We start from the raw sequence: 57,165 nt of genomic DNA, 5'->3' as shown, positions 1-57,165 counted from the left end.
CTTCGGCGTCGGCGACGCGCACACGCGCGGGGGTGAGCGTCCGCCCCGCGAACGCGTCCAGCGCGCGGTCGTCGCCGTCGTGCCCGGCGAGGGCCTGGCCGGGCTGTACACCGAGGCGGGCGCGACGACCGTGCTCGCGCGCCCCGGGGAGCCGCCCGTCAGCGGCGAGCTCGTCGAGGCCGTACGACGGGCCCACGCGCGCGAGGTCGTGCTGCTGCCCAACGACGCCGACCTGCGGCACACCGCCGCCGCGGCCGCCGAGCAGGCCCGCACGGAGGGCATCCGGGTGGCCCTGATCCCGACCCGCTCCGCGGTCCAGGGGATCGCCGCGCTCGCCGTCCACGAGCCGGACCGCCGCTTCGACGAGGACGTCGTCTCGATGACCTCGGCGGCCGGCGCCACCCGCTACGCCGAGGTCGTCGTCGCCGAGCGCCAGTCGTGGACCATGGCCGGCATCTGCCAGGCCGGCGACGTCCTCGGGCTCGTCGACGGCGATGTGGCCGTCATCGGCTCCGAGGTCACCGCCACCGCCGAGTCCGTCCTGAACCGCATGCTGTCGGCCGGCGGCGAACTGGTCACCCTCGTGCTCGGCGACGAGGCCCCCGAAGGCGTCGCCGAGCACCTGGAGGCGCGGGTGCGGGAGGCATACCTCGCCGTCGACACGGTGGTGTACCGGGGCGGCCGGCAGGGTGCGTTGTTGTTGATCGGCGTGGAGTGAGCGAGTAGGCGGCGAAGGGATCGTTCAACGATCCCTCTGCTCCTCCGCCGCCTGCAGCAACTGCTCCGCCTCGGCCCGCCGCGCCCGCACGGTCTCGTCCTCCTCCTGATCGCCGCTGCCGCCGACGGAGTCGGCCTCGGCGGCGGCGTCGACGTCCGCGTAGGACCTCAGCACCGCACGCGCGCGTGCCGCCGCGTCCGCGGGGCGTCCCAGGTCCGTCTCCAGCCAGCCCGCGGCCAGCTCCGCGCCGGTCCGGGCGTGCAGGGCGTCGTCCCCGAGGGCGACGAACACCGCGACGGCCTCGGACATCTGGGAGAGCGCCCCGTCCAGGGCGGCCCGGATCGAGTCGTCGTCGGCGTCCTCGGCGGCGGAACGCGCGAGCAGGTCCCCGAACTGGCGGTGGGTGTGGCCGAGTTCGGCGACCAACCGGCGACGGGCCTCGTCGTCGTCCGCCGCGTCGAACGCGTCCGCGCACTCCTCCACCGCACGCGTCATCAGATCGCACGCGGCGTCCGGAGCGTCCTGCGTGCGCAACGCCAGCCACGCGCGGGCGCGCAGGGAGCGGACCAGCCCGTGCACATTGCCGAGGTCCCGCCACAGCTCGCCCGCGCGCGCGTAGGCCTGGTCCGCCTCGACGTGCAGGCCGGCGTGGCCGAGCGACTCCGCGGCCAGATGGGCGAGGGTCGCGTGGTCGTGCTGCTCGGGCCAGTGCCGGGCGATCTCGGCGGCCTGGAGGCGACGTTCGGCGGCGTCCCGGTGCTCCCCGAGCTCGCTCAGACAGTCCCCGAGCCACCACTGCGTCTGGACGACCGCACCGTCGCCGTGCGTCTCGACGGTCAGGTCCGCCAGCGCCGACTCCAGCACCTCCGCGGCCTCGGCCCAGCGGCCCAGCCGGACCAGGAACCCGCCGAGCTGGTGCCGCGCCCATGCGCCGAACGTCGGGCCCGCGCCCGCCTCGTCGGCCCAGTGCGCCGCCTCCAGGGCGTGCTCCGCGGCCTCGTCGGCCTGTCCCCGGCCGCCGACGACCTCGGCGAGCTGGAGATGCAGCTGAGCCCGCCCGACCGCCTCCAGGAACGGTCCGCCGTGCTCCAGGGCCGCCCGCAGCGCCCGCTCCGCCTCCACCATGTCGTCCAGCTGGTGGGCGAGACCGGCCAGCCGGGCCTCGTACTCCACGGCGAACCACGGCAGACCCGCCTCGACGAACTCGGCCGCGGCCCGCGCGAGCAGCTCCGCGCCCGCCTCCGGGTCCCCGGACTGCGTCGCCAGCTCCGCGAGCATCGCGTGCCCCTCGGCGACCCGGGCGGCGAGCCGCACGTCGTTCCCGGCCCGCCCGTCCACGAGCGCCAGCAGCTCTCCCACGGCCGCCTCGGCCTCCGTCAGAACGGCTTCGTCCACCGGCCCCTCGGCCTCGTGGACGCGGCGCATCAGGATCCTCGCCCGCCCCATCAGCACGCCCGCCGCCTGGGGCACCTCCGTGCCGCCCTCGGCGTACAGCGCGAGGACCCGGTCGTACGGGTCGGCGACCGCCGCGAGCGCCTCGTCGACCTCGCCCGCGAGCGCACGGACGTACGCCGCACGCGCGCGTGCCGCGAGGGCCTCTCCGGGGTCGCCCGCCTCCGCGTACAGCCCGGCGGCGTGCTCGAACGTTTCCGCGCCCTCCGGGCCGAGCCCGATCGCCTCATGGTCGGCGATCTCCGCACGGTCACGCGCCGCCAGCTCCACCGGCTCCGCGCCCTCCGCCCCCGCGGCCACCTCGGCCACCCGCGCCCACGCCTCGACGGCCTGCGGCCGCAGGGTGTCCGACAGCCGCCGGGCCTCGACGAGCAGAGCAGACAGATCCGGCTCACCGGACGCCTCGGCCGGAGTCGGCGCCACGGGCGCCGGCGCGGCCACCGCGGACGCCGGGCGCGCGGCCCGCACCCCCAGGGGCAGTCGCTCCACCAAGGGCCGCTGCTCCATACGCGCGCGTGTCCGCTCGCTGACGTGCGTCGTGCCGTTGCGCTCGTCGAAGCGCGCGGCCAGCGCGAGGGCCTCCACACGCGCGTGCGCCGCGAGTTCGACGGCCGTCCACTCCCGCCCGGCCGCCCCGGGCACCTGCCGACCGCCGAGCCCGAGCTCGGAAAGGCGCTCCATGAGCAGCACGACGACGCTCAGGAACTCCATCCTGCTGCGCGGCTGCCCCTCGTCCGTGAAGTACGCCGGCCGCTCCGCGAGCAGCTCCAGGCCCCGCGCCTCGTTACCGGTCAGCGCGCAGAACTCCACGTGGTCGGCGTAGGCGCCCCGCATGCTCTCCATGGGCCGCACCAGCCGGAAACCCCGCAGATGGTGGGCGCGCGCCTCCTCCAGCCGCCCCAGCCGCAGCAACGGCAGCAAGGACGACGCGAGCACGGTGTGCGGCTCGTGCGCGCACGAGTACTCGCCGTCCAGGACCGGCGCCCACACCTCGAGCGCCTGCGCGTCACGCCCCCGCTCCGTCTGCCACCAGCCCTGCCCGTGCAGCTCGCACGCATGGCAGTCGGCCATGGCGTCCCGGTCCGCCGCCAGCCAGGCGGCGAACGCCCGCTCGGCCCGCTCCATGTCCCCCACGTGCGCGGCCACGCTGAACTCGGCGCTGCGCACCGCCCGCTCGGAGTGCCCGGCGAGCCGGTAACGGTGCTCCATCTCGCCTAGCCACTTCTCCACCGACGCCAGCGGCACATGCGGCTGGTCGAGCATGCCGGCCGACATCCACTTGAAGACCCAGTGCAGCGAGTGCGTCTCGAACTCGTCGAAGTCCTCGGGCCGCTCGTCCCACATACGCAGCAGCCGCGCGAAGGGGACGAACATCTTCGCCTTCTCGGAGCTGTAGTTGTAGACCTTCAGCTGGTGCCCGAGCGCCTCGATCACGGCCAGCGGGATCTTCAGCTGCTCGGCGTCCACCAGCAGCTGCTCCGCGCGCGCGTTGCGGGCCGGCCCCTCCGGCTGCTCGCCGTTCTCCGCCATCGCCCGGCGCAGGGAGTCGAAGTCCGTGATCTCACCCATCAGTGTCCCCCTGCCCGTCCGCCGACTGCCCGTGTGTGGCCCATTCGAGGAGCCCGATGAACGCCCGGTTCAGCAGCGCCGAGTCCGCCGGCCGCAGCGGACGCTGCGCCATCAGCAGCGCCTGCCCGTAGAGCGACTCCGTGGCGGTGCCGATCAGCTCGGGATCGTTCAACGAACTGATCCGCCGGATCAGCGGGTTGAGATGGTTCAGCACCAGACGCGCGCGCGGGGCGCTCCCGCGCAGCGAGCCCAGGATGCCCGCCCACAGATCGTCGGCCTGTGTCTCGGCCTGCGCGCGTGCCTGCTCGTGCCGAGCCCCCCGGTCGTCGAGATGCAGCGCGGGCACCGACAGCGGATGAAAGGCCCGCAGGACGACGTCACAGCCCAGCGGGTCGAGCTTCGCCCGCGCGGCGGCCAGGAAGCCCGCCAGCGCCAGCTCGTCGGCCGCGTCGACGGCGTCCAGGTGGGCGGTCACGGTGTCCGCGTCCAGCTCGGCGACGACCGTCCCCGGCCGTACCGACGGCAGCGCCTCGACCAGCTCGCTGTCGTACGTGTAACCGCCGTTGACCACCCCGATGCCCTGCGCGGACGCGATCGGCGCGACCTGCCGGTACTCCTCCACCGTCCGCGTGAAGTGCACCACCGGGTGCCGCTGCGCGAACTCCTCCAGCGACAGCCGTCCGTCGGTCGTCTCGAAGGGTAGCCACGGCAGCATCGTCCGCAGCATCTCCCGGTCGTGCCGGGCCAGGGACTTCACGCCCAGGTGGTGCACCGCCAGGAACGCCGCGAGCCGCTCCGGATCACCGGCCGCCAGACCCGTCAGCCACGACCGGATCCGTTCCCCCAGGGCCTCCCGGACCGCGGCCAACGTCTCGTCCTCGTACAGCGACTCCCGCGAGGCCGTCGGCCGCAGACTGTCGGTGTCCAGGACGCAGCGCACGAAGAACGCCCAGTCGGGCAGCAGCTGTTCGCCGCGCTCGGTCAGCAGCATGCCCTTCAGATGCACCCGGTGCGTGGCCCGCTGCGCCGGACTGACCGCCGCCGGCAGCACGTACGCCACCCCGCGGATCCCCGCCAGCGGCACGTCCAGCTCGACCGAGTCCAACGGCGTGAACCCGAACAGCTCATGACAGTGCCGGGCCAGCGCCACCCGCCGGTTGGCGGGGGAGGCGTACGCCCGGTCCCAGGGCGCGGGCAGATCGGTGACCGCCTCCTCGCCCACCCGGACGTCGTAGGGCAGCAGCGAACCGAAGTCCCGGGCCAGCGCCAGCACCCGCGCCTCGGTGAGCCACTCCCCGGCGCCGGCCCGCGCCACCAGATGCACGGTGGTGCCCGGCTCGGGGCGCTCCGAGTGGGGCAGCGTCCGCACGGTGTACGAACCGTCGTCGCACGCCGTCCACTCCACGGGCGGCGCGTCGGGCGTACGGGCGCTGCGGCTGACCACCCGGATCCGCTCGGCGACCACGAAACAGGCCAGCAACCCGATGCCGAACTGCCCGAGGAAGTCCGAACGCATGTCCTGCAGGCCCTCGGCGCGCTTGGAACTGCGTCCGATGGTCGCCAGCAGGCTGTGCACATCGGCCTCGGTGAGCCCGATGCCGGAGTCCTCGACCCGCAGCCGGCCGTCCGCCGCGAACAGCCGTACCCGCGCCGGGGCGTCCGGGTCCTCGGTCCGCCGGGCGGTGATGGCGTCCACGGCGTTCTGGAGCAGTTCGCGCAGATAGACCTTGGGGCTGGAGTAGAGGTGATGGGACAGCAGGTCCACCAGACCGCGCAGGTCGACCTGGAACGTATGGGGCGGCTGGGGTGCCTGGGATGACTGTGAGGTCTGGGAGTCCATCGCTGCAGCGCCGCGGGCTGGGGGATGAGCACGGCGCGGGGTCGGGCGGTCCCGGTGGGGCGGTGACCGCGGATGATGGCCGGAGCGCGTCATCCTAGAGCCCGAACGAGCCGTCTGACCAGGGGTTTCAGGACACGTATACGGCAATGTCAGTGGCGTGGTGTGCAATGGATCTCGTGCCCGCACTGGAAGAACCACTGAAAAAAGTGCTCGGCCCCGCCACCGCGAAGGTGATGGCCGAGCACCTCGGCCTGCACACCGTCGGCGACCTCCTGCACCACTATCCCCGCAGATACGAGGAGCGCGGCCAGCTCACCCACCTCGCCGACCTCCCGATGGACGAGCACGTCACCGTGGTCGCCCAGGTCGCCGACGCCCGCCTGCACAGCTTCGCCTCCGCCAAGGCCCCCCGGGGCAAGGGCCAGCGCCTGGAGGTGACGATCACCGACGGCAGCGGCCGGCTTCAGCTGGTCTTCTTCGGCAGCGGCGTGCACAAACCCCACAAGGAACTGCTGCCCGGCACCCGCGCGATGTTCGCGGGCAAGGTCTCGGTCTTCAACCGCCGTCTCCAACTGGCCCACCCGGCCTACGAACTGCTGCGCGCGGACACCGAGGAATCCGTCGAGACCTGGGCCGGCGCCCTCATCCCGCTGTACCCCGCCACCGCGAAACTCGAGTCCTGGAAGATCGGCAAGGCGATCCAGACCGTCCTGCCCAACGCGCAGGAGGCCGTCGACCCCCTCCCCGACTCCCTGCGCGACGGCCGGGGCCTGGTCTCCCTCCCCGAGGCCCTTGTGAAGATCCACCGCCCGCACACCAAGGCGGACATCGCCGACGCCCGCACCCGTCTCAAGTGGGACGAGGCCTTCGTCCTCCAGGTCGCCCTCGCCCGCCGCCGCCACGCCGACGCCCAACTCCCGGCCGTCCCCCGCAGGCCCGCCCCCGACGGCCTCCTCACCGCCTTCGACGCCCGCCTGCCCTTCACCCTCACCGAAGGCCAGCAGAAGGTCTCCAAGGAGATCTTCGACGACCTGGCGACGGACCACCCGATGCACCGCCTCCTCCAGGGCGAGGTCGGATCGGGAAAGACGATGGTCGCGCTGCGCGCCATGCTCGCCGTGGTCGACGCCGGCGGTCAGGCCGCGATGCTCGCCCCCACCGAGGTCCTCGCCCAGCAGCACCACCGTTCCGTCGTCGAGATGATGGGCGATCTGGCCGAGGGCGGGATGCTCGGCGGATCCGAACAGGCCACCAAGGTCGTGCTGCTGACCGGGTCCATGGGCATGGCCGCCCGCCGGCAGGCCCTGCTCGACCTCGTCACCGGCGAGGCCGGGATCGTCATCGGCACGCACGCGCTGATCGAGGACAAGGTCCAGTTCCACGACCTCGGCCTGGTCGTGGTCGACGAACAGCACCGCTTCGGCGTCGAACAGCGTGACGCCCTGCGCGGCAAGGGCAGGCAACCCCCGCACCTGCTCGTCATGACGGCCACGCCGATCCCGCGCACCGTCGCCATGACCGTCTTCGGCGACCTGGAGACGTCCGTCCTCGACCAGCTCCCGGCCGGGCGCTCGCCCATCGCCAGCCATGTCGTCCCGGCCGCCGACAAGCCCCACTTCCTGGCCCGCGCCTGGGCGCGCGTCCGCGAGGAGGTGGAAGGCGGCCATCAGGCGTACGTCGTCTGCCCGCGCATCGGGGACGACGTGGACGAACCCGGCGACCCGAAGAAGCCCGGCAAGGCCAAGCAGAAGTCCCCGGAGGACGAGGCTGAAAAGCGCCCCCCGCTGGCCGTCCTCGACATCGCCGAGCAACTGAGGGGCGGCCCCCTCAAAGGCATCGAGGTCGAAGTCCTGCACGGCCGGATGCCCCCGGACGACAAGGACGCCGTCATGCGCCGCTTCGCCGCCGGCGAGACCGGCGTCCTGGTCGCCACGACCGTCATCGAGGTCGGCGTCAACGTCCCGAACGCCACCGCGATGGTGATCATGGACGCCGACCGCTTCGGCGTCTCCCAGCTGCACCAGCTGCGCGGTCGCGTGGGCCGGGGCTCGGCGCCCGGCCTCTGCCTCCTCGTCAGCGAGATGCCGGAGGCCAGCGCCGCCCGCCAGCGCCTGAACGCCGTCGCCGCCACGCTCGACGGCTTCGAGCTCTCCCGCATCGACCTCGAACAGCGCCGCGAGGGCGACGTCCTGGGCCAGGCCCAGTCCGGCGCCCGGACGAGCCTGCGAGTGCTCGCCGTCATCGAGGACGAAGAGGTCATCGCGGAGGCGAGGGAGGAGGCGGCGAGCGTGGTGGCGGCAGACCCGGAGCTCAGCGCCTACCCAGGCCTGCGAACAGCCCTGGCCGCCCTTCTGGACGAGGAGAGGGAGCAATACCTGGAAAAGGGCTAGAGCTGTGCAACGCAGGGGCACGGGGCTGTACTGGACATGCGGCTACCGCCGCGCGTGCGCGACCAGCCACACTGGACCCAAAGCCGTCCACAACCAAGGATCGAAGATGACCCGCGTGATCGCCGGCGCAGCCGGCGGACGCCGATTGGCCGTCCCCCCGGGCAACGGAACCCGCCCCACTTCCGACCGCGCCCGCGAGGGACTCTTCTCCACCTGGCAGTCCCTGCTCGGCAGCCCCCTGGACGGCGAACGAGTCCTCGACCTCTACGCCGGATCGGGGGCAGTGGGCCTGGAAGCCCTCTCCCGCGGCGCGAGCCACACCCTCCTCGTCGAGGCCGACGCGAGAGCCGCCCGCACGATCAGGGAGAACGTGAAGACCCTCGGCCTCCCCGGCGCCGAGGTCCGCGCGGGCAAGGCCCAACAGGTCATCCAGGCGGAGCCTGCCGCGCCCTACGACCTCGTCTTCCTCGACCCTCCCTACGCCGTCACGGACGACGATCTTCGGGAGATTCTGCTCACACTCCGCACGGGGGGCTGGCTCGTGGCCGATGCTCTCGTCACCGTGGAGCGCAGCACCAGAGGCGGAGAGTTCGGTTGGCCGGACGGCTTCGAAGCGCTTAGGGCCCGTCGCTACGGCGAGGGAACGTTTTGGTACGGTCGCGCCGCCTCTACGTGTGAAGACGCACGATGACCGGACTGGAGAGCGAGGGACCACAAGTGCGCCGTGCCGTCTGTCCCGGGTCGTTCGACCCGATCACCAACGGACACCTCGACATCATTTCCCGCGCCTCCCGTCTCTATGACGAGGTCTATGTCGCGGTCATGATCAACAAGTCCAAGAAGGGCCTGTTCGAGATCGACGAGCGGATCGACCTGATCCGCCAGGTCACCGCCGAGTACGGCAACGTCCGGGTCGAGGCCTTCCACGGCCTCCTCGTCGACTACTGCAAGCAGCGCGACATCCCGGCCATCGTCAAGGGCCTGCGCGCGGTCAGCGACTTCGACTACGAGCTGCAGATGGCCCAGATGAACAACGGCCTCTCGGGCGTCGAGACGCTCTTCGTGCCCACCAACCCCACCTACAGCTTCCTCTCCTCCTCCCTCGTCAAGGAGGTCGCGACCTGGGGCGGAGACGTCTCCCACCTGGTCCCGCCGCTGGTTCTCGAAGCCCTGAACAAGCGCCTCCGCAGGGACTGATGGGGCTACAGTCGTCCCGTCCGTCTCCAACACAGCTGTAGAGAGTGGCGAGCAACCGGTGGACGTGCAGAAGAAGCTCGACGAGATCGTCACCGCGGTCTCCAGTGCCCGGTCGATGCCGATGTCGGCCTCGTGCGTGGTCAACCGCGCCGACCTGCTCGCCCTGCTGGAAGAGGTGCGCGCGGCCCTTCCCGACTCGCTCGCCCAGGCCCAGGAGCTGATCGGCGGCCGTGAGCAGATGGTCGAGCAGGCCCGCCAGGAGGCCGAGCGGATCATCTCCACCGCCCACGCCGAGCGCGGCTCCCTGATCTCCGACACCGAGATCGCCCGCCGCTCCCAGGCCGAGGCCGACCGCATCCTCGCGGAGGCCCGCAAGGAGGCCGAGGAGGTCCGCGCGGACGCCGACGACTACGTCGACTCCAAGCTCGCCAACTTCGAGGTCGTCCTCACCAAGACGCTCGGCTCCGTCGGCCGCGGCCGCGAGAAGCTCCTCGGCACCGGTCCCGGCCTCGACGAGAACGGCTACGACGACGAGGACGCCCCGGAGCGCAGCCACGACCCGGAGACCCTGCGCCGCGACGCCGACGCGTACGTCGACACCAAGCTGGGCGCCTTCGAGGCGGTGCTCGCCAAGACCCTGGAGGCGGTCGGCCGCGGCCGCCAGAAGCTGCACGGCCGCATCGCCTCGGACGACCTCGGCGCCCTCTCCGAGGACCTCTCCACGTTCCAGCACTCCTCCGACGCCGACTACCTCGCCGACCTGACCGCCCTCGCGGAGCGGGACACGGCGGCCGAGCAGCCCGTCCAGCAGCCGTACGAGCAGCCGCAGGAGGCCTACGCCTACCAGCAGCCGCAGCCGGACCCGTACGGCGGCGGCTACGGGCAGCAGCAGGTCTACGGCCAGCAGGACGCGTACGGCTATCAGCAGGCCGATCCCTACGCGTACCAGGGCTACGACACCCAGCAGGCCCCCTACGACCCGAACCAGGCCGTGCAGCAGCCGCAGGCGCACCAGCAGGCCCAGCAGGGGTACGCCCTCGACGAGACCAGTCTCTTCGACACCGGCATGATCAGCGCCGAGCAGCTGCGCGCCTATGAGCAGGAGCGCGGGCTGTAGCAGCCCCGCGCCGGCCCCCGACGGGTCTCGATCCGCCCCGGATTGGGCTGTGGACGAAAGCTCCAGTATCCTGGCTCTTCGGTCGCGTGTACGTCCGCGATCAACGCTGCCCGCAACACCGTGGGGCGGCGTCCTCTGAGCTCAGAAGATCGAAAGCAGGAATGGCCCTGAACGCCCGCCTCGACCACCGCAAGCCTCTCGTGTTCGACACACACGAGCTGGGGCGGCGGCCTGGTGCGCTGCAGCGCCTGACCCGTGAGATCGACGCTCCCAAGGATCTCGGGATCCCGGGAGTCGTCGGAGTGCCGGAAGGCGCTCCGCTGGAGCTCGAGCTCCGACTCGAGTCGGTCATGGAAGGGGTGCTCGTCACAGGCACCGTCCGTGCACAGGCCGAGGGGGAGTGCGTAAGGTGTCTGGAGCCGCTCGAGCTCGAGCTCGAAGCGGACTTCCAGGAGATGTTCTCGTACCCTGACGCCGACGACCGGGGCCGCCCCAAGGCGGAGCCGGCCGACGACGCCGAGGAAGACGAGGACATGCTCTTCATCGAGGACGGCCTGTTCGACCTCGAACCCGTGCTGCGCGATGCGGTGGTGCTCGCACTGCCGATGCAGCCGGTGTGCCAGGACGACTGTCTGGGCCTGTGCTCCGAGTGCGGAGCACGACTCACGGACGACCCGGACCACCACCACGATGCCACCGACATTCGTTGGGCGGCACTGCAGGGACTCGCCGGTTCACTCGGAGACGGCGAGAAGGACGAGATGAGCGGCGGCGCGCTTCCTTCAGCGCACGCCGACGAGAAGCAGGAGAAGTAGCCGTGGCTGTTCCGAAGCGGAAGATGTCGCGCAGCAACACGCGCCACCGCCGGTCGCAGTGGAAGGCTGCGGTCCCCACCCTGGTTGCGTGCGAGCGCTGCCACGAGCCCAAGCTGCAGCACATTGCGTGCCCGTCTTGCGGCACCTACAACAAGCGCCAGGTCCTCGAGGTCTGAGCGGCTGGTGAGAGGCTTCATGTCTGACGCCAAGGCGGACACGACCGCCAAGAAACAGGCGGACAACACGGCCTCGTCCCACACGCTTCTGGAAGGGCGGCTCGGCTATCAGCTCGAGTCCGCCCTTCTGGTGCGTGCACTGACCCACCGTTCCTACGCGTACGAGAACGGCGGTCTGCCGACGAACGAGCGGCTGGAGTTCCTCGGGGACTCCGTGCTCGGCCTCGTCGTCACGGACACGCTGTATCGCACCCACCCCGATCTGCCCGAAGGCCAACTGGCCAAGCTGCGGGCCGCGGTGGTCAACTCACGTGCGCTGGCGGAGGTCGGTCGTGGTCTCGACCTGGGCTCCTTCATCCGGCTCGGCCGGGGTGAAGAGGGCACGGGCGGCCGGGACAAGGCGTCCATCCTCGCCGACACCCTTGAAGCGGTGATCGGCGCGGTCTATCTCGATCAGGGCCTCGACGCGGCCTCCGAACTGGTGCACCGCCTGTTCGACCCGCTCATCGAGAAGTCCTCGAACCTCGGTGCCGGCCTGGACTGGAAGACCAGTCTCCAGGAGCTCACCGCGACCGAAGGGCTCGGCGTCCCCGAGTACCTGGTCACGGAGACCGGCCCCGACCACGAGAAGACCTTCACTGCTGCCGCCCGCGTCGGAGGCGTCTCGTACGGCACCGGCACCGGCCGCAGCAAGAAGGAGGCGGAGCAGCAGGCCGCCGAGTCCGCTTGGCGGTCCATCCGGGCCGACGCGGACGAGCGAGCCAAGGCGGCGAAGGCGGCCCAGGCCGCTCCGGCCGCCGACGGCAGCCCGGACCCCGAGTCCGCCTCCGCCTGACAAAGCAGTGAAAGCGGCCCAGCCGTAGAACAGCAGTACGAGACGAGCGCCCGCCTCCACTGGGAGGCGGGCGCTCCGTACAGGGGAGCCCATGCCCGAGTTGCCCGAGGTCGAGGTCGTCCGGCGCGGTCTGGAGCGGTGGGTCGCCCATCGCACGGTCGCCGAGGCCGAGGTGCTGCACCCGCGTGCCGTACGCCGTCACCTGGCCGGCGCCGACGACTTCGCGCACCGCCTCAAGGGCCACCGCATCGACGCCCCGAGCCGCCGTGGCAAGTATCTGTGGCTGCCGCTGGAGGACACCGACCAGGCGATCCTCGCCCACCTCGGCATGAGCGGTCAGCTCCTGGTCCAGCCGCACGAGGCTCCCGACGAGAAGCATCTGCGGGTGCGGGTGCGCTTCGCGGACGAGGTGGACACCGAGCTCCGCTTCGTCGACCAGCGCACCTTCGGCGGTCTGTCGCTGCACGACACCACCGCCGACGGCCTTCCGGACGTGATCGCGCACATCGCCCGCGACCCCCTCGACCCGCTCTTCGACGACGAGGCGTTCCATCAGGCCCTGCGCCGCAAGCGGACCACCGTCAAGCGGGCCCTGCTCGACCAGTCCCTGATCAGCGGCGTCGGCAACATCTACGCGGACGAGGCGCTGTGGCGCGCCCGGCTGCACTACGAACGTCCGACCGCGAACCTCACGCGCCCGCGCACGCTCGAACTCCTGGGCCATGCCCGGGACGTGATGAACGCGGCGCTCGCCGTCGGCGGCACCAGCTTCGACAGCCTGTACGTCAACGTCAACGGCGAGTCGGGCTACTTCGACCGCTCCCTGGACGCCTACGGGCGTGAAGGGCTGCCCTGCAAGCGGTGCGCCACGCCGATGCGCCGGCGCCCGTGGATGAACCGGTCCAGCTACTTCTGCCCGAAGTGTCAGAAAGCGCCGCGGATCCCGTCGTAGCGCTCGCGCGCGTCGAGGACGTCGCCCATCCGCCCCTCCAGCAGGTGGATGAGGCTCAGCAGCCGCTCGGCCACCTCGTGCCCGAGCGGCGTCAGTTCGTAGTCCACGCGGGGCGGGTTGGTGGGCTGGGCCTCTCGGTGCACCAGTCCGTCGCGCTCCAGCGCGTGCAGGGTCTGGGACAGCATCTTCTCGCTCACACCGTCGACCCGGCGGCGCAGCTCGTTGAAGCGCAGCGAACCCTCGTACAGCGCCCCGAGCGTGAGACCGCCCCAGCGACCCGTGACGTGTTCCAGGGTGCCGCGCGACGGGCAGGCCTTGGCGAACACGTTGAACGGGAGGTCCCGGTCCTCCGCACGCTCCTGGGTGATGTCCATGCGCCAAGCGTACCCGAGGGCAGCGCTAACCAGCAGGTTGCACTAACCAGAAGTTAGTGCTTTCCTGTGGTTACCGCCTTTGAGCTGCCCATTTCGAGGAGTACGCATGTCCGTCACCGCCGCGCCCTTCGGCGCCGTCGCCCCGGTTGTCTCCGTCGCCTACCACTCCGGCTACGGCCACACCGCCGTCCTCGCCGAGGCCGTCCGCACCGGAGCCGCCGAGGCCGGCGCCGAGGTGCGTCTGATCGACGTCGACGGGATCACCGAGGAGCAGTGGACGCTGCTCGACGGCTCGGACGCGATCGTGTTTGGCTCGCCGACCTACATGGGCACCGCGTCCGGGGCCTTCCACGCCTTCGCCGAGGCGACCTCCGCGCGCTGGGCGACCCAGGCGTGGAAGGACAAGCTGGCCGCCGGGTTCACCAACTCCGGTTCCAAGAGCGGCGACAAGCTGCACACGCTGCAGTTCTTCCAGATCCTGGCCGCGCAGCTCGGCATGCACTGGGTCAACCTCGGTCTGCTGCCCGGCTGGAACAGCAGCACGGCATCCGAGAACGACCTCAACCGCCTCGGCGTCTTCCTGGGCGCGGCCGCGCAGACCGACGTCGACGGTGGCCCGGAGGCCGTCCACAAGGCCGACGTGGCGACGGCGGAGCACCTGGGCCGCCGGGTCGCCGAGACCGCGAAGGTCTTCCTGGCCGGCCGGGCCCAGGCTGCTTGATCGTTTCTGCGGATTCCGTTCCGCGCGCTCAGTACCCGAAGTCCTGCGTCCACCAGGGTCCGCCGGACCCGAAGTGGACACCGACGCCCAGCGTCTTGAAGTCGCAGTTCAGGATGTTCGCCTTGTGACCGGGGCTGTTCATCCAGGCCTCCATGACCGCGGCCGCGTCGGCCTGGCCGCGGGCTATGTTCTCGCCCCCGAGGTCGGATATGCCGGCCTCGGCCGCGCGGTCCCAGGGGCTCGCGCCGTCCGGGTCGGTGTGGTCGAAGAAGCCCCGGGCGGCCATGTCGTCGCTGAACGTCTCGGCGAGCTGTGACAGCGCGCTGTTCGCGGAGACGGCACTGCAGCCGACCTTGGCCCGCTCCTGGTTGACGAGTTTCAGCACCTCGGCCGCGGCCTGCGCCTCGGCCGAGACCGTCACCGGGGACTCGGGCTTCGCCGGCGCCCTGGTGGCCGTCTTCGACTTGGACGGAGTGGTCTCAGGCTTCTTCGAAGGCGTGGCCTCGGGCTTCTCGGTCGCCGTCTCGGTCGGCGAGGCGGACGCAGACGCCGAAGGCGAAGAAGTGGTCGCGGAGGCGGAGGGCGAGACGGACGGCGAGGTGGACGGCGAGGTGGACCGGTCGGCGTCGCGGCTGGTCGAGGAACCGCCGCGACCGGTCTGGCCGGAGCCGGAGACGCCGCCCTGCTCCGCGGCCGAGTTGGTCGGCGAGTCGACGGCCTGCACCTTGTCGCCCGCGCCGCTGCCGCCACCGAGCCGATAGCTGTCGAGGCCGGGCACCACACCCGTGGCCACCGCGACGGTGCCGATCGCGACCGCCGCGGAAACGCCGAGCAGGCCGGTCTTGACCGGTGTGGCGACCCTCTTCTTCCGGCGGCGGTTCGCACCGCCGCCGCCCGAGCCCGTCCGCAGGGCGCCGCCCCCGGACGGGAAACCGTCGGCGGCGAGCACCGCGGTGTCGGCACGGGCGCGCTCGTCGTCCGTGGCGAACAGATAGTCCTGGCTTCTTGCGACGGAGTCGGCGTACGCCTCCGGGTTCAGATACGGCGCGATGCCCATCGTGGGGCTGTCGCTCCCGTACCGGTCCTGCGGGGTGTGACTGTCCGCGTGCGAGCCGTGCGTCTGTGTGACCCCCGTGGCGCGGCTCGTGGCGGCGCGGCCGGCGGCGGAGCGTCGGTGGCGTCCCATGTCCTTGCCTTCCTGGTCCAAGCGGTGTTCCCACGGTCGGCCAAGGTCCTGGGGCGGCGCGCGCCCCCTGCTCCCTCTGGTCAACCTGACTCACCCGATCGAGTGAGTTTCATATGAGAATCGTTGGGTGGGGACGGTACCGCATGGCGCTGGGGGCGGAAGTGCTCCGAGTGACTTTGCCCGGTTAGGTTGCACCCATGAGCGAGGATGTACGGCTGGTCGCCTGGGTGCGCGGACACGTCCAGGGCGTGGGATTTCGCTGGTTCACGCGGGCGAAGGCGCTGGAGATCGGCGGCCTGAGTGGTTTTGCTCTCAATTTGGCCGACGGCCGGGTCCAAGTGGTCGCCGAGGGGGCCCGTGAGGGCTGTGAGGGACTGCTCGGCTGGCTCCTGGGCGACGACACGCCCGGACGCGTGGACGGTGTCACCGAGATATGGGACACACCGCGCGGCGGCTACGACGGCTTCGCGATCCGCTGAGGACTGCGCGCGCGGCGGCCCCGGAGAAGCGGAGGGGCATGCCACCAGCATGTGCCCCGAGCAGAAAGGGCCAGGTGGTTGCCAAGAATCCCTTGCAGTGGGAGGCTCCGCACGTAAGGATGATCGCCACGCCTCGAGAGCCCCGCAGGAGTCGCAGCGCCGCCGTTTCGGCCGCGCGCCACCGGGATGCCCGCCAATACGGGGCGTGATCGTGTTGACCGTCAAACTTTTTGGTGAGACGCTGAAAGCACCCCGCGCACCTTAGCTGTTTGGCATGGATGAACGTCAGCATCAACAAGATCCTGCCAGGCACCGCGGGTGCGAATCCCTCACGACCCACACCGCTTCGGTCGGTCACTCAGTGTGGAGGACCATCCATCATGGCAAAGGCGCTTCTCGGTTACGTCGGCGGCTCCGACCCGCGACTCCTCGCCGAGATGCGACGGCTCCAGCAGCGTGTACAGGACCTGGAATCCGAGCTCGGACGGATCCAGGCCGAGAACGACGCGCTGACGGCTGCCGCTTCTCACGAATCGCTTCTGGAGAGCATCGACGCACGCCAGGCGGAGCCTGCGCTCACCTGATCGCTGCACCGCTGCACAACGGCATACGCAGTGGTCGGGCGGCTCATCGAACCCGCGTCGGACCGCTAAGTTGTCAGAGTTTGCAAGGGACGCTTCGGCGTCCCTTCTTTCTTTCCCGCTCTTGTCCGCCCCTCGGTTTCCCGGCTTCCCCGCTCTCCCCCTGCGTTGCCTCCCCCGCGCACCCTTTCAGTCTCTTAACGTTTGGTGTGCCCTGCGCGTTCACGGGTGAAACCGCGGGTTCATGGAGTGAGACACCCCCGAAAGGTAGAGTCCAGCGGCGTGCACCTCAAGGCCCTGACCCTCCGAGGGTTCAAGTCGTTCGCCTCCGCGACCACGCTCCGGTTCGAACCGGGAATCACCTGCGTCGTCGGACCGAACGGCTCGGGCAAGTCCAATGTCGTCGACGCGCTCAGCTGGGTCATGGGCGAACAGGGCGCCAAGTCACTGCGCGGCGGCAAGATGGAGGACGTCATCTTCGCCGGCACCACCGGGCGTCCCCCGCTGGGCCGCGCCGAGGTGTCCCTGACCATCGACAACTCCGACGGGGCGCTGCCCATCGAGTACGCCGAGGTCACCATCACGCGGATCATGTTCCGCAACGGCGGCAGCGAGTACCAGATCAACGGCGACACCTGCCGCCTCCTCGACATCCAGGACCTGCTGTCCGACTCCGGCATCGGCCGGGAGATGCACGTCATCGTCGGCCAGGGCCAGCTCGACTCCGTCCTGCACGCCGACCCCATGGGCCGGCGCGCCTTCATCGAGGAGGCCGCCGGCGTCCTCAAGCACCGCAAGCGCAAGGAGAAGGCGCTGCGGAAGCTGGACGCGATGCAGGCCAACCTCGCGCGCGTGCAGGACCTGACCGACGAACTCCGGCGCCAGCTCAAGCCCCTGGGCCGCCAGGCAGCGGTGGCGAGAAGAGCGGCCGTCATCCAGGCCGACCTGCGCGACGCCCGGCTGCGCCTGCTCGCCGACGATCTCGTACGGCTCCGGGAGGCCCTGCAGACCGAGGTCGCCGACGAGGCCGCGCTCAAGGAGCGCAAGGAGGCCGCCGAGCAGGAACTGCGCAAGGCGCTCCAGCGGGAGTCCCTCCTGGAGGACGAGGTGCGGCAGCTGACGCCGCGGCTGCAGCGGGCCCAGCAGACCTGGTACGAGCTGTCGCAGCTCGCCGAACGCGTCCGCGGCACGATCTCGCTCGCCGACGCGCGCGTGAAGAGCGCCACCTCCGCGCCCCCCGAGGAGCGGCGCGGCCGCGACCCCGAGGACATGGAGCGCGAGGCCGCCCGGGTCCGTGAGCAGGAGGCCGAGCTGGCAGCCGCCCTCGAAGCGGCCCAGCACGCCCTGGACGACACCGTCTCCCACCGCGGCGACCTGGAGCGCGAGCTCGCCGTCGAGGAACGGCGACTGAAGGACGTCGCCCGGGCCATCGCCGACCGCCGCGAGGGGCTGGCCCGGCTGAACGGCCAGGTCAACGCGGCCCGTTCGCGCGCCGCCTCCGCCCAGGCCGAGATCGACCGGCTGGCCGCCGCCCGGGACGAGGCCCAGGAGCGGGCCGTCACCGCGCAGGAGGAGTACGAGGAGCTGAAGGCGGAGGTCGACGGCCTGGACGCCGGTGATCAGGAGCTGGGCGCACAGCACGAGGCGGCCAAGCGGCAGCTCGCCGAGGCGGAGGCCGCGCTCACCGCCGCCCGCGAGGCGGTCACCGCGGCCGAACGCAGCCGCGCCGCGACCCAGGCCCGCCGCGAGGCCCTGGCCCTGGGCCTGCGCCGGAAGGACGGCACCGGTGTGCTGCTCGGCGCCCGCGATCGGCTGAGCGGCCTGCTGGGCCCGGCGGCCGAACTGCTGACGGTGACGCCGGGGTACGAGACCCCGCTCGCGGCGGCCTTCGGAGCTGCGGCGGACGCCCTGGCCGCGACCTCTCCGGCCGCCGCAGCCGAAGCGATTCGCCTGCTGCGCAAGCAGGATGCGGGCCGGGCCGCGCTGCTGCTCAGCGGTGGTCCGCAGGACGAGGCGGCGCAGCAGCCGCGTACCGATGGGCCGCCCTTCGCCGCCGACTTCGTCAAAGGTCCCGCGGACCTGATGCCCGCCGTGCGTCGACTGCTGCGCGGGATCGTCGTCGTCGGCACGCTGGAGGACGCCGAGGAGCTGGTCTACGGCCGTCCCGATCTCACCGCGGTCACCGCCGAGGGCGACCTGTTGGGGGCGCACTTCGCCCACGGGGGGTCCGCCGGCGCGCCCAGTCTGCTGGAGGTGCAGGCGTCCGTCGACGAGGCCGCCGCCGAGCTCGAAGAGCTGGCCGTGCGGTGCGCGGAGCTGACGGAGGGGCAAGCCCTGGCCGGGGAACGGCGTAAGGAGTGTGCCGCGCTCGTCGAGGAGGTGGGGGAGCGGCGGCGGGCCGCCGACCGGGAGAAGTCGGCGGTGGCCCAGCAGCTCGGGCGGCTCTCGGGGCAGGCGAGGGGCGCCGCCGGTGAGGCCGAGCGGTCCACGGCGGCCGCGGCGCGCGCCCAGGACGCGCTCGACCGGGCCGTCGAAGAGGCCGAGGAGCTCGCGGAACGGCTCGCCGTCGCCGAGGAGATGCCGGTCGAGGAGGAACCCGACACCGCCGTGCGGGACCGGCTCGCCGCCGACGGGGCCAACGCCCGGCAGACCGAGATGGAGGCGCGGCTCCAGGTCCGCACCCATGAGGAGCGGGTCAAGGGGTTGGCCGGGCGGGCCGACTCGCTGGACCGGGCCGCGCGGGCGGAACGCGAGGCACGCGCGCGTGCCGACCAGCGGCGGGCGCGGCTGCGGCACGAGGCCGCCGTCGCCGAGGCCGTGGCCGCCGGTGCGCGGCAACTGCTCGCGCACGTCGAGGTGTCCGTCGGGCGGGCCGAGGCCGAGCGGGTCGCCGCCGACGCCGCCAAGGCGCGGCGGGAACAGGAGCTGGCCGCGGCCCGCACCGCCGGGCGCGACCTCAAGGCCGAACTCGACAAGCTGACGGACTCGGTCCACCGCGGCGAGGTGCTCGGCGCCGAGAAGCGGATGCGGATCGAGCAGCTGGAGACCAAGGCGCTGGAGGAGCTGGGGGTGGAGCCCGCGGGGCTGGTCTCCGAGTACGGGCCGCACCAGCTCGTGCCGCCCTCGCCGCCCGCCGAGGGCGAGGTGCTGCCGGAGGATCCCGAGGACCCGCGCAACCAGCCGAGACGGTTCGTGCGGGCCGAGCAGGAGAAGCGGCTGAAGTCGGCCGAGCGTGCCTATCAGCAGCTCGGCAAGGTGAACCCGCTGGCCCTGGAGGAGTTCTCCGCGCTGGAGGAGCGGCACAAGTTCCTCAGCGAGCAGCTGGAGGACCTCAAGAAGACCCGCGCCGATCTTCTTCAAGTAGTGAAGGAGGTCGACGAGCGGGTCGAGCAGGTCTTCACCGAGGCGTTCCGGGACACCGCCCGCCAGTTCGAAGGCGTGTTCAGCCGGCTGTTCCCGGGCGGGGAGGGGCGGCTGATCCTGACCGACCCCGACAACATGCTCACCACGGGCGTCGACGTCGAGGCCCGTCCGCCCGGCAAGAAGGTCAAGCGGCTCAGCCTGCTCTCCGGCGGCGAGCGGTCGCTGACCGCCGTGGCCATGCTGGTGTCGATCTTCAAGGCCCGGCCCAGCCCGTTCTATGTCATGGACGAGGTCGAGGCGGCCCTCGACGACACCAACCTGCAGCGGCTGATCCGCATCATGCAGGAGCTGCAGGAGTCCTCGCAGCTGATCGTGATCACGCACCAGAAGCGCACGATGGAGGTCGCCGACGCACTGTACGGCGTCTCCATGCAGGGCGACGGCGTATCGAAGGTCATCAGCCAGCGCCTGCGCTGACCCCCCTCAACACTTCAAAGCTTGTACATATTCGTGTGCGAGCTGCGGTCGGCATGCCTCTTTTCTCACACTTCCCGGATTCTTGACTTCGAGACTTGAAGGCATAGTCTCTCCAACGTCCTATTTACCTTCAGGTACCACGTATCTGGCGGCGGTCCGAGGAGTCGAACGTGACCAGCGCAGAGCAGGCACAGCAATCAGGAGCCGGCACGGCTCACCCCGATCATCTCGGGCACGTCGTCTTCATCGCGGCGGCGGCCGCGATGGGCGGATTCCTCTTCGGCTACGACAGCTCCGTGATCAACGGCGCCGTCGAGGCCATCCGGGACCGCTACGACGTCGGCTCGGCGGCCCTGGCCCAGGTCATCGCCATCGCCCTGATCGGCTGTGCCATCGGCGCCGCGACCGCCGGCCGCATCGCCGACCGCATCGGCCGCATCCGGGTCATGCAGATCGCCGCCGTGCTGTTCACGGTCAGCGCCGTCGGCTCGGCACTGCCCTTCGCGCTGTGGGACTTCGCCCTCTGGCGGGTCGTCGGCGGCTTCGCCATCGGCATGGCCTCGGTCATCGGCCCCGCCTACATCGCGGAGGTCGCCCCGCCCGCCTACCGCGGCCGCCTCGGCTCCTTCCAGCAGGCCGCGATCGTCGTCGGCATCGCGATCTCACAGCTGGTCAACTGGGGCATCCTGAACGCCGCCGGCGGTGACCAGCGCGGCGAGATCATGGGCCTCGAGGCCTGGCAGGTCATGCTCGGCGTCATGGTCGTCCCGGCCGTCCTCTACGGTCTGCTCTCCTTCGCGATCCCCGAGTCGCCGCGCTTCCTGATCTCCGTGGGCCGGGACGAGCGTGCCCGTGAGGTGCTCAAGGAGGTCGAGGGCGACACGATCGACCTGGACGCCCGCGTCACCGAGATCGATCACGCCATGAAGAGCGAGCACAAGTCGACCTTCAAGGACCTGCTCGGCGGCACGTTCTTCTTCAAGCCGATCGTCTGGGTCGGTATCGGCCTCTCGGTGTTCCAGCAGTTCGTCGGCATCAACGTCGCTTTCTACTACTCCTCGACGCTGTGGCAGTCGGTCGGCGTCGACCCGACCGAGTCGTTCTTCTACTCCTTCACGACGTCGATCATCAACATCGTCGGCACCGTGATCGCGATGATCTTCGTGGACCGCATCGGCCGCAGGCCGCTCGCCCTCATCGGCTCCGTCGGCATGGTCGTCGGACTCGCGCTGGAGGCCTGGGCGTTCTCCTTCGACCTGGTCGACGGCAAGCTGCCGGCCACGCAGGGCTGGGTCGCCCTGATCGCCGCCCACGTCTTCGTCCTCTTCTTCGCCCTGTCCTGGGGCGTGGTCGTCTGGGTCTTCCTCGGCGAGATGTTCCCCAACCGGATCCGCGCCGCCGCCCTCGGCGTGGCCGCCTCCGCACAGTGGATCGCCAACTGGGCCATCACCGCGAGCTTCCCCTCGCTGGCCGACTGGAACCTCTCCGCGACCTACGTGATCTACACGGTCTTCGCCGCGCTCTCCATCCCGTTCGTCCTGAGGTACGTCAAGGAGACGAAGGGCAAGGCGCTGGAGGAGATGGGCTGAGCCTCGTACCCGAGGCCCTCGAACTCGAGGAGCCGGGCCAAGTCCCCGCTGCCCGCTCCTCGACCCCGTAAGGCGTCCCGCCCCGGCTCACCCCCCGAGCCGGGGCAGGACGTCTTCGCAGAACAGCCGCAGACTCCGCCACCCCTCCGCCACCGGCATCCCGCCCGCCAGCGGATGCAGGACGAGGTTGTCGAGCCCCTGCGCCACGCACTCGTCCGGCGTGAGAATCCGGTACACGCCCTCGTCCCGGAGCTCGCGTGTGCTCGTCGCCGCCGACCGCACCGCCGAGCGGATGTCGGCGGACTGCCAGGAGGCGTAGGTGCGGGCCTCGTGCAGGAAGTGCTCGCCGCACTCGGCCCACGCCCGGTCCGGATCCTCGGCGAGGTGCAGCAGCGGGGTCTCGGCGGTCGGCATCATCGTCCAGCCGTCCGTCCCGTACTCCACGAGCCGCTCCTTGTAGTACGCCTCCAGCTCCGGCAGGTGCGCGCTGGGGAAGAAGGGCAGGCCGAGCCGGGCGGCCCGGCGGGCGGCGGCCTTCGAGGAGCCGCCGACCAGCAGCAGAGGGTGCGGCTCGGTCTGCGGGCGCGGGGTGACCCGTACCGTACGGCCCCGGAACTCGAACTCCTCGCCGGTCCAGGCCTTGAGCAGGGTGTCGAGGAGCTCGTCCTGGAGGCGCCCGCGCCGCTTCCAGTCCACGCCGGCCCGCTCGTACTCCTCGGGCCGGTAGCCGATCCCGGCGACCGTGACCAGCCGGCCGCCGCTCAGCAGGTCGAGCACCGCGATGTCCTCGGCCAGTCGCAGCGGGTCGTGCAGCGGGCCGATGATCGCCGAGACCGTGACCGCCAGCCGCCGGGTCGCGCCCAGCACCGCGCCCGCGAAGGCGAACGGCGACGGCAGCCAGTTGTTCTCGACGCCGTGGTGCTCCTCGGTCTGCACGGTCGTGACCCCGTGCTCGTCGGCGTACGCGGCCATCTCCAGAGCGGCCCGATAACGGTCGCCCAGCTCGGCGCGGGTCGCGCCGGGGGCGACGAGATTGAAACGGACGACGGTGACGGGCATGGGGAAGCCCCCTTCGCCGGGTGGGTGGACGGGTGCCGATGCGGCAGGACGTTAGCTGACGACTCGTCAGGTAACCAGGGGTAGGGCACACCCGTGTGGCCCCCCGCCCGGGCGGGGAGGGGTCACGCATACTGGAGCAGTTATGGAAATCGTCATCCTTGCTGTAGTCATCGCCGTGGTCGTGCTCGGTGTGATCGGCGGGCTCGTCGTCGGCAGCCGACGGAAGTCGCTGCCCCCGCCGCCCCCCACCGCGCCCGACATCACCGCGCCTCCCGCCGAGCCGCAGGTCGGCGACGAGGCCGAGACGCCGCGCGACGAACCGCGCCGCACGATCGAGGAGGTGGATCTTCCCGACGGCGGACCGACCGGTGTCGCCGTGGAGGAGCCGCCCGCCGGCCCCGCCGTCGAGGTTCCCGAACTCGAGATCCCGGAGCCCACCGAGGGGCGGCTGGTCCGCCTCCGCGCCCGTCTCTCCCGCTCGCAGAACGCCCTCGGCAAGGGGCTGCTCACGCTGCTCTCGCGCGAGCACCTCGACGAGGACACCTGGGAGGAGATCGAGGACACGCTGCTCACCGCCGACGTCGGCGTGGCCCCGACCCAGGAGCTGGTCGAGCGGCTGCGCGAGCGCGTGCGGGTGCTCGGCACCCGTACCCCCGAGGAGCTGCGCGGCCTGCTGCGCGAGGAGCTGCTCAAGCTGATCGACACCGACGTCGACCGCACCGTGAAGACCGAGCCCGACGACCGCAAGCCGGGCATCGTGATGGTCGTCGGGGTCAACGGCACCGGCAAGACCACCACCACCGGCAAGCTCGCGCGCGTGCTCGTGGCCGACGGCCGGACCGTCGTCCTCGGCGCCGCCGACACCTTCCGGGCCGCCGCCGCCGACCAGCTCCAGACCTGGGGCGAGCGGGTCGGCGCGCACACCGTGCGCGGTCCCGAGGCCGGCGACCCCGCCTCCGTCGCGTTCGACGCGGTGAAGGAGGGCAAGGAGATGGGGGTCGACGTCGTCCTCATCGACACCGCCGGACGGCTGCACACCAAGACCGGGCTCATGGACGAGCTCGGCAAGGTCAAGCGGGTCGTCGAGAAGCACGCTCCGCTGGACGAGGTGCTGCTCGTCCTCGACGCCACCACCGGGCAGAACGGGCTCGTCCAGGCCCGGGTCTTCGCCGAGGTCGTCGACATCACCGGCATCGTGCTGACCAAGCTGGACGGCACGGCCAAGGGCGGCATCGTGATCGCGGTCCAGCGCGAGCTGGGCGTCCCGGTCAAGCTGGTCGGACTCGGCGAGGGCGCGGACGACCTGGCGCCGTTCGAGCCGGAGGCGTTCGTGGATGCCCTTGTCGGGGACTGACCGACCGCCTGCCGACATCGGCAGGGCCGCGAGAAGCGCCCGCCCCCAGGTCCAGTGGGAGCGGGCGCTTCGCTGTCCGCGGCCGGAAGGGGCCGGAAGGCGGTCGGTAGGGACCGGTACAGGGGCCGGTAGGGGCCTAGGCCCGGGATCGATGCGCCAGATACGCCAGCGTCCCCAGCAGCAGTCGGGCCTCCGGTGGGCGGGTCGCCGAGTCCAGGGCGGGTGGGCGCAGCCAGCGCACCGGGCCCAGACCGCCGCGGTCGGAGGGCGGGGCCGTGATGTGCGTGCCGGGGCCGAGGCCGCGCAGGTCGAGGGAGGTCGGGTCGTCCCAGCCCATGCGGTAGAGCAGGCCCGTCAGCTCGGCGGCGGCGCCGGGGGCGACGAAGAACTGGGTGCGGCCCTCGGGGGTGGCGATGACCGGGCCGAGCGGGAGGCCCATGCGTTCGAGGCGGACCAGCGCGCGACGCCCGGCGGGCTCGGCGACGTCGATCACGTCGAACGCGCGGCCGACGGGCAGCATCACCGCGGCGCCGGGGAACTCCGACCAGGTCCGGCTGACATCGTCGAGGGTGGCGCCGGCCGGCACCCGCGGGGCGAACTCCAGCGGATGCGCGCCCGGCTCGCGGCACTCGGGGCGGCCGCACGAGCAGGCGCCCGCCGCGGCGCGCGCGCCCGGCACCGCGTCCCAGCCCCACAGCCCCGTGAACTCGGCGACCGCGGTGCACTCGGACGAGCGACCGCGCCTGCGCGCGCCGGAGCGGATCTCGCGAATGCCGCCGATCGTGAAGCCCATGCCCCCTCCAACGGGTCCGACGCGCCGATGGTTACGCAGTGGTCGCGCTCAGTGACTCTCTGTGTTTTCGCTTCCCGGTGGCCGCTCGATCCAGTCAGCGTCCGGAAGCGCTTCTGGTGGTGTGTTCGGCTGCGCGCGCCCCTGAGTGCTTCGCTCCGCTCACTCCGGGCCGTCCTGTGTCAAGTGAATCGCGTACGGGCCATCGGGAGTTCATTCGAAGGGGTGGCGAATGGTGGCGTTTCCGGGATCGCCGTGGCTGGAGCCGTGATCGTAGGATTACTTTGAGTGTGCGGGTCCTGGAGGCACATGCGCTTGTGGGTATGCCGGAGGCAACTCGGCTTTCCGTTCGAAGGGTGACAAGTACCGGACGGAGAGCCGTATTTACCGGCATTCTGATAAGGCTTGGCGCACTCAGTGACAAGTGGTCTCAGGGATGGGGGCGTTCCAGTGAGCGGCAACGGCGGAAGCGGAAACAACGCTGCGAGCGCGGACAAGCGCCCGAACGAGCTGCTCACGTCGTGGTTCGTGCGCAGCGGCTGGTCGAAGGGCGAACTGGCCCGCCAAGTCAACCGGCGCGCACGCCAGTTGGGCGCCAACCACATCTCCACGGACACCTCGCGCGTGCGCCGCTGGTTGGACGGCGAGAACCCCCGCGAGCCCATCCCCAGGATCCTGTCCGAGCTGTTCTCCGAGCGGTTCGGCTGCGTCGTCTCCGTCGAGGACCTCGGGCTGCGCGCGGCGCGTCAGGCGCCCTCCGCGACCGGCGTCGACCTGCCGTGGACGGCCCCGCAGACGGTGGCCCAGCTCAGCGAGTTCTCGCGCAGCGACCTGATGCTGGCCCGGCGCGGCTTCCTCGGGACCTCGCTGGCCCTGTGCGCCGGACCGTCCCTCATCGAGCCCATGCAGCGCTGGCTGGTCCCCTCGCCGCCCGCCCCGCTCGAGGAACCCGACTCGGTGCCGACCAGCCGGGCCCGCGGCCGGCTCTCCCGGCCCGAGCTGGACCTGCTGGAGTCCACCACGGTGATGTTCCGGCAGTGGGACGCGCAGTGCGGCGGCGGGCTGCGCCGCAAGGCGGTCGTCGGTCAGCTGCACGAGGTGACGGACCTGCTCCAGGAGCCCCAGCCCGAGGCCACCGCGAGAAGGCTCTTCAAGGTCGCCGCCGAGCTGGCGGAGCTCGCCGGCTGGATGAGCTACGACGTCGGGCTGCAGCCGACCGCGCAGAAGTACTTCGTCCTCGCCCTGCACGCGGCCAAAGAGGCCGGCGACCGGCCGCTCGGCTCGTACGTGCTGTCCAGCATGAGCCGCCAGATGATCCACCTGGGCCGGCCCGAGGACGCCCTGGAGCTGATCCACCTCGCGCAGTACGGCAGCCGGGACTGTGCGAGCCCGCGCACCCAGTCCATGCTGTATGCGATGGAGGCCCGCGCCTACGCCAACATGGGGCAGCCGGGGCGCTGCAAGCGGGCGGTCCGAATGGCCGAGGACACCTTCGCCGAGGCGGACGAGTGGGACGAGCCGGACCCGGACTGGATCTGCTTCTTCTCCGAGGCCGAGCTGTACGGCGAGAACAGCCACTCCTTCCGCGACCTCGCCTATGTCGCGGGCCGCAGCCCCACCTACGCCTCGCTGGCCGAGCCCCTGATGCGCAAGGCCGTGGAGCGGTTCGCGGGCGACTCCGACCACCAGCGGTCGTATGTGCTGAACCTGATCGGCATGGCCACGGTCCATCTGCTGCAGCGGGAGCCCGAACAGAGCGCCACCCTCGCCACCCAGGCCATGAAGGAGGCCAAGAAGGTGCGCTCCGAGCGCGTCAACACTCGTATCCGAAAGACCGTCGACAGCGCTGTACGCGATTTCGGGGATCTCACCGAAGTCGTGGACCTGACCGAGCGGCTCACCATCGAACTTCCGGAGACGGCCGAAGCGGTCTGAACGCTCCGAAGCAACGAGAAAACCCTTGAACCCCGGCCGCGGCCGGCCCTCCCGAACAGCCCGACTCGGCTCCCCCATGCCAGGTCATCGGAAGGCCGACCGTGGCCGGTTCCACTTCCTTCAATGAAGGTTGCGCCACGATAACGATCCACTCGGCGAACATCAGGCAGTTCATCGAGGCGTAACGCACAAGGCGTCTTCGTCACGGCGGCGAAACAACGAGGGGCTTCCACCGAAACGGCGCTGCGTCAATCTCATGGCGCATAACCGGCCCACCCCTCACCACCCGCTCTGGCTTCGCCCGCACGGGGCCGTACCTACGACGAGGAGACGCCGATGGCACAGGCCGCCATCACGCTTGCGGCGGACGCACCCACGCTGTCGTCCGCGAACACAGGCTTCATGCTCATCTGTTCCGCCCTGGTGCTGATCATGACCCCGGGCCTCGCCTTCTTCTACGGAGGCATGGTCCGCGTCAAGAGCACGCTCAACATGCTGATGATGAGCTTCATCAGCATCGGGATCGTCACCATCCTGTGGGTGCTGTACGGCTTCTCGATGGCCTTCGGCACGGACTCCGGCAGCGTCATCGGCTGGAACTCCGACTGGGTCGGCCTCAGCAACATCGGGCTGACGGAGCTGTGGGACGGTTACACCATCCCGATCTTCGTGTTCATGATCTTCCAGATGATGTTCGCGATCATCACGCCCGCCCTGATAAGCGGAGCGCTCGCGGACCGCGTCAAGTTCTCCGCCTGGGCGCTGTTCGTCGCCCTGTGGGCCACGGTCGTCTACTTCCCGGTCGCGCACTGGGTATGGGGCGCCGGCGGCTGGGCCTTCGAGCTGGGCGTCATCGACTTCGCCGGCGGTACGGCGGTCCACATCAACGCCGGTGCCGCGGCCCTCGGCGTGATCCTCGTCATCGGCAAGCGCGTCGGCTTCAAGAAGGACCCGATGCGCCCGCACAGCCTCCCGCTGGTCATGCTCGGCGCCGGTCTGCTGTGGTTCGGCTGGTTCGGCTTCAACGCCGGCTCGTGGCTCGGCAACGACGACGGCGTCGGCGCGCTGATGTTCGTCAACACGCAGGTCGCCACCGCCGCCGCCATGCTGGCCTGGCTCGTCTACGAGAAGATCCGCCACGGCGCGTTCACCACGCTGGGCGCCGCCTCCGGCGCGGTCGCCGGTCTGGTCGCCATCACCCCGTCCGGTGGTGCGGTCACCCCGCTCGGCGCGATCGCCGTCGGCGCCATCGCCGGTCTGCTGTGCGCCATGGCCGTCGGCCTGAAGTACAAGTTCGGCTACGACGACTCGCTCGACGTCGTCGGCGTCCACCTCGTCGGCGGTGTCGTCGGCTCCCTGCTGATCGGCTTCTTCGCCAGCGGCAAGGGCCAGTCCACGGCGACCGGTGTCTTCTACGGCAACCACTCCTTCGACCAGCTGTGGAAGCAGTGCGCCGGAGTCTTCGCGGTCCTCGCCTACTCGCTGGTGGCCTCCGCGATCCTCGCCTTCATCCTCGACAAGACCATCGGCATGCGGGTCTCCGAGGACGACGAGGTGGCCGGCATCGACCAGGCCGAGCACGCCGAGACCGCATACGACTTCAGCGGTGCCGGTGGCGGCGCCGCCCGCACGACCGCCCTTCCGGCCGCGGTCGCCGGCGCGAGCAAGAAGGTGGACGCATGAAGCTCATCACCGCCGTCGTGAAGCCCCACCGGCTCGACGAGATCAAGGAAGCCCTGCAGGCCTTCGGCGTGCACGGTCTCACGGTCACCGAGGCCAGCGGCTACGGTCGTCAGCGGGGCCACACCGAGGTCTACCGTGGAGCCGAGTACACGGTCGACCTGGTCCCCAAGATCCGCATCGAGGTGCTGGCTGAGGACGACGACGCCGAGCAGCTGATCGACGTCATCGTCAAGGCGGCCCGCACCGGCAAGATCGGTGACGGCAAGGTCTGGTCCCTCCCGGTCGAGACGGCCGTACGGGTCCGCACCGGCGAGCGCGGCCCGGACGCGCTCTGACGGCAGAACAGAACAGGAGTCGCTGGGTGACGAGTACGGACATGCGCAAGGATGCAGAGGACTCGGGACCCAGCGGCTACGCGGCGGCCCGGCTGCGCCTCCTCACCGAGGAGGCGCGGTCCGGGCCGCCGCGCCGTGCAGCCCTCGCACAACTGACCGACGACTGGCTGACGGGGCTCTTCACCGCCGCGGCCGAGGACCTCCGAGGGGTCTCCCTGGTCGCCGTCGGCGGCTACGGCCGCGGCGAGCTCTCCCCGCGCAGCGACCTCGACCTTCTCCTGTTGCACGACGGCGCCGACCCCAAGGCGATCGCCGGCCTCGCCGACCGCCTCTGGTACCCCGTCTGGGACCTGGGCCTCGCTCTCGACCACTCCGTCCGCACCCCGGCGGAGGCCCGCAAGACCGCCGGAGAGGACCTGAAGGTCCAGCTAGGCCTCCTCGACGCCCGCCACCTCGCCGGCGACCTCGGTCTGACCGCGGGACTGCGGACGTCCGTCCTCGCCGACTGGCGCAACCAGGCGCCCAAGCGCCTCCCCGAACTCCAGGAACTGTGCGCCGAGCGCGCCGAGCGCCAGGGCGAGCTGCAGTACCTGCTGGAGCCGGACCTCAAGGAGGCCCGCGGCGGACTGAGAGACGCCACCACCCTGCGCGCCGTCGCCGCCTCCTGGCTGGCCGACGCGCCCCGCGAGGGCCTCGACGACGCCCGCCGCCGGCTCCTCGACGTACGCGACGCCCTGCACCTGACCACCGGCCGCGCCACCGACCGCCTCGCCCTCCAGGAGCAGGACCAGGTCGCCGCGGAGCTGGGCCTGCTCGACGCCGACACACTGCTGCGGCAGGTGTACGAAGCGGCGCGCGTCATCTCGTATGCGAGCGACGTCACCTGGCGCGAAGTGGGGCGCGTGCTGCGCTCGCGCGCCGTGCGGCCGCGGCTGCGCGGCCTGCTGGGCGGCGGCCCCAAGCCCGCCGCCGAGCGCTCCCCGCTCGCCGAAGGCGTCGTGGAGCAGGACGGCGAGGTGGTGCTCGCCCGCGCCGCCCGCCCCGAACGCGACCCCGTGCTCCCGCTGCGCGCCGCGGCCGCCGCCGCGCAGGCCGGCCTCCCGCTCTCCCTGCACGCCGTACGCCGTCTCGCCGCCACCGTGCGCCCCCTGCCCACGCCCTGGCCCGCCGAGGCGCGCGAGCAGCTCGTGACCCTGCTCGGCTCCGGCCAGCCCACCATCGAGGTCTGGGAGGCGTTGGAGGCCGAAGGGCTGATCACCCAGCTGCTGCCCGACTGGGAGCGGGTGCGCTGTCGGCCGCAGCGCAACGCCGTGCACATCTGGACCGTCGACCGGCACCTCATCGAGACCGCCGTGCGCGCCTCCGAGTTCACCCGCCGGGTCAGCCGACCCGACCTGCTCCTGGTCTCCGCGCTGCTGCACGACATCGGCAAGGGCTGGCCCGGCGACCACTCGGTCGCGGGCGAGATCATCGCCAAGGACGTGGCCGCCCGCATCGGCTTCGACCGGGCGGACGTCGCAGTCCTCGCCACGCTCGTCCGACACCACCTGCTGCTCGTCGAGACGGCCACCCGGCGCGACCTGGAGGACCCGGTCACGGTCCGCTCGGTCGCCGAGGCGGTCGGCTCGCAGGGCACCCTGGAGCTGCTGCACGCGCTCACCGAGGCGGACGCCCTGGCCACCGGGCCCGCCGCCTGGTCCTCCTGGCGGGGTTCGCTCGTGGCGGACCTGGTCAAGCGGGTCGGGGCGGTGCTCGCCGGGAACGAACCCGAGGAACCCGCCGCCGCCGCGCCCACCGCCGAGCAGGAACGCCTCGCCATCGAGGCGGTCGCCACCGGCAGCCCCGTGCTGGCGCTGCGCGCGCAGACCGAGGCGCCGGCCGATCCCGCGGGGGAGCAGCAGCCGTCCGGCGACCCCGAGCCGCTCGGCGTGGAACTGCTCATCGCCGTGCCCGACCAGGAGGGCGTGCTGCCCGCGGTGGCCGGCGTCCTCGCCATGCACCGGCTGACCGTGCGCACCGCCGAACTGCGCTCCCAGGACCTGCCGACCGGCGTCGAGGGCTCCGTCCTGCTGCTGAACTGGCGGGTCGCCGCCGAGTACGGCTCGCTGCCCCAGGCCGCCCGGCTGCGCGCCGACCTCGTACGCGCCCTGGACGGCTCCCTGGACATCGCCGGCCGGCTCGCGGAACGGGACGCCGCCTACCCCCGGCGGCGGGGCTGGGTCGCGCCGCCGCCGCGCGTCACGGTGGCCTCCGCGGCCTCCCGGCACGCCACGGTCATCGAGGTACGCGCCCAGGACGCGCCGGGGCTGCTGTTCCGCATCGGCTCGGCACTGGAGGACGAGGGACTGCGGGTGCGCAGCATGCACGTCTCGACGCTGGGCTCCAACGCGGTGGACGCGTTCTACGTCACCGGCGCGGACGGCGCGCCCCTGCCCGCCGACGAGGCCGCCTCCGTGACCCGCAAGCTGGAGGAGACCCTGCGCGCGTGACCTCGCGCCGCGTCAGGCCCGTCCCCGTCCGCTGAATACAGCAGGCGGGGACGAATGTCTTGCGCGGCCGGATACCCTGGAAGACGCTCAGACCGCCCCCGACCCCGAGGACCGACGCCGCCGTGTTCGATACTCTTTCCGATCGCCTCTCAGCGACCTTCAAAAACTTGCGCGGCAAGGGGCGCTTGAGCGAAGCGGACATCGACGCCACGGCGCGCGAGATCCGCATCGCCCTCCTCGAAGCCGACGTGGCCCTGCCGGTCGTCCGCACGTTCATCAAGAACGTCAAGGAGCGCGCCCTCGGCTCGGACGTCTCCAAGGCGCTGAACCCCGCCCAGCAGGTCCTGAAGATCGTCAACGAGGAACTCGTCACCATCCTCGGCGGCGAGACCCGGCGGCTGCGCTTCGCCAAGCAGCCGCCCACCGTGATCATGCTCGCGGGTCTCCAGGGCGCCGGTAAGACCACCCTCGCGGGCAAGCTCGGCCACTGGCTGAAGGGGCAGGGCCACTCGCCGCTCCTCGTCGCCGCCGACCTCCAGCGCCCCAACGCCGTCAACCAGCTCAGCGTCGTCGCCGAGCGCGCCGGCGTGGCCGTATACGCGCCGGAGCCCGGCAACGGCGTCGGCGACCCGGTCAAGGTCGCCAAGGACTCCATCGAGTTCGCCAAGACCAAGGTCCACGACATCGTGATCGTGGACACCGCCGGCCGGCTCGGCATCGACGCCGAGCTGATGCAGCAGGCCGCGGACATCCGCGACGCCGTCTCGCCCGACGAGATCCTCTTCGTCGTCGACGCGATGATCGGTCAGGACGCGGTCAACACCGCCGAGGCCTTCCGGGACGGCGTCGGCTTCGACGGTGTCGTGCTGTCGAAGCTCGACGGCGACGCCCGTGGTGGCGCCGCGCTCTCCATCGCCTCGGTGACCGGCAAGCCGATCATGTTCGCGTCGAACGGCGAGAAGCTCGACGACTTCGACGCCTTCCACCCTGACCGGATGGCCTCCCGCATCCTCGACATGGGTGACCTGCTCACCCTGATCGAGCAGGCGGAGAAGACGTTCAGTCAGGAAGAGGCCGAGAAAATGGCCTCCAAGCTGGCGTCCAAGAAGGGCCAGGACTTCACCCTGGACGACTTCCTGGCCCAGATGGAGCAGGTCAGGAAGATGGGCAGCATCAGCAAGCTGCTCGGCATGCTGCCCGGCATGGGCCAGATCAAGGACCAGATCGCCAACCTCGACGAGCGGGACGTCGACCGCACGGCCGCGATCATCAAGTCGATGACCCCGGGCGAGCGCCAGGACCCGACGATCATCAACGGCTCGCGCCGCGCCCGTATCGCCAAGGGTTCCGGTGTCGAGGTCAGCGCGGTGAAGGGCCTGGTCGAGCGGTTCTTCGAGGCCCGCAAGATGATGTCCCGGATGGCTCAGGGCGGCGGGATGCCCGGCATGCCGGGGATCCCGGGCATGGGTGGCGGCCCCGGCCGCACCAAGAAGCAGCCCAAGCAGGCCAAGGGCAAGCAGCGCTCCGGCAACCCGATGAAGCGCAAGCAGCAGGAGCTGGAGGCGGCCCAGCGCCGTGAGGCCCAGGCCCAGGGCGGCAACCCGCTCGGGCTGCCGCAGCAGGGCGCACAGGACTTCGAGCTGCCGGACGAGTTCAAGAAGTTCATGGGCTGACGGCCCTGCCGCACCCGACGCCGAGGGCGCTCTCCCCGCACGGGAGGGCGCCCTCAGCGCATGCCGGGGACCGTTCCGTGCCGTAACGTCCAGATATGGGCAATGCCGCGCCGTCCCGCAGGGCACCGGACCAGCCTTGGCGCACCGAGGGCACTCCCGAGGAGCCGCCGCGGCGGCCCGGCGGACGCAGGCCACGCGGCCGATGGTGGGGCCTCGCGGTCACCGCGGTGATCGTCTTCCTGCTGGTCTACGTGGGGCTGAACTACCTCGGTCAAGGCGACGAGCCGACGATCTCGTACACGGAGTTCAGCCGGCAGGTCGACGAGGGCAATGTCGAGAAGATCTACTCCAAGGGCGACGCCATCCAGGGCCAGCTCAAGCAGGCCCGGGACGATCCCGACGGCGACGGCGAGTACACCAAGTTCAAGACCCAGCGGCCGGCTTTCGCGGACGACGATCTCTGGCAGAGCCTGGACCGCCGCGATGTCACCGTGACCGCGCAGCCGGTGGTGCAGCAGCGCGGTCTGCTGTCCAACCTGCTGCTGTCGCTGGTGCCGATCGTGATCCTGGTCGCGGTGTGGATCTTCTTCGCGCGGCGGTTCGGCGGCGGCATGGGCGGTGCGGGCGGCATGCTCGGCCGCAAGGCGCCGCCCAAGCCGGTCGAGCTCCTGCCCGGCACCCAGCGCACCACCTTCGCCGACGTGGCCGGCATCGACGAGGTCAAGGGCGAGCTGGACGACGTCGTCGACTTCCTGGAGCATCCGGACGTCTACCGCCGGATGGGCGCCAAGATGCCGCGCGGGGTGCTGCTGGCCGGTTCGCCGGGCACCGGCAAGACCCTGCTGGCGCGGGCGGTGGCGGGCGAGGCGGGTGTGCCGTTCTTCTCGGCCTCGGCCTCCGAGTTCATCGAGATGATCGTCGGTGTCGGCGCCTCCCGGGTCCGGGAGCTGTTCGCCGAGGCGCGCAAGGTGGCCCCCTCGATCATCTTCATCGACGAGATCGACACCATCGGGCGGGTCCGCAGCGCGGGCGCCTCGGTCAGCGGTCACGACGAGCGTGAGCAGACGCTGAACCAGATCCTCACCGAGATGGACGGCTTCTCCGGCTCGGAGGGCGTGATCGTCATCGCGGCCACGAACCGCGCCGACATCCTCGATCCGGCGCTGACCCGGCCCGGTCGTTTCGACCGGGTGGTCAACGTCTCCCCGCCGGACCGTGCCGGACGCGCGGCGATCCTGCGGATCCACACCCGGGAGATCCCGCTCGCCGCCGACGTGGACCTGGTCCAGGTGGCCCGGACGACCCCGGGCATGACCGGTGCGGATCTGGCCAATCTCGCCAACGAGGCCGCCCTGCTCGCCGTCAAGCGAGGGCAGGAGCAGGTGACCGCGTCCGATCTCTCCGAGGCGCTGGAGAAGGTGCAGCTCGGGGCCGAGCGCACGCTGGTGATGCCCGAGGAGGACCGCCGGCGCACCGCCTACCACGAGAGCGGCCACGCCCTGCTCGGCATGCTCCAGCCCGGCGCCGACCCCGTCCGCAAGGTCACCATCGTGCCGCGCGGCCGGGCGCTCGGCGTGACGCTGTCCACCCCCGAGGTGGAGCGGTACGCGCACTCCGAGGAGTATCTGCGCGGCCGCATCATCGGGGCCCTCGGCGGGATGGCCGCCGAGCAGGTGATCTACGGGGTGGTCACCACGGGTGCGGAGAACGACCTCGAACAGGTCAGCAACATCGCCCGCGGGATGGTCGCGCGCTGGGGCATGAGCCCGCGGGTCGGCCGGCTCTCCGCCCTCCCGAGCGATGCCCAGCAGGCCTACGGTCTCGCCGCCGCGCCGGCCACCCTCGACGTCATCGACCACGAGATGCGCCGGATCGTCGACGAGTGCTACGAGGAGGCGTGCCGCAGACTCCGCGACCACCAGGACCAGTTGGACGCCCTCGCCGAGGCGCTGCTGGAGAACGAGACGCTGGAGGAGGCGGACGCCTACCGCATCGCCGGGATCGCCAGGCCGACCAAGGGAGAGGCTTAGCCCTCCGGGGGCGTGCGCGGGCGTGCGTTCAGGGCGTGCGCGCGATGAGGTACCGGAACACGTTCGGCATCCACACCGTCCCGTCCGGGCGCCGGTACGGGTGCAGTGCCTCCGTCAGCTCCTTGTCGACCTGCGCCTGGTCCGTCGCCGAGACCGCCGCGTCGAACAGGCCGGTGGACAGCAGGCCCTTGAGGGCGCTCTCCACGTCCGCGTACCCGAACGGGCAGGCCACCCGCCCCGAGCCGTCCGGCCGCAGTCCGGCCCGTCCGGCGACCTCCTCCAGGTCGTCGCGCAGCGCCGGACGCAGCCGGACCGTGCCGCCGCGCAGCGGATCCGCCAGCTTCGCCGCGACCCGCAGCACCGCCGACGTGGCACAGCGCTCCGGCGGCCCCCAGCCGACCAGCACCACGGGCGCGCCGCGCACGGCGAGCGGCTTCGCCTCGGTGAGCTGAGCGGCGAGCCGGTCCGCGTCGCCCGCGCGGCACCCGATCGGCTCGAAGGCGGTCACCAGGTTGTACGCGGGCGTCGCCGTGTCGACCGCGTTCCTCGGCGAGCGGTCGGTGAGCCGGAAGCCGCCGCTGTCGCGGCTGCCGGAGCTTCCCGCACGCGCGTGCGTGACGCGCTCCTCGGGCTCCTTCGGCAGCAGCCGCTCGCGTGCGAGGGCCAGCCGCTCGGAGGAGGAGGGCTCGACACCCGTGAGGGCGGCCGCGCCTCTGGCGGCGGCCATCAGCAGGGCGAGCCCGGAGCCGCAGCCGAGGGCGAGGAGCCGGGTGCCGGCTCCCACGTCCAGTCGCTCGTGGACGGCCTCGTAGAGCGGCACCAGCATCCGCTCCTGGATCTCCGACCAGTCACGCGCGCGTGCACCCAGGTCCGCGCGGGACGTCGGTCCCGCGTGAGGCAGGTGCTGTCGCACGAGCGTAGGTGTCATGGATAAGCGCCCCAATCCGCCGAGAATCGACGCAGTAACCGATCAGGTGGCCCCCGTGCAGTGCGCTCGCACTTCCCCCGTATGTCAGGTAACTCCCCGTACGCGACGGCGTCCAGAGGTCTCGGGGCCCGGCTTGTGGACTTGCTGTGCCTGTGGCCAGAATTCACATTCCGGCAACTTGGGCCCGTACCATCGCGCCATGGCAAAGGCACCCGTTCTCACCCCGCGGGCAGACGATTTCCCGCGCTGGTACCAGGATCTGATCAACAAGGCGGAGCTGGCCGACAACGGCCCGGTGCGCGGCACGATGGTGATCCGACCGTACGGTTACGGGCTGTGGGAGCGGATGCAGGCGGAGATGGACGCCCGCATCAAGGAGACGGGCACCGAGAACGCGTACTTCCCGCTGCTGATCCCGCAGTCGTACCTCACGCGCGAGGCGGACCATGTCGAGGGTTTCGCGCCCGAGTTGGCCGTGGTCACGCACGGCGGCGGCAAGGAGCTGGAGGAGCCGGCGGTCGTCCGGCCCACGTCCGAGACGATCGTCAACGAGTACTTCTCCAAGTGGGTGCAGAGCTACCGCGACCTGCCCCTGCTGATCAACCAGTGGGCCAATGTGGTCCGTTGGGAGCTGCGGCCCCGGCTGTTCCTGCGTACCTCCGAGTTCCTGTGGCAGGAGGGGCACACGGCCCACGCCACCTACGAGGAGGCCCGTGACTTCGCCGCGCGCATCCATCGCGAGGTCTACGGCGACTTCCTGGAGAACATCCTCGCGATCGACTTCGTCGCGGGCCGCAAGACGGTCAAGGAACGCTTCGCGGGGGCAATCAACACGCTGACCCTCGAAAGCATGATGGGCGACGGCAAGGCCCTCCAGATGGTCACCAGCCATGAGCTGGGCCAGAACTTCGCCAAGGCCTTCAACACCCGGTACCTGTCGAAGGGCGGCGCCCAGGAACTGGTCTGGCAGACCTCCTGGGGTTCGACGACCCGCATGATCGGCGCGCTGGTGATGACCCACGGCGACGACGACGGACTGCGGGTGCCGCCGCGGCTGGCGCAGATCCAGGTCGTCGTCCTGGCGATCAAGGGCGACGAGGCGGTTCTGGCCAAGGTCCGCGAGCTGGGCGACCGGCTGAAGGCGGCGGGCATCCGCGTCCGGGTCGACGACCGCACCGACGTCCCGTTCGGGCGGCGCGCGGTCGACTGGGAGCTGAAGGGCGTGCCCGTCCGCATCGAGATCGGGCCCCGTGACCTGGAGAACGGCACGGCGATGCTGGCCCGCCGTATCCCGGGCGGCAAGGAGCCGGTGGCGATCGACACGATCGTCGGTCTGCTGCCCGCCCTTCTGGAAGAGGACCAGGCGCTGCTGCTGCAGCAGTCCCGCGAGCGCCGCGAGTCCCGTACGACGGACGTGTCGACGATCGAGGAGGCGGCCGAGGCGGCCGTCGCCGGCGGCTGGGCGCGCATCCCGTGGGCGACCCTCGGCGAGGAGGGCGAGGCCAGGCTGGCCGAGCAGTCGCTGACCGTACGGTGTCTGGTCGCCGAGGACGGGTCGGTGCCGGACGACGGGGACGCCCCCGGTAACGTCGCGATCGTCGCGCGCGCTTACTGAGACAGCGCCCTCCGCCCGAGAGAGCGACCGAAACGCCCCTTGCGCCTCTGCGGATCATCCCTGCCCCGGCGCGCGGACATGGTCTACGCGCCGGGTCGTAAGGGGTCTACGCACCAGCTTGGTATGAGCTGTGAGGCTTCTCCGCAGATCAGCGCACCCGCCCTCGTCTCCACGCATCAGTGGCAACTGACGGGTACGTGCAAATTATTTGGGATGCCCCGGAATAGGAACACAGGGGCACTCCCGCTCGTTGTCATTACGTGAGCACGACACAGACACCACCAGTTCTCGCCGCAGAGCTGGCAGAGGCGTGGGCCGACATTCAGCGGTACCACCCCGAACTGCCGGATCTCGCCGCGCCAGAGTCCCTGATCGGGGAGTCGTCGTCCGCCTGCGGTCACGAGCTCTCCTTCGAGCGACTGCTTCACGAAGCAGTCCATGGCATCGCCGCCGCCCGAGGCGTCCGTGACACCTCCCGTGCCGGCCGCTACCACAACCGCAGATTCCTCGCGATCGCCGAGGAGCTGGGCCTGGACCACCCGGAGGAACCGCACCCGAGCAGCGGTTTCTCCCTGGTCACGCTCAACCCCGAGGCCAAGCGTCGCTACCGGCCGACGATCGAGCGCCTCCAGCGGGCCCTCAAGGCCCACACGGCGGCCACCTCCGCCGACACCACCCGCACGTTCCGCGGCCCGGCGGCCCGCCACGGCTCCTCCGGCGGAGGCGTCCGGGTGAAGGCCGTCTGCGACTGCGGGCGCAACGTGCGGGTCGTGCCCTCGGTCCTGGCCCAGGCGCCGATCGTGTGCGGGGGCTGCGGCAAGCCGTTCCGGATCCCGGAGATCGTCGGCGCGGCCTAGTCACGGGCAGGTCATGCACCGGCATCTCGTGGCTGCCGGTTCAGCGTGGCGCGGGGCGCCGTCGCCTTGTCGACGGCTCCCCGCGGGCGCCGGGCGCCTGTCAGGCATGCCCTGAACCACCCGTGGCCGGAAGGGCCCCAGGTGGTGTGGCACAATGGCTAGCTGTACTCGACAGTCGCACAGGACCCCTCTCTCCTCCGGCTGACGCGTCCATCGGGCACTCGGGTACCGCAACCCCACGCGGCAATCTGCCGTGCCCAACCACGTCAAAACCAGGAGAACCCACTCCCGTGGCAGTCAAGATCAAGCTGAAGCGTCTGGGCAAGATCCGTTCGCCTCACTACCGCATCGTCGTCGCCGACTCCCGCACCCGTCGTGACGGCCGTGCGATCGAGGAGATCGGCAAGTACCAGCCGACGTACAACCCGTCGGTCATGGAGGTCGACGCCGACCGCGTGGCGTACTGGCTGGGTGTCGGCGCGCAGCCGACCGAGCCCGTGCTCGCCATCCTGAAGAAGACCGGCGACTGGCAGAAGTTCAAGGGCGAGCCCGCCCCGGCGCCGCTGCTCGTCGCCGAGCCGAAGAAGGCTCGTCCGTCGTTCGAGGCCCTCGGCGGCGACGACTCGGGCAAGGGTGAGGCCATCACCCAGAAGAAGAAGGCCGAGAAGAAGGACGAGGCCGCGGCCGAGTCCTCTGAGTCGACCGAGGCCTGAGCAGCATGCTCGAAGAGGCGCTTGAGCACCTCGTGAAGGGCATCGTCGACAACCCCGACGATGTGCAGGTCGCGTCCCGCAACCTGCGCCGCGGGCGCGTGCTCGAGGTCCGGGTGCACCCGGACGACCTCGGCAAGGTGATCGGCCGCAACGGCCGCACCGCACGCGCTCTGCGCACCGTCGTGGGCGCCATCGGCGGGCGGGGCGTCCGTGTCGACCTCGTCGACGTGGACCACGTTCGCTGAACGCGTTTCGCAGCACCGGCTCGGGCCGGGGAGGGCCACTGGGCCGTCCCCGGCCCGTAGTCGTTACGACAGGAGATCCAGAGAAGTGCAGTTGGTTGTCGCTCGCATCGGCCGCGCCCATGGCATCAAGGGCGAGGTCACCGTCGAGGTCCGTACCGACGAGCCGGAACTCCGGCTCGCTCCCGGTGCTGTGCTGGCCACCGATCCGGCCGCCACCGGCCCGCTCACCATCGAGACCGGCCGCGTCCACAGCGGTCGCCTCCTGCTGCGCTTCGAGGGCGTACGCGACCGCACCGCCGCCGAGGCCCTGCGCAACACCCTCCTGATCGCCGACGTCGATCCGGAGGAACTGCCGGAGGACGAGGACGAGTACTACGACCACCAGCTCATGGACCTGGACGTGGTCACCAAGGACGGCGCCGAGGTCGGCCGGATCACCGAGATCTCGCACCTGCCCTCCCAGGACCTGTTCATCGTCGAGCGGCCCGACGGCACCGAGGTGATGATCCCGTTCGTCGAGGCGATCGTCGTCGAGATCGACCTCGAGGAGCAGCGGGCCGTCATCGACCCGCCGCCGGGGCTGATCGACGACCGGGCGGAGATCGCCTCCGAACGGGACGCGGCCGAAGGCGAGGGCACGGCGTAATGCGCCTCGACGTCGTCACGATCTTCCCCGAGTACCTCGACCCGCTGAACGTCTCCCTCGTCGGCAAGGCACGCGCGCGCGGGCAGCTCGACGTCCGGGTGCACGACCTGCGGGAGTGGACGTACGATCGGCACAACACCGTCGACGACACCCCCTACGGCGGTGGGCCCGGCATGGTCATGAAGACCGACCCCTGGGGCGCCGCCCTCGACTCCGTCCTCGCCGACGGCTACGAGCGGGGCGCACACGCACCGGCGCTCGTCGTACCGACCCCCAGCGGCCGCCCCTTCACCCAGGAACTGGCCGTCGAGCTCTCCGAACGCCCCTGGCTGATCTTCACCCCGGCGCGCTACGAGGGCATCGACCGACGGGTCATCGACGAGTACGCCACCCGGATCCCGGTCTACGAGGTCTCCATCGGCGACTACGTCCTGGCCGGCGGAGAGGCCGCCGTCCTCGTCGTCACCGAGGCCGTGGCGCGACTGCTGCCCGGTGTGCTCGGCAACGCCGAGTCGCACCGCGACGACTCCTTCGCGCCCGGCGCCATGGCCAACCTCCTGGAAGGCCCCGTCTACACCAAGCCGCCCGCCTGGCGCGGCCGGGAGATCCCCGAGGTGCTGCTCAGCGGCCACCACGGCAAGATCGCCCGCTGGCGACGCGACGAGGCCCTGCGCCGCACCACGGCCAACCGGCCCGACCTGATAGAGCGCTGCGATCCGAAGACCTTCGACAAGAAGGACCGCGAGATGCTCTCCATCCTGGGCTGGATGCCCGACCCGGAGGGTGCGCCGTACGGTCGATTTTGGCGCAGGACCGAGGGCATGGAAGAATAGGTCGCTGTTGTGCGCCGTCCGGTGTGCGCCCCTGCCGCAGGGGGACACGACGCCCGCCTCGACGGGCACACGGCACTCAATCTTCGAACATCTAGTTCCGTTGATGACCTGTGGCATCAGCGAAGAAAGCAGACGAAATGTCTCACCTGCTCGACAATGTCGACGCCGCGTCGCTGCGCACCGACATCCCGGCCTTCCGCCCGGGTGACACCGTCAACGTCCACGTCCGCGTCATCGAGGGCAACCGCTCCCGTGTGCAGCAGTTCAAGGGCGTGGTGATCCGCCGCCAGGGCGCCGGAGTCCGCGAGACCTTCACGGTCCGCAAGGTCTCCTTCTCCGTCGGCGTCGAGCGCACGTTCCCGGTGCACACCCCGATCGTCGAGAAGATCGAGCTCGTCACCCGCGGTGACGTGCGTCGCGCGAAGCTGTACTACCTCCGTGAGCTGCGCGGCAAGGCTGCGAAGATCAAGGAGAAGCGCGACAACTGAGTGCCTTCAGGGGTTCATAGAGGGGCCGGATAGCATCTGGCCCCGATGGACACCGAAGCTCGAACGACGACGGAGCGCGACCGCTCCTCCAGCCCTGAACCAGCGGGCGCGGAGGGCCGGTCGCGTTTCGCGTTGGTGGCGTGGATCACGGAGCGGATCCCGGGCGGCCGGATCAGTCTCACCCTGCTGGTCTGCCTGGTGTTTTTGCTGGTCCTCAACGCTTTCGTGGCGCAACCATTCCAGATTCCCAGCGGATCCATGGAAAACGGATTGAGGATCGGTGACCGGGTTCTCGTAAATAAGTTGGCGTACCGTTTCGGTGCCGAGCCGCGGCGCGGCGACGTCATCGTGTTCGACGGCACCGGGTACTTCGGGAACTCCGACTACATCAAGCGCGTCGTGGGTGTAGGGGGAGACCACGTTGTCTGCTGCGACAAGGAGGGGAGGATCCAGGTGAACGGCCGGTCGGTCGACGAGTCGACGTTCCTGTACCCCGGCGACAGCCCGTCCACGGTGGACTTCGACGCGGTCGTGCCGGACGGCGCGCTGTTCGTCCTCGGCGACCATCGCAGTCACTCCAGCGACTCCCGGGACCACCTGGGCTCACCGGGCGGCGGCATGATCCCCGTCGACGCGGTGATCGGCCGTGCCGACTGGGTCGTCTGGCCCTACGCCCACCTCACGCGTCTGCCCCGACCGGGCGCCTACGCGCGCGTGCCCGGCACGGAGGGCGCCCATGGGTAACCGCGGCAAGCCGCGCGGCGTGCCCACCTCCGCCGCGGACCAGCTCCTGCCCACCGGCGTCCGGCGCGCCGCCAGCCCGTCCGGCGGCCGCTCGCGCGCGGAGCGGCGCAAGCTCCAGCGCAAGGTCAAGCGCAAGCGCAGGCGGTCGGCCGTCCGGGAGGTACCGCTGCTGGTCGGCGTCGCCGTCCTGATAGCCCTGGTGCTGAAGACCTTTCTCGTCCAGGCCTTCGTGATCCCGTCCGGCTCCATGGAGCAGACGATCCAGATCGGCGACCGCGTCCTGGTCGACAAGTTCACCCCGTGGTTCGGCTCGAAGCCCGAGCGCGGGGACGTCGTCGTCTTCAAGGATCCCGGTGGCTGGCTGGACGACGAGCAGACCACGACCAAGAAGGAGGACCCGATCGTCGTCAAGCAGATCAAGGAAGGGCTCACCTTCATCGGTCTGCTGCCGTCCGACAACGAGAAGGACCTCATCAAGCGGGTCGTCGGAGTGGGCGGCGACCGCGTCGTGTGCTGCGACACGCAGGGCCGGGTGACCGTCAACGGCGTTCCCCTGGAGGAGGGGGCGTATCTGTATCCCGGCAACGAGCCCTCCGCCACGGCCTTCGACATCACCGTCCCCCAGGGGCGGCTGTGGGTGATGGGAGATCACCGGGCCAACTCCGCGGACTCCCGCGCCCATCAGAACACCGACTACGGCGGCACCGTCTCGGAGGACGAGGTGGTGGGGCGGGCCATGGTCATCGCCTGGCCGCTGGGTCACTGGGTGCGCCTCAAAGAACCGCAAACTTTCTCTTCCGTGTCCGGCTCGACGGCCACGACGACCGCGTCCGCCCAGCTGTCGCATAGGGTTGCTCCCGGCGATCCGAACGGATCGATTCGACAACTCCCGAGCCCTGCGGAACTCCCGCTCGTTATGGGAGTGGTGGGCCTGCGTCGTATGTGGGGCAGGCAGCGGCACAGAGTGAGGAGTTGGCGTGGGGGATGTGGCGGTTGGCGCACGGTCCGGGCACGACGGCGAGGATCATCGCGGACACCCCGTGGAAGCCGCCGACCCGGCTCTGGACGGCGGCGTGACCTCCGGGAGTGACCCCGCGGCGGGCGGCGACGGCCCTCCGGCGGACGAGCCGCCCGGGACCGACGAGGTGGGCTCCGGCGACTCGGCCCCGAAGCCGAGGAAGCCGCGCTCCTTCTGGAAGGAGCTGCCGATCCTGATCGGGATCGCGCTCGTCCTCGCGCTGCTGATCAAGACGTTCCTGGTGCAGGCGTTCTCCATCCCGTCGGCCTCGATGGAGAACACCCTCAGGATCGGCGACCGGGTCCTGGTGGACAAGCTGACCCCGTGGTTCGGCTCCGAGCCGGAGCGCGGCGAGGTCGTCGTCTTCCACGACCCCGACGACTGGCTGGCCGGCGAGGCCACCGTCGACCCGAACGCCTTCCAGACCTTCCTCAGCTGGATCGGCCTGATGCCGTCCGCGGAGGAGAAGGACCTGATCAAGCGGGTCATCGGGGTCGGCGGGGACACCGTCTCCTGCAAGGGCACGGGTCCGCTCACGGTCAACGGCAAGGCGCTGAACGAGCCGTACGTGTACCCCGGCAACACCCCCTGCAGCCAGGACGACCAGGGTGGTCAGTTCACGGTGAAGGTCCCCAAGGGGTACGTCTGGGTGATGGGCGACCACCGGCAGAACTCCCGCGACTCGCGCTACAACCAGTCGGACGAGAACCACGGCATGGTGCCCGTCGACCAGGTCGTCGGCCGTGCCATCGTCAAGGCCTGGCCGCTCACCCGCTGGGGCACGCTGCCGGTGCCGGACACCTTCGACCAGACCGGCCTGAGCGACCAGTCCGCGGCCTCCGCGGCCCTGACGGTCGCCCCGCAGGGCCTCGCCCTCGCCGGGGTAGTGCCGGTGGTCCTGTGGCGCCGTCGGCGCACGGCGGACGCCGAGACCCGCTGACCCTCCCCCTGCCGCTCGGCAAACCCTTTCCCAAGGTTGCGGCCCTGGCCGGGAATGCCGAGGAAGAGGGGCTGCCCCGGTTCGGTACCGCCGGGTAGGGTGCGGATCCATGGGTGGCGAGAGCACTACGCGTACGGCCCCGCACAGCGGCGGTGGCATCAGCAGTGGCCCGGTGGGCAGCCGGACCGGACAGCGTCTGTCCGGACTGGCCGTCGCACTGGGCCTCGTGCTGTTCCTCGCCGGATTCGGCTGGGGCGCCCTGGTCTACCGGCCGTACACCGTGCCCACCTCCTCCATGAGCCCGACGATCGCCGCCGGCGACCGCGTCCTGGCCGAGCGGATCGACGGCGGTGAGGTGCGCCGCGGGGATGTGGTCGTCTTCACCGACAAGACCTGGGCGAGCGACTCGGCCGTGGTCAAGCGGGTGGTCGCGATCGGCGGCGACACGGTCGCCTGCTGCACCGACGGCAAGCTGACCGTCAACGGGAAGCAGATCGAGGAACCGTATCTGCCGGCGGGCAGCCTGGCCGAGATCAAGAACTTCCCGACCGTGACCGTCCCCGACGGCAGGCTGTTCCTGCTCGGCGACGAGCGGGAGGGCTCCCTGGACTCCACCGCCCACCTCTCGGACGCGGCGCAGGGCACGGTCGCACGGGGCGCCGTGACGGCGCGCGTCGACGCCGTCGTCTGGCCCATGAACGGCATGCTGAAGCGTCCGACGGGCTTCGAGACCCTCGGCGACCTCTCCCGGCCCGGTCCGCTGCGGACGATGGGCTGGATGATCGTCGTCGGCGCGGTGCTGGTGCTGGGCGGCGGAGCGTACGGCCCGATCGCCAAGCGGACGTCGGCCCGCCGCGGCCGCAACCAGCCGGAGCCGGCCGGTGCCCGCTGACCCGGCGGACGAGCCGACGGGCGCGACTCTCGACTCGTACGAAGGCGGGCTGCGCAAGGTCGCCCGGGTCGTCCTCCTCGACCCGCAGGACCGCATCCTGCTGCTGCACGGCCATGAGCCCGACGACCCGGCCGACGACTGGTGGTTCACGCCGGGCGGCGGCGTCGAGGGCGATGAGACCCGTGAAGAGGCCGCCCTGCGGGAACTCGTCGAGGAGACCGGGATCGCCGAGGTCGAGCTCGGCCCGGTGCTCTGGCGGCGGAGGTGCTCCTTCCCGTTCGCCGGCCGCCGCTGGGACCAGGACGAGTGGTACTACCTCGCCCGTACGACGGTGACGGCGACCCGCGCGACGGCCCTGACCGAGCTGGAGCGGCGCAGCGTCGCCGGAGCACGTTGGTGGACGTGTCAGGAACTGACCCGGGCACATGAGACGGTGTATCCGACCAGACTCGCCGAGCTGCTGCGCAGGCTGCTCGACGAAGGTCCTCCGGCCGGACCGGTGACCCTAGACACGGAAATCGTCTAGAGGCGCACGGGACTGGCGCACAATGGGGGGATCGCACGGCTGAAGGGGAACATGCCATGAGCGCCGAGGACCTCGAGAAGTACGAGACCGAGATGGAGCTGAAGCTCTACCGGGAGTACCGCGATGTCGTCGGTCTGTTCAAATATGTGATCGAGACCGAACGGCGCTTCTACCTCACCAATGACTACGAGATGCAGGTGCACTCGGTCCAGGGCGAGGTGTTCTTCGAGGTGTCGATGGCGGACGCCTGGGTGTGGGACATGTATCGGCCGGCCCGGTTCGTGAAGCAGGTACGGGTGCTCACATTCAAGGACGTGAACATCGAGGAGCTGAACAAGAGCGACCTGGAGCTTCCGGGGAGCTGAGTTCGCTCGCACGGGTGACCAGGTTGTCCACAGCCGCCGACTTCTCCACCAAGATCCTTCTGGTGGCGGCGGATGCGTGAGTGTCGGTGCCGGAGGTGGTGCCGACATGAACGCGGATCTGGCACGTGGTGCACGCGGCAAGTACGGCGAGGAGCTGGCCGCCCGACGGCTGGCCGAGGCCGGAATGACGGTCCTGGAGCGCAACTGGCGCTGTGGCAGGACCGGTGAGATCGACATCGTCGCCAGGGACGGCGACGTCCTGGTCGTCTGCGAGGTGAAGACCCGCAGCGGGGGCGGATTCCAGCACCCGATGGCGGCGGTGACGCCGGAGAAGGTCGAGCGCCTGCGCGGCCTGGCCGAGCGATGGATCCAGGCGCACGGGGGAGCTCCGCCGGGCGGCGTCCGCATCGACCTGATCGGCGTCGTCCTGCCCCGCCGCGGAGCGGCCGTCGTCGAGCACGCGCGGGGGGTGGCCTGAGATGGGGTTCGCGCGCACGTGCTCGGTGACGCTGGTGGGCGTCGAAGGAGTCGTCGTCGAGGTCCAGGCCGACCTCGAACCGGGAGTGGCGGCCTTCACGCTGGTGGGGCTGCCGGACAAGAGCCTGACCGAGAGCCGCGAGCGGGTACGGGCGGCGGTGGTCAACTCGGGCGGCGAATGGCCGCAGAAGAAGCTCACCGTCGGACTCAGCCCGGCCTCGGTGCCCAAGGGCGGCAGCGGTTTTGACCTTGCTGTGGCCTGCGCCGTGCTCGGCGCCGCCGAGCGGATCGACCCGCGGGTCCTCACCGACATCGTGATGATCGGGGAACTCGGCCTGGACGGACGGGTGCGCCCGGTGCGGGGCATCCTGCCCGCCGTGCTGGCCGCGGCCGACGCCGGATACGAACAGGTGGTCGTGCCGGAGTGCGCCGCGGCCGAGGCGGCACTGGTCCCGGGGGTCTCGGTGCTCGGGGTGCGCAGCCTGCGCCAGCTGATCGCCGTCCTCGCGGACGAACCCGTGCCCGAGGAGGAGCTGGACGACACGGGCCGCCCGGATCCGCTCCTGGCCGGCCTGCGGATGCCCGGCACGGGCGCGGCCACCGGCATGCACAGCTTCGGCGCCGCCCAGCACGACCACGAGCACGACCTCGCGGACGTCGTCGGCCAGGGCTCGGCGCGCACCGCGGTGGAGGTGGCCGCCGCGGGCGGACACCACCTCTTCCTGGAAGGACCGCCCGGGGCGGGCAAGACCATGCTCGCGGAACGCCTGCCGGCCGTGCTGCCCCGACTGGGCCGGCAGGAGTCGCTGGAGGTCACCGCGGTGCACTCGGTGGCCGGGCTGCTGCCGCCGGGCAAGCCCCTCATCGACCTGCCCCCGTACTGCGCCCCGCACCACTCGGCCACCATGCAGTCGCTGATCGGCGGCGGGGCGGGGATGGCCCGGCCCGGAGCCGTGTCGCTGGCCCACCGGGGAGTGCTCTTCCTCGACGAGACCCCGGAATTCGGCAGCCAGGCACTCGACGCGCTAAGGCAGCCGCTGGAGGCGGGGCATGTGGTGATCGCGCGCAGTGCGGGAGTGGTCCGGTTCCCGGCCCGCTTCCAGATGGTGCTCGCGGCCAACCCCTGCCCGTGCGGCCGGTTCTCGCAGCGGGACAGCCTGTGCGAGTGTCCGCCCTCCGTGATCCGCCGCTATCAGGCGCGGCTCTCCGGGCCGCTGCTCGACCGGGTCGACCTGCGCGTCGAGGTCGACCCGGTCAGCCGGGCCGAGCTCGCGCACCGCGGTCCCGGAGGGGAGTCCACGGCGACCGTCGCCGACCGGGTCAGGGCCGCCCGGGAGCGCGCGGCGGCCCGGCTGGCGGGCACCCCGTGGCGGACCAACAGCGAGGTGCCGGGACGCGAGCTGCGAAGTCGCTGGCATGCCGCCGTCGGGGCCATGGACGAGGCGGAGCGGAACCTGGAGCGAGGGGTGCTGACCGCCCGGGGGCTCGACCGGGTGCTGCGCGTCGCCTGGACCGTCGCCGACCTCGTCGGACACGACCGCCCCGGCGCGATGGACGTGGCCCTGGCCCTGCAACTGCGCACGGGGGTGCCACGCGGTGTCCCGATGGCCCTCGGGGCCCTGACGTGAACGGCCGCGACGTGAACGGCGGTGGCGGATCCGCCGACGACCGGCTCGCCCGCGTCTTCCTCGGGCGGGTCCTCGAGCCCGGTGACGAGGTGGGCGGGCAGTGGGTGCGGGAGCGCGGGGTGCCGGAGGTGGTGCGGCGACTGCGGAGCGACGGGGAGCCGCTGCCGGGCGTGACCGCCCGGCGCTGGGCCGGTCTGCGGGCGCGCGCCGGGCGGGCCGAGCCGGAGCGCGATCTGGCCGCCGCGCGGGAGACCGGGGTGCGGTTCGTGTGCCCGGGGGACGCCGAGTGGCCGGGAACGCTGGACGAGCTCGGCGACGCCCGGCCGTTGGGGCTGTGGGTGCGCGGGCGGCCCAGTCTGCGGATGTGGGCGCTGCGGTCGGTCGCCGTCGTCGGAGCCCGCGCCTGCACCGAGTACGGCGCCCACATGGCCGCCGCCCTCGCCTGCGGCCTGGCCGAACGGGGCTGGGTCGTGGTGTCCGGCGGCGCCTACGGAGTCGACGGCGCCGCCCACCGGGGCGCCCTCGGCGCGGGCGGCGCCACCGTCGCGGTCCTCGCCTGCGGGGTCGACCAGCCCTATCCGCGCGGCCACACGGAGTTGATCAACCGGATCGCGGAACAGGGCCTGGTGGTCGGGGAGTTGCCGCCCGGGGACCATCCGACGCCGAGCAGGTTCATCCTGCGCAATCGGGTGATCGCCGCGCTCACCCGGGGCACGGTCGTCGTCGAGGCCGCCTACCGCAGCGGCTCACTGGTCACCGCGCGGGCGGCGCAGCGGCTGGGCCGCCACACGATAGGAGTGCCCGGGCCGGCCACCAGCGGCCTCTCCGCCGGGGTGCACGAGCTCCTGCGGGGGGAGGCCGTGCTGGTCACCGACGCCGCGGAGATCGTCGAGTTGGTGGGTGACATGGGCGAGCTGGCCCCGGACCGGCGTGGGCCGGTGCTGCCGCGCGACCTGCTGGAGCCGGGCGCCCGGCGGGTCCTGGCCGCGCTGCCCGCCCGCAGGCCCGCGGCGGCCGAGGAGGTCGCCCGCGAGGCCCGCACCACACCCGACGACGCGATCGCGAGGCTGTACGAGCTCAAGGCGCTCGGCTATGTCGAACGACACGGCGACGGCTGGAAGTTGACACGCCAGGCGATGGTCTCCGTTCGAGGGGGTCGCCCGCCGTGTTGACCCGGGGTGTTCGGCCGTCCGGGGGAACGCCGAAAGCCTTGGGAATTCCGCCAGTTGACCCACTCCGATGATCATCCACGGCGACCGGCGGGACCCTGGAGTGCGCCCAGCGGAACGTATCTGCGTACCGGTCCGGGCACGGCCTTCGCGCACCGCGACACTCCAGTCACGCTACGCTCACGAGGATTCCGGCACAGAACGGCACCACTGCACCACGCGGTACCCACCTCGCACACTTCACGGCAGAACGGCACAAGGCGACGAATGCCCCAGCACACCTCCGGGTCCGACCGGGCGGCGATCCCCCCAGCCGCCCGTGACGGTGGCAGCGTGCGCCCGCCCGCTCCCTCGACGCTCGACGAGCTGTGGCGCTCGTACAAGACGACCGGGGACGAGCGGCTGCGGGAGCAGCTGATCCTGCACTACTCACCGCTGGTGAAGTACGTGGCGGGAAGGGTGAGCGTCGGTCTGCCGCCCAATGTGGAGCAGGCCGACTTCGTGTCCTCAGGGGTCTTCGGGCTGATCGACGCGATCGAGAAGTTCGACATCGACCGGGAGATCAAGTTCGAGACGTACGCGATCACCCGCATCCGGGGCGCGATGATCGACGAGCTGCGCGCGCTGGACTGGATCCCGCGGTCGGTGCGGCAGAAGGCCCGCAACGTCGAGCGGGCCTACGCCACGCTGGAGGCGCGGCTGCGGCGAACCCCTTCGGAGTGCGAGGTGGCCGCCGAGCTGGGCATCGCGGTGGACGAACTGCACGCCGTGTTCAGCCAGTTGTCGCTGGCCAACGTGGTCGCGCTGGAGGAGCTGCTGCATGTCGGGGGCGAGGGCGGCGACCGGCTGAGCCTGATGGACACCCTCGAGGACACCGCCGCGGACAACCCCGTGGAGGTGGCCGAGGACCGGGAGCTCAGGCGGTTCCTGGCGCGGGCCATCAACACCCTGCCCGACCGGGAGAAGACGGTCGTCACGCTGTACTACTACGAAGGGCTGACGCTCGCCGAGATCGGGAACGTGCTGGGCGTGACCGAGAGCAGGGTCAGCCAGATCCACACCAAGTCCGTGCTCCAGCTGCGCGCGAAACTGGCGAGCTTCGGTCGTTGAGCTGCGTTCGCCGACCTGGCCGGATGACACAAGTGCGGGCGGAGTCACTCCCGCCGGGGGTGGCGCGTCCGTAGAGTGTTGACGTGCCAAGGATTCGAGCGGCCTCCGTGGCCGAGCACCGATCGATGCAGCGCGCCTCCCTCCTGGACGCGGCACGCTCCCTGTTGTCCGAGGGCGGGACGGAGGCGCTGACCTTTCCGGCCCTCGCCGAGCGGACGGGCCTCGCGCGCTCGTCCGTGTACGAGTACTTCCGCTCGCGCGCCGCCGTGGTCGAGGAGCTGTGCGAGGTCGACTTCCCCGTGTGGGCGGCGGAGGTCGAGGCGGCCATGGCCGCCGTCGACGGCGCGGAGGCCAAGGTCGAGGCGTATGTCCGGCGGCAGCTCGCGCTGGTGGGCGACCGGCGGCACCGGGCCGTCGTCGCGATCTCGGCGAGTGAGCTGGACGCCGGGGCCCGGGAGAAGATCCGGGCCGCGCACGGCGGCCTCGTGACGATGATCGGGGAGGCGCTGGCGGAACTGGGGCACGCGGAGCCCCGCCTGGCGGCGATGCTCTTGCAGGGCGTCGTGGACGCGGCGGTGCGACGGATCGAGCTGGGCGCCGCGGAGGATCCCTCGGCGATCACGGACGCGGCGGTGGCGATGGTGCTGCGAGGCGTCCAGGGCTGAGTCCCGGCCCGCCCGCCCGAACACCCGGCCCGACCGCCGCCCGCCTCGACCGGTCCGGCGGCCCGCTCGCCCCGCCCGCCTGGCCCGGCGGCCCGCGCGGCCCGACCGACCGCCCGGCCCGACCGGTCCGGCGCCCGAGTGCCCGACTGCCCGACCGGTCCGGCGGGCCCGCTCGCCCCGACCGCCGGCCCCGCCCGCCCGCCAGGCCCGGCGGCCCGCCCGGCCCGCCCGCCCGCCTCGACCGGCCCGGCGCCCGACTGCCCGGCCCGCCCGTACCGGCCGGCCGCCCGCCCAACCGCCGCCCGCCCGGCCCGGCCGCCCGACTGGCCCGCCCCGCCGGGCCGACCGCCCCGCCCCTACCGCCGCCGTGACGCGGGCGGTCGGTCATGGCAGGGGTACGCCCAGTACCGGTAGGAGTCGGGGTGGGCCGGTGTGGTGTAGCCATGGGGGGAGCAGCGACAAGGGGTCCAGGTAGGTCCTGCCGCTCAGCAGGCCCCAGTGCACACAGGTCCGGGTGCAGTGGGAGCCCGTCGGCTCCACCGTGCCGACCGCCTGGCCCGGGGCCACCTCGTCACCCTTCCGCACCGATGCCCGCACCGGTTCGTACGTCGTGCGCAGGGGTGGTTCGCCCGTCGCCGTCAGTTCGACCGAGACGACGCCCCGCCCCGCCACCCGGCCCGCGAAGGACACACGGCCGGCCGCGACCGTCCGTACCGGCGCGCCCGGCGGGGCCGCCAGATCGACGCCACGGTGACCGCGGGCGTACGGCGTCGCCGGCGGCTCCCAGCCGCGCAGCACCACCGGTCGCGTGCCCACCGGCCAGGCCCGGCCGATCTGCGGGACCGCGGGTGAAGGGGGCGCGGGGGCTCGCGGCGGGGCCTGCGGGTCCGCCCACGCCACGGACGCCAGGACCAGGAGCGTCATCGGCAGGAGCGTCATCGACAGGAGCAGCGCCAGGCCGCCGAGGCATCGCTTCGCGTTCATATGCATGGGAAAACCGTTCCGCATCCGAGCGATCACGGCCCCGACCTGTGGACCACTCGCCGGTTGTGGACAGCGGCGTCACCCGTCGGCCCGCGGGTCCCGTACACTTCTTCTGGCGATCCGGGTCACCGGGTCGACTTCGCACGCCCCGGTATCGGGTGCCGGCCACGGTCGGTCTCCCGGTATCAGCGCCCCTCGGTCCTCAGTGGCTCGGCGCATCGCGGGCGTCAGGCGCGGGAGCCGTCCGGTTCCCGCGGCACAACCGAGAAACCCAAGGAGAACGGCCATGGCCGTCGTCACGATGCGGGAGCTGCTGGAAAGCGGCGTCCACTTCGGTCACCAGACCCGTCGCTGGAACCCGAAGATGAAGCGCTTCATCTTCACCGAGCGCAACGGCATCTACATCATCGACCTGCTCCAGTCGCTGTCGTACATCGACCGCGCCTACGAGTTCGTCAAGGAGACCGTCGCCCACGGCGGCACGGTCATGTTCGTCGGCACGAAGAAGCAGGCGCAGGAAGCGATCGCCGAGCAGGCGACCCGCGTCGGCATGCCCTACGTCAACCAGCGCTGGCTGGGCGGCATGCTCACCAACTTCTCGACCGTCTACAAGCGTCTGCAGCGCCTCAAGGAGCTCGAGCTCATCGACTTCGAGGACGTCGCCGCTTCGGGTCTGACCAAGAAGGAGCTCCTGGTCCTCTCGCGTGAGAAGGCCAAGCTCGAGAAGACCCTCGGTGGTATCCGCGAGATGTCCAAGGTGCCCAGCGCCGTCTGGATCGTGGACACCAAGAAGGAGCACATCGCGGTCGGCGAGGCCCGGAAGCTCAACATCCCGGTCGTCGCCATCCTCGACACCAACTGCGACCCCGACGAGGTCGACTACAAGATCCCGGGCAACGACGACGCGATCCGCTCCGTCACCCTGCTCACCCGTGTGATCGCCGACGCGGTCGCCGAGGGCCTCATCTCCCGCTCCGGCGTCGCCACCGGCGACAAGGGCGAGAAGGCCGTCAGCGAGCCGCTGGCCGAGTGGGAGCGCGACCTGCTCGAGGGCGAGAAGAAGGCCGACGAGGCCGAGAAGCCCGCCGAGGCCGCTGCCGAGGCTCCCGCCGCTGAGGCTCCGGTCGCCGAAGAGGCGCCCGCCGCCGAAGAGGCCCCCGCTGCCGAGGCCGCTCCGGCCGCCGAGGGCGAGCAGGCCTGAGTCAGGCCGTAGGCCGTACGGTGGCTGAGCCGTCCGTACGGCCCCAGGGACGAGAGTGACGGCGGGCGGCGTCTTGACTGCGCCGCCCGCCGTTCACCCACCGCCCCAGATCTTCGTAGATCTTCGAGACTTCGAACTCCGAGAGAGATTCACAGATCATGGCGAACTACACCGCCGCTGACGTCAAGAAGCTCCGTGAGCTCACCGGCGCCGGCATGATGGACTGCAAGAAGGCGCTGGACGAGGCCGAGGGCAACGTCGAGAAGGCCGTCGAGGCGCTCCGGATCAAGGGCCAGAAGGGCGTCGCCAAGCGCGAGGGCCGCTCCGCCGAGAACGGCGCCGTGGTCTCGATCATCGCCGACGACAACTCCTCCGGCGTCCTCGTCGAGCTGAAGTGCGAGACGGACTTCGTCGCCAAGGGCGAGAAGTTCCAGGCCGCCGCGGGCGCGATCGCCGAGCACGTCGCCAAGACCTCCCCGGCCGACCTCGAGACGCTGCTCGCCTCCGAGATCGAGGCCGGCAAGACCGTCCAGGCGTTCGTGGACGAGGCCAACGCCAACCTCGGCGAGAAGATCGTGCTGGACCGCTTCGCGGTGTTCGCCGACGGCTTCGTGTTCGCGTACATGCACCGCACGATGCCCGACCTGCCCCCGCAGATCGGTGTCCTCGTCGAGCTGGACAAGCCGAACGCCGACGTCGCCAAGGGCATCGCCCAGCACATCGCCGCCTTCGCGCCGAAGTACCTCTCCAAGGAGGACGTGCCGGCCGAGGTCGTCGAGTCCGAGCGCCGCGTCGCCGAGGAGACCACCCGCGCCGAGGGCAAGCCCGAGGCCGCCCTGCCGAAGATCGTCGAGGGTCGCCTCAACGGCTTCTTCAAGGACGCCACGCTGCTCGGCCAGCCGTACGCGCTGGACAACAAGAAGTCCGTCCAGAAGGTCCTGGACGAGGCCGGTGTCGCCCTGAAGCGCTTCACGCGCATCAAGGTCGGCATCTGAGTCCGTACCGCGATCGACGCGTCGGCCCGATAGGGTCGGGTGCAGTCGTCCGGTACGCCGTCACGCGCACGCGTGACGGACGACAGCAGATCTGACGAGGAGGCCATTGCCGAGCATGGGTTGCGGACGACACCCCACCGGCAGTGGCCTTCTTCGTATGTGCACCACGTGAAAGAGGCGGGATCTCCCATGACCACCAAGCCCCAGAAGAGCGACGACGGCAAGGTACGCGGCCGGTTTCTGCTGAAGCTGTCCGGTGAGGCATTCTCCGGTGGCGGGGGCCTGGGCGTGGACCCCAACGTGGTGCACAAGATCGCCCGGGAGATCGCGGCCGTCGTCCGGGACGGCGCGGAGATCGCCGTCGTCATCGGCGGCGGCAACTTCTTCCGCGGCGCCGAACTCCAGGTGCGCGGCATGGACCGGGCCCGCTCGGACTACATGGGCATGCTGGGCACGGTCATGAACTGCCTCGCCCTCCAGGACTTCCTGGAGAAGGAAGGCATCGACAGCCGCGTCCAGACGGCCATCACCATGGGCCAGGTCGCGGAGCCGTACATCCCGCTGCGGGCCGTGCGGCACCTGGAGAAGGGTCGGGTGGTCATCTTCGGCGCCGGTATGGGCATGCCCTACTTCTCGACCGACACCACCGCCGCGCAGCGCGCCCTGGAGATCGACGCCGAGGCGCTGCTGATGGGCAAGAACGGCGTGGACGGCGTCTACGACTCCGACCCGAAGACCAACCCGGAGGCCGTCAAGTTCGACGCCCTCGGCTATGGCGAGGTCATCACGCGCGAGCTGAAGGTCGCCGACGCCACCGCCGTCACACTGTGCCGTGACAACAAGCTTCCGATCCTCGTCTTCGAGCTTCTGGCGGAGGGCAATATCGCTCGCGCCGTCAAGGGTGAGAAGATCGGCACGCTTGTGGGTGAGCAAGGCAGCCGGGCCTGACCGGTACAACCCCGGTCTCGTACGACAGAACCTGACCGGGCGACGGACCCCGGCCGAAGGATGGACAATGTCCTGCCGGTCGGGAACCGTGCAGGAAGAAGACGCGACGCAGCCGGCCGCCGCCCCCGCAAGGAACCGCAGCCGGGCCTACTCAAGACACGCAGGAGCAAGTGGTGATCGAAGAGACCCTCCTCGAGGCCGAGGAGAAGATGGAGAAGGCCGTCGTGGTCGCCAAGGAGGACTTCGCCGCGATCCGCACCGGCCGTGCGCACCCGGCGATGTTCAACAAGATCGTGGCCGACTACTACGGCGCGCCGACGCCGATCAACCAGCTGGCTTCGTTCTCCGTGCCGGAGCCGCGCATGGCGGTAGTCACCCCGTTCGACAAGACGGCCCTGCGCAACATCGAGCAGGCCATCCGTGACTCCGACCTCGGCGTCAACCCCAGCAACGACGGCAACATCATCCGGGTGGTGTTCCCCGAGCTCACCGAGGAGCGCCGCCGCGACTACATCAAGGTCGCCAAGAGCAAGGGCGAGGACGCCAAGGTGTCCATCCGCGCGGTCCGTCGCAAGGCCAAGGACGGGATCGACAAGCTCGTCAAGGACGGCGAGGTCGGCGAGGACGAGGGCCGCCGTGCGGAGAAGGAGCTCGACGACGCGACGCACAAGTACGTCGCCCAGGTGGACGAGCTCCTGAAGCACAAGGAAGCGGAGCTTCTCGAGGTCTGATGAACGACTCTTCCTGGGGCTCACCGCCACAAGCCGGGTCACGGGCCGGGTACTGGGGGCCCGCCGCCCAGGGTCCTGTCCAGGGGGCCGCCCCGGCGGGTCCCGCGTACGATGCGCCTGAGGCGCAGCAGACTCGCCCCATGCCCATCGTCCCCGACGTACCCGCGCACGGCGGAAACCAGGATGACGACCGGGGGGCCGCTCGGCCGGGCGGCCCCTTGTTCCGAGACGAGCCCTACGGCACCGCGTCCTACGGCAACCCGCCTTACGGCGGCACGCCTTACGGCAGCGAGCCCTACGGCGACGCCGCCCGCGGCGACGACACCCCGTCGGCACGGCCCCACGCGGCGGTGCCGCAGAATCCGGAGCCCATGCCCGACGCCCCTCAGCCTGCGCCCGCACCGCAGAAGAAGAGCGCGGGCCGAGACCTGGGCGCGGCCATAGGGGTCGCGGTCGGACTCGGTGCGGTGATCCTCGCGTCGCTGCTCGTCGTCAAGGCCGTGTTCGTCGGTGTGGTCGCGGTCGCCGTCGTCGTCGGTCTGTGGGAGCTGACCAGCAGGCTGCAGGAGCGCAAGGGCATCAAGGCGCCGCTCGTGCCGCTCGCGGTCGGCGGCGCCGCGATGGTCGTCGCCGGTTACGTCCGGGGTGCCGAGGGCGCCTGGGTCGCCATGGCCCTCACCGCGCTCGCGGTGCTGGTCTGGCGGATGACGGAACCGCCCGAGGGCTATCTGAAGGACGTCACCGCCGGCGTCTTCGCGGCCTTCTACGTGCCGTTCCTGGCCACGTTCGTCGCCCTGATGCTGGCCTCCGACGACGGAGCGTTCCGCGTCATGACGTTCCTGCTGCTGACGGTCGTCAGCGACACGGGCGCGTACGCCGTCGGCTGGCGTTTCGGCAGGACCAAGCTGGCTCCGCGCATCAGCCCCGGCAAGACCCGCGAGGGCCTGCTCGGCGCGGTGTCGTTCGCGATGCTCGCGGGCGCGCTGTTGATGCAGTTCCTGATCGACGACGGCACCTGGTGGCAGGGCCTGGTGCTCGGCTTCGCCGTCGCGGCCAGCGCCACGCTCGGCGACCTGGGCGAGTCCATGATCAAGCGGGACCTGGGCATCAAGGACATGGGCACGCTCCTCCCGGGCCACGGCGGCATCATGGACCGGCTGGACTCGCTGCTGCCCACGGCTCCTGTCGTATGGGCGTTGTTCGTGCTGTTCGTGGGCTCCGGCTGACCCACCCGCGCAGAACGGCTCGTACGGGCCCCCGCCCCGGTC

Annotated in this window: 52 protein-coding genes (1 of these 52 cut by a window edge); 44 read left to right on the top strand and 8 right to left on the bottom strand. The window is 71.2% G+C overall.

Going from position 1 to position 57,165, the window contains the following annotated elements; translation table 11 throughout:
- Positions 1–718: the 3' portion of a DAK2 domain-containing protein gene (locus ABZ725_RS35350; RefSeq protein WP_358806525.1), read on the top strand. It extends 1,013 nt beyond the left edge of the window; 718 of the gene's 1,731 nt are visible here — the last part of the coding sequence; the start codon falls outside the window, past its left edge; it ends in the stop codon at positions 716–718.
- Between the two features lie 24 nt (positions 719–742).
- Here the strand turns inward: ABZ725_RS35350 and ABZ725_RS35345 are convergent, their stop codons facing one another.
- Both ABZ725_RS35345 and ABZ725_RS35340 read right to left on the bottom strand, forming a co-directional pair.
- A complete protein-coding gene (locus ABZ725_RS35345; protein WP_358806524.1) occupies positions 743–3,739 on the bottom strand; it encodes a tetratricopeptide repeat protein in 2,997 nt (998 codons plus the stop codon).
- The gene (locus ABZ725_RS35340) at positions 3,732–5,579 is read right to left on the bottom strand and encodes an HSP90 family protein (protein ID WP_358806523.1); all 1,848 of its coding nucleotides are present in this window, start codon (positions 5,577–5,579) and stop codon (positions 3,732–3,734) included. The genes ABZ725_RS35345 and ABZ725_RS35340 overlap by 8 nt, the downstream gene beginning before the upstream one ends.
- Before the next feature lie 167 nt (positions 5,580–5,746).
- Between ABZ725_RS35340 and recG the strand changes: the two genes are divergently transcribed.
- The 8 genes from recG to mutM all read left to right on the top strand — a co-directional run bounded on the left by recG (position 5,747) and on the right by mutM (position 13,061).
- Complete coding sequence (gene recG, locus ABZ725_RS35335; protein WP_358806522.1) at positions 5,747–7,969, top strand: ATP-dependent DNA helicase RecG; 2,223 nt, start codon at positions 5,747–5,749, stop codon at positions 7,967–7,969.
- Between the two features lie 4 nt (positions 7,970–7,973).
- Entirely contained in the window at positions 7,974–8,660 is a 687-nt protein-coding gene (rsmD, locus tag ABZ725_RS35330) for a 16S rRNA (guanine(966)-N(2))-methyltransferase RsmD (protein ID WP_358806521.1), read from the top strand.
- A gap of 26 nt (positions 8,661–8,686) precedes the next feature.
- Positions 8,687–9,166, top strand: coding sequence for a pantetheine-phosphate adenylyltransferase (gene coaD / locus ABZ725_RS35325; RefSeq protein ID WP_358806600.1), 480 nt, complete (start codon positions 8,687–8,689; stop codon positions 9,164–9,166).
- A gap of 58 nt (positions 9,167–9,224) precedes the next feature.
- Positions 9,225–10,283 (top strand): ATP synthase F0 subunit B, encoded by a 1,059-nt coding sequence (locus tag ABZ725_RS35320; RefSeq protein ID WP_358806520.1) that lies wholly within the window; start codon positions 9,225–9,227, stop codon positions 10,281–10,283.
- 161 nt (positions 10,284–10,444) lie between these two features.
- Positions 10,445–11,098, top strand: coding sequence for a YceD family protein (locus ABZ725_RS35315; RefSeq protein WP_351911646.1), 654 nt, complete (start codon positions 10,445–10,447; stop codon positions 11,096–11,098).
- Between the two features lie 2 nt (positions 11,099–11,100).
- The gene (gene rpmF, locus ABZ725_RS35310; RefSeq protein WP_007493396.1) at positions 11,101–11,274 is read left to right on the top strand and encodes a 50S ribosomal protein L32; all 174 of its coding nucleotides are present in this window, start codon (positions 11,101–11,103) and stop codon (positions 11,272–11,274) included.
- A gap of 19 nt (positions 11,275–11,293) precedes the next feature.
- Positions 11,294–12,109 (top strand): ribonuclease III, encoded by an 816-nt coding sequence (gene rnc / locus ABZ725_RS35305; protein ID WP_351911645.1) that lies wholly within the window; start codon positions 11,294–11,296, stop codon positions 12,107–12,109.
- Positions 12,110–12,200: 91 nt separating this feature from the next.
- The gene (mutM, locus tag ABZ725_RS35300) at positions 12,201–13,061 is read left to right on the top strand and encodes a bifunctional DNA-formamidopyrimidine glycosylase/DNA-(apurinic or apyrimidinic site) lyase (protein WP_358806519.1); all 861 of its coding nucleotides are present in this window, start codon (positions 12,201–12,203) and stop codon (positions 13,059–13,061) included.
- Here mutM and ABZ725_RS35295 read toward each other — a convergent pair.
- Positions 13,034–13,435 (bottom strand): helix-turn-helix domain-containing protein, encoded by a 402-nt coding sequence (locus ABZ725_RS35295; RefSeq protein ID WP_358806518.1) that lies wholly within the window; start codon positions 13,433–13,435, stop codon positions 13,034–13,036. The genes mutM and ABZ725_RS35295 overlap by 28 nt on opposite strands.
- A gap of 106 nt (positions 13,436–13,541) precedes the next feature.
- On the opposite strand from ABZ725_RS35295, the gene ABZ725_RS35290 reads away from it, so the two are divergent.
- Positions 13,542–14,156, top strand: coding sequence for a flavodoxin family protein (locus ABZ725_RS35290; protein WP_358806517.1), 615 nt, complete (start codon positions 13,542–13,544; stop codon positions 14,154–14,156).
- A 28-nt stretch (positions 14,157–14,184) separates the two neighbouring features.
- On the opposite strand, the gene ABZ725_RS35285 is transcribed toward ABZ725_RS35290, so the two are convergent.
- Complete coding sequence (locus tag ABZ725_RS35285) at positions 14,185–15,342, bottom strand: CAP domain-containing protein (protein WP_358806516.1); 1,158 nt, start codon at positions 15,340–15,342, stop codon at positions 14,185–14,187.
- A 197-nt stretch (positions 15,343–15,539) separates the two neighbouring features.
- Between ABZ725_RS35285 and ABZ725_RS35280 the strand changes: the two genes are divergently transcribed.
- The 4 genes from ABZ725_RS35280 to ABZ725_RS35265 all read left to right on the top strand — a co-directional run bounded on the left by ABZ725_RS35280 (position 15,540) and on the right by ABZ725_RS35265 (position 21,831).
- The gene (locus tag ABZ725_RS35280; RefSeq protein ID WP_307165601.1) at positions 15,540–15,821 is read left to right on the top strand and encodes an acylphosphatase; all 282 of its coding nucleotides are present in this window, start codon (positions 15,540–15,542) and stop codon (positions 15,819–15,821) included.
- 380 nt (positions 15,822–16,201) lie between these two features.
- Complete coding sequence (locus tag ABZ725_RS35275) at positions 16,202–16,405, top strand: hypothetical protein (RefSeq protein ID WP_020128723.1); 204 nt, start codon at positions 16,202–16,204, stop codon at positions 16,403–16,405.
- A 279-nt stretch (positions 16,406–16,684) separates the two neighbouring features.
- Complete coding sequence (smc, locus tag ABZ725_RS35270) at positions 16,685–20,242, top strand: chromosome segregation protein SMC (protein ID WP_358806515.1); 3,558 nt, start codon at positions 16,685–16,687, stop codon at positions 20,240–20,242.
- Positions 20,243–20,412: 170 nt separating this feature from the next.
- Positions 20,413–21,831: a sugar porter family MFS transporter gene (locus tag ABZ725_RS35265; protein WP_358806514.1), complete on the top strand. Its 1,419-nt coding sequence runs from the start codon at positions 20,413–20,415 to the stop codon at positions 21,829–21,831.
- Between the two features lie 87 nt (positions 21,832–21,918).
- On the opposite strand, the gene ABZ725_RS35260 is transcribed toward ABZ725_RS35265, so the two are convergent.
- Positions 21,919–22,890 carry an LLM class flavin-dependent oxidoreductase gene (locus ABZ725_RS35260; RefSeq protein ID WP_358806513.1) on the bottom strand — a complete coding sequence of 324 codons (972 nt, stop codon included), beginning with the start codon at positions 22,888–22,890 and terminating at the stop codon, positions 21,919–21,921.
- Positions 22,891–23,032: 142 nt separating this feature from the next.
- On the opposite strand from ABZ725_RS35260, the gene ftsY reads away from it, so the two are divergent.
- Positions 23,033–24,244: a signal recognition particle-docking protein FtsY gene (gene ftsY / locus ABZ725_RS35255; RefSeq protein WP_351911637.1), complete on the top strand. Its 1,212-nt coding sequence runs from the start codon at positions 23,033–23,035 to the stop codon at positions 24,242–24,244.
- A 136-nt stretch (positions 24,245–24,380) separates the two neighbouring features.
- On the opposite strand, the gene ABZ725_RS35250 is transcribed toward ftsY, so the two are convergent.
- Entirely contained in the window at positions 24,381–25,037 is a 657-nt protein-coding gene (locus tag ABZ725_RS35250; protein ID WP_358806512.1) for a bifunctional DNA primase/polymerase, read from the bottom strand.
- Between the two features lie 447 nt (positions 25,038–25,484).
- On the opposite strand from ABZ725_RS35250, the gene ABZ725_RS35245 reads away from it, so the two are divergent.
- The 6 genes from ABZ725_RS35245 to ftsH all read left to right on the top strand — a co-directional run bounded on the left by ABZ725_RS35245 (position 25,485) and on the right by ftsH (position 35,179).
- Positions 25,485–26,969, top strand: a complete 1,485-nt coding sequence (locus ABZ725_RS35245; RefSeq protein ID WP_351911635.1) for a hypothetical protein — start codon at positions 25,485–25,487, stop codon at positions 26,967–26,969.
- A gap of 336 nt (positions 26,970–27,305) precedes the next feature.
- Positions 27,306–28,652, top strand: a complete 1,347-nt coding sequence (locus ABZ725_RS35240) for an ammonium transporter (RefSeq protein ID WP_358806511.1) — start codon at positions 27,306–27,308, stop codon at positions 28,650–28,652.
- Positions 28,649–28,987 carry a P-II family nitrogen regulator gene (locus tag ABZ725_RS35235; RefSeq protein WP_003997576.1) on the top strand — a complete coding sequence of 113 codons (339 nt, stop codon included), beginning with the start codon at positions 28,649–28,651 and terminating at the stop codon, positions 28,985–28,987. The genes ABZ725_RS35240 and ABZ725_RS35235 overlap by 4 nt, the downstream gene beginning before the upstream one ends.
- A 26-nt stretch (positions 28,988–29,013) precedes the next feature.
- Positions 29,014–31,476 (top strand): [protein-PII] uridylyltransferase, encoded by a 2,463-nt coding sequence (locus tag ABZ725_RS35230; RefSeq protein WP_358806510.1) that lies wholly within the window; start codon positions 29,014–29,016, stop codon positions 31,474–31,476.
- Positions 31,477–31,598: 122 nt separating this feature from the next.
- Positions 31,599–33,149, top strand: a complete 1,551-nt coding sequence (gene ffh / locus ABZ725_RS35225) for a signal recognition particle protein (protein ID WP_358806509.1) — start codon at positions 31,599–31,601, stop codon at positions 33,147–33,149.
- Between the two features lie 95 nt (positions 33,150–33,244).
- Entirely contained in the window at positions 33,245–35,179 is a 1,935-nt protein-coding gene (gene ftsH, locus ABZ725_RS35220) for an ATP-dependent zinc metalloprotease FtsH (RefSeq protein ID WP_358806508.1), read from the top strand.
- A gap of 28 nt (positions 35,180–35,207) precedes the next feature.
- On the opposite strand, the gene ABZ725_RS35215 is transcribed toward ftsH, so the two are convergent.
- Positions 35,208–36,107, bottom strand: a complete 900-nt coding sequence (locus tag ABZ725_RS35215) for an SAM-dependent methyltransferase (protein WP_358806507.1) — start codon at positions 36,105–36,107, stop codon at positions 35,208–35,210.
- A 199-nt stretch (positions 36,108–36,306) separates the two neighbouring features.
- Between ABZ725_RS35215 and proS the strand changes: the two genes are divergently transcribed.
- The 18 genes from proS to ABZ725_RS35125 all read left to right on the top strand — a co-directional run bounded on the left by proS (position 36,307) and on the right by ABZ725_RS35125 (position 51,038).
- Positions 36,307–37,722 carry a proline--tRNA ligase gene (gene proS, locus ABZ725_RS35210; RefSeq protein ID WP_358806506.1) on the top strand — a complete coding sequence of 472 codons (1,416 nt, stop codon included), beginning with the start codon at positions 36,307–36,309 and terminating at the stop codon, positions 37,720–37,722.
- 260 nt (positions 37,723–37,982) lie between these two features.
- A complete protein-coding gene (locus ABZ725_RS35205; RefSeq protein WP_351911628.1) occupies positions 37,983–38,579 on the top strand; it encodes a hypothetical protein in 597 nt (198 codons plus the stop codon).
- 290 nt (positions 38,580–38,869) lie between these two features.
- Positions 38,870–39,292, top strand: a complete 423-nt coding sequence (gene rpsP, locus ABZ725_RS35200) for a 30S ribosomal protein S16 (protein WP_358806505.1) — start codon at positions 38,870–38,872, stop codon at positions 39,290–39,292.
- Between the two features lie 5 nt (positions 39,293–39,297).
- Entirely contained in the window at positions 39,298–39,537 is a 240-nt protein-coding gene (locus tag ABZ725_RS35195; protein WP_003973401.1) for an RNA-binding protein, read from the top strand.
- A gap of 85 nt (positions 39,538–39,622) precedes the next feature.
- A complete protein-coding gene (gene rimM, locus ABZ725_RS35190; RefSeq protein ID WP_358806504.1) occupies positions 39,623–40,183 on the top strand; it encodes a ribosome maturation factor RimM in 561 nt (186 codons plus the stop codon).
- Positions 40,183–41,016, top strand: a complete 834-nt coding sequence (gene trmD / locus ABZ725_RS35185; protein WP_358806503.1) for a tRNA (guanosine(37)-N1)-methyltransferase TrmD — start codon at positions 40,183–40,185, stop codon at positions 41,014–41,016. The genes rimM and trmD overlap by 1 nt, the downstream gene beginning before the upstream one ends.
- A 137-nt stretch (positions 41,017–41,153) precedes the next feature.
- A complete protein-coding gene (gene rplS / locus ABZ725_RS35180; protein WP_351911624.1) occupies positions 41,154–41,504 on the top strand; it encodes a 50S ribosomal protein L19 in 351 nt (116 codons plus the stop codon).
- 45 nt (positions 41,505–41,549) lie between these two features.
- The gene (gene lepB / locus ABZ725_RS35175) at positions 41,550–42,248 is read left to right on the top strand and encodes a signal peptidase I (protein WP_351911623.1); all 699 of its coding nucleotides are present in this window, start codon (positions 41,550–41,552) and stop codon (positions 42,246–42,248) included.
- Complete coding sequence (lepB, locus tag ABZ725_RS35170) at positions 42,241–43,338, top strand: signal peptidase I (RefSeq protein ID WP_358806502.1); 1,098 nt, start codon at positions 42,241–42,243, stop codon at positions 43,336–43,338. Before lepB (ABZ725_RS35175) ends, lepB (ABZ725_RS35170) begins: the two co-directional genes overlap by 8 nt.
- A complete protein-coding gene (lepB, locus tag ABZ725_RS35165; RefSeq protein WP_358806501.1) occupies positions 43,226–44,206 on the top strand; it encodes a signal peptidase I in 981 nt (326 codons plus the stop codon). The genes lepB (ABZ725_RS35170) and lepB (ABZ725_RS35165) overlap by 113 nt, the downstream gene beginning before the upstream one ends.
- Before the next feature lie 109 nt (positions 44,207–44,315).
- Complete coding sequence (lepB, locus tag ABZ725_RS35160; RefSeq protein ID WP_358806500.1) at positions 44,316–45,098, top strand: signal peptidase I; 783 nt, start codon at positions 44,316–44,318, stop codon at positions 45,096–45,098.
- Positions 45,088–45,624 (top strand): NUDIX hydrolase, encoded by a 537-nt coding sequence (locus tag ABZ725_RS35155; RefSeq protein WP_358806499.1) that lies wholly within the window; start codon positions 45,088–45,090, stop codon positions 45,622–45,624. Before lepB (ABZ725_RS35160) ends, ABZ725_RS35155 begins: the two co-directional genes overlap by 11 nt.
- Before the next feature lie 56 nt (positions 45,625–45,680).
- Positions 45,681–45,989 (top strand): DUF2469 domain-containing protein, encoded by a 309-nt coding sequence (locus ABZ725_RS35150; protein ID WP_005311352.1) that lies wholly within the window; start codon positions 45,681–45,683, stop codon positions 45,987–45,989.
- Between the two features lie 106 nt (positions 45,990–46,095).
- Positions 46,096–46,467: a YraN family protein gene (locus ABZ725_RS35145; protein WP_351911618.1), complete on the top strand. Its 372-nt coding sequence runs from the start codon at positions 46,096–46,098 to the stop codon at positions 46,465–46,467.
- Between the two features lies 1 nt (position 46,468).
- Positions 46,469–48,094, top strand: coding sequence for a YifB family Mg chelatase-like AAA ATPase (locus ABZ725_RS35140; protein WP_358806498.1), 1,626 nt, complete (start codon positions 46,469–46,471; stop codon positions 48,092–48,094).
- Between the two features lie 11 nt (positions 48,095–48,105).
- Positions 48,106–49,266 (top strand): DNA-processing protein DprA, encoded by a 1,161-nt coding sequence (gene dprA, locus ABZ725_RS35135; protein WP_358806599.1) that lies wholly within the window; start codon positions 48,106–48,108, stop codon positions 49,264–49,266.
- A 264-nt stretch (positions 49,267–49,530) separates the two neighbouring features.
- Positions 49,531–50,373 carry an RNA polymerase sigma factor WhiG gene (gene whiG, locus ABZ725_RS35130; protein ID WP_351911615.1) on the top strand — a complete coding sequence of 281 codons (843 nt, stop codon included), beginning with the start codon at positions 49,531–49,533 and terminating at the stop codon, positions 50,371–50,373.
- A 107-nt stretch (positions 50,374–50,480) separates the two neighbouring features.
- Positions 50,481–51,038 (top strand): helix-turn-helix domain-containing protein, encoded by a 558-nt coding sequence (locus ABZ725_RS35125; RefSeq protein WP_351911696.1) that lies wholly within the window; start codon positions 50,481–50,483, stop codon positions 51,036–51,038.
- Between the two features lie 384 nt (positions 51,039–51,422).
- Here the strand turns inward: ABZ725_RS35125 and ABZ725_RS35120 are convergent, their stop codons facing one another.
- Positions 51,423–51,977: a M23 family metallopeptidase gene (locus ABZ725_RS35120; protein WP_358806598.1), complete on the bottom strand. Its 555-nt coding sequence runs from the start codon at positions 51,975–51,977 to the stop codon at positions 51,423–51,425.
- Between the two features lie 331 nt (positions 51,978–52,308).
- Here ABZ725_RS35120 and rpsB point away from each other — a divergent pair, with 331 nt between their 5' ends.
- The 5 genes from rpsB (at position 52,309) to ABZ725_RS35095 (ending at position 57,123) form a co-directional block, all read left to right on the top strand.
- On the top strand, positions 52,309–53,223 hold the full coding sequence (gene rpsB, locus ABZ725_RS35115; RefSeq protein WP_358806497.1) for a 30S ribosomal protein S2: 915 nt from the start codon (positions 52,309–52,311) through the stop codon (positions 53,221–53,223).
- 158 nt (positions 53,224–53,381) lie between these two features.
- Positions 53,382–54,218, top strand: coding sequence for a translation elongation factor Ts (gene tsf / locus ABZ725_RS35110; protein ID WP_358806496.1), 837 nt, complete (start codon positions 53,382–53,384; stop codon positions 54,216–54,218).
- A gap of 189 nt (positions 54,219–54,407) precedes the next feature.
- Entirely contained in the window at positions 54,408–55,166 is a 759-nt protein-coding gene (pyrH, locus tag ABZ725_RS35105) for a UMP kinase (RefSeq protein ID WP_351919554.1), read from the top strand.
- A 173-nt stretch (positions 55,167–55,339) separates the two neighbouring features.
- Complete coding sequence (gene frr / locus ABZ725_RS35100; RefSeq protein ID WP_351919555.1) at positions 55,340–55,897, top strand: ribosome recycling factor; 558 nt, start codon at positions 55,340–55,342, stop codon at positions 55,895–55,897.
- On the top strand, positions 55,897–57,123 hold the full coding sequence (locus ABZ725_RS35095; protein ID WP_358806495.1) for a phosphatidate cytidylyltransferase: 1,227 nt from the start codon (positions 55,897–55,899) through the stop codon (positions 57,121–57,123). Before frr ends, ABZ725_RS35095 begins: the two co-directional genes overlap by 1 nt.
- The last annotated feature ends 42 nt before the right edge of the window (positions 57,124–57,165 follow it).

Origin of the sequence: Streptomyces sp. NPDC006872, assembly GCF_040635845.1 — a bacterium.
In the GTDB taxonomy this organism is placed as follows: domain Bacteria; phylum Actinomycetota; class Actinomycetes; order Streptomycetales; family Streptomycetaceae; genus Streptomyces.
This window is presented reverse-complemented; position numbering and strand designations above follow the sequence as displayed.

Bases quoted from the DNA above. Each gene is read 5' to 3' on its own strand.
- ABZ725_RS35345 (WP_358806524.1), bottom strand. From the start codon at position 3,739: ATGGGTGAGATCACGGACTTCGACTCCCTGCGCCGGGCGATGGCGGAG.
- ABZ725_RS35340 (WP_358806523.1), bottom strand. From the start codon at position 5,579: ATGGACTCCCAGACCTCACAGTCATCCCAGGCACCCCAGCCGCCCCAT.
- recG (WP_358806522.1), top strand. From the start codon at position 5,747: ATGGATCTCGTGCCCGCACTGGAAGAACCACTGAAAAAAGTGCTCGGC.
- ABZ725_RS35315 (WP_351911646.1), top strand. From the start codon at position 10,445: ATGGCCCTGAACGCCCGCCTCGACCACCGCAAGCCTCTCGTGTTCGAC.
- rnc (WP_351911645.1), top strand. From the start codon at position 11,294: ATGTCTGACGCCAAGGCGGACACGACCGCCAAGAAACAGGCGGACAAC.
- mutM (WP_358806519.1), top strand. From the start codon at position 12,201: ATGCCCGAGTTGCCCGAGGTCGAGGTCGTCCGGCGCGGTCTGGAGCGG.
- ABZ725_RS35295 (WP_358806518.1), bottom strand. From the start codon at position 13,435: ATGGACATCACCCAGGAGCGTGCGGAGGACCGGGACCTCCCGTTCAAC.
- ABZ725_RS35290 (WP_358806517.1), top strand. From the start codon at position 13,542: ATGTCCGTCACCGCCGCGCCCTTCGGCGCCGTCGCCCCGGTTGTCTCC.
- ABZ725_RS35285 (WP_358806516.1), bottom strand. From the start codon at position 15,342: ATGGGACGCCACCGACGCTCCGCCGCCGGCCGCGCCGCCACGAGCCGC.
- ABZ725_RS35280 (WP_307165601.1), top strand. From the start codon at position 15,540: ATGAGCGAGGATGTACGGCTGGTCGCCTGGGTGCGCGGACACGTCCAG.
- ABZ725_RS35275 (WP_020128723.1), top strand. From the start codon at position 16,202: ATGGCAAAGGCGCTTCTCGGTTACGTCGGCGGCTCCGACCCGCGACTC.
- ABZ725_RS35260 (WP_358806513.1), bottom strand. From the start codon at position 22,890: ATGCCCGTCACCGTCGTCCGTTTCAATCTCGTCGCCCCCGGCGCGACC.
- ftsY (WP_351911637.1), top strand. From the start codon at position 23,033: ATGGAAATCGTCATCCTTGCTGTAGTCATCGCCGTGGTCGTGCTCGGT.
- ABZ725_RS35250 (WP_358806512.1), bottom strand. From the start codon at position 25,037: ATGGGCTTCACGATCGGCGGCATTCGCGAGATCCGCTCCGGCGCGCGC.
- ABZ725_RS35240 (WP_358806511.1), top strand. From the start codon at position 27,306: ATGGCACAGGCCGCCATCACGCTTGCGGCGGACGCACCCACGCTGTCG.
- ABZ725_RS35235 (WP_003997576.1), top strand. From the start codon at position 28,649: ATGAAGCTCATCACCGCCGTCGTGAAGCCCCACCGGCTCGACGAGATC.
- ftsH (WP_358806508.1), top strand. From the start codon at position 33,245: ATGGGCAATGCCGCGCCGTCCCGCAGGGCACCGGACCAGCCTTGGCGC.
- ABZ725_RS35215 (WP_358806507.1), bottom strand. From the start codon at position 36,107: ATGACACCTACGCTCGTGCGACAGCACCTGCCTCACGCGGGACCGACG.
- proS (WP_358806506.1), top strand. From the start codon at position 36,307: ATGGCAAAGGCACCCGTTCTCACCCCGCGGGCAGACGATTTCCCGCGC.
- ABZ725_RS35195 (WP_003973401.1), top strand. From the start codon at position 39,298: ATGCTCGAAGAGGCGCTTGAGCACCTCGTGAAGGGCATCGTCGACAAC.
- trmD (WP_358806503.1), top strand. From the start codon at position 40,183: ATGCGCCTCGACGTCGTCACGATCTTCCCCGAGTACCTCGACCCGCTG.
- rplS (WP_351911624.1), top strand. From the start codon at position 41,154: ATGTCTCACCTGCTCGACAATGTCGACGCCGCGTCGCTGCGCACCGAC.
- lepB (WP_351911623.1), top strand. From the start codon at position 41,550: ATGGACACCGAAGCTCGAACGACGACGGAGCGCGACCGCTCCTCCAGC.
- lepB (WP_358806502.1), top strand. From the start codon at position 42,241: ATGGGTAACCGCGGCAAGCCGCGCGGCGTGCCCACCTCCGCCGCGGAC.
- lepB (WP_358806500.1), top strand. From the start codon at position 44,316: ATGGGTGGCGAGAGCACTACGCGTACGGCCCCGCACAGCGGCGGTGGC.
- ABZ725_RS35150 (WP_005311352.1), top strand. From the start codon at position 45,681: ATGAGCGCCGAGGACCTCGAGAAGTACGAGACCGAGATGGAGCTGAAG.
- ABZ725_RS35145 (WP_351911618.1), top strand. From the start codon at position 46,096: ATGAACGCGGATCTGGCACGTGGTGCACGCGGCAAGTACGGCGAGGAG.
- ABZ725_RS35140 (WP_358806498.1), top strand. From the start codon at position 46,469: ATGGGGTTCGCGCGCACGTGCTCGGTGACGCTGGTGGGCGTCGAAGGA.
- whiG (WP_351911615.1), top strand. From the start codon at position 49,531: ATGCCCCAGCACACCTCCGGGTCCGACCGGGCGGCGATCCCCCCAGCC.
- ABZ725_RS35120 (WP_358806598.1), bottom strand. From the start codon at position 51,977: ATGACGCTCCTGCCGATGACGCTCCTGGTCCTGGCGTCCGTGGCGTGG.
- rpsB (WP_358806497.1), top strand. From the start codon at position 52,309: ATGGCCGTCGTCACGATGCGGGAGCTGCTGGAAAGCGGCGTCCACTTC.
- tsf (WP_358806496.1), top strand. From the start codon at position 53,382: ATGGCGAACTACACCGCCGCTGACGTCAAGAAGCTCCGTGAGCTCACC.
- pyrH (WP_351919554.1), top strand. From the start codon at position 54,408: ATGACCACCAAGCCCCAGAAGAGCGACGACGGCAAGGTACGCGGCCGG.
- ABZ725_RS35095 (WP_358806495.1), top strand. From the start codon at position 55,897: ATGAACGACTCTTCCTGGGGCTCACCGCCACAAGCCGGGTCACGGGCC.